General features: G+C 72.2%; 57 protein-coding genes and 1 pseudogene (1 of these 58 cut by a window edge). 21 read left to right on the top strand and 37 right to left on the bottom strand.

Annotation, left to right across the window (positions count from 1 at the left end):
* The 7 genes from cobA to ACGFRB_RS27055 all read right to left on the bottom strand — a co-directional run.
* A protein-coding gene (cobA, locus tag ACGFRB_RS27085; protein ID WP_393246725.1) for a uroporphyrinogen-III C-methyltransferase crosses the window boundary here: on the bottom strand, positions 1-525 show its start. The gene continues 768 nt to the left of window position 1, outside the view; 525 of the gene's 1,293 nt are visible here — the first part of the coding sequence; its start codon is at positions 523-525; its stop codon lies beyond the left edge, outside the window.
* Positions 526-858: 333 nt separating this feature from the next.
* The gene (gene cobT / locus ACGFRB_RS27080; RefSeq protein ID WP_393246723.1) at positions 859-4,797 is read right to left on the bottom strand and encodes a nicotinate-nucleotide--dimethylbenzimidazole phosphoribosyltransferase; all 3,939 of its coding nucleotides are present in this window, start codon (positions 4,795-4,797) and stop codon (positions 859-861) included.
* Positions 4,798-5,195: 398 nt separating this feature from the next.
* Positions 5,196-6,386, bottom strand: a complete 1,191-nt coding sequence (gene cbiE / locus ACGFRB_RS27075) for a precorrin-6y C5,15-methyltransferase (decarboxylating) subunit CbiE (RefSeq protein ID WP_393246721.1) — start codon at positions 6,384-6,386, stop codon at positions 5,196-5,198.
* Positions 6,387-6,433: 47 nt separating this feature from the next.
* Positions 6,434-7,081: a GNAT family N-acetyltransferase gene (locus ACGFRB_RS27070; RefSeq protein ID WP_393246720.1), complete on the bottom strand. Its 648-nt coding sequence runs from the start codon at positions 7,079-7,081 to the stop codon at positions 6,434-6,436.
* A 312-nt stretch (positions 7,082-7,393) separates the two neighbouring features.
* Positions 7,394-8,248 carry a MetQ/NlpA family ABC transporter substrate-binding protein gene (locus ACGFRB_RS27065; RefSeq protein WP_361236906.1) on the bottom strand — a complete coding sequence of 285 codons (855 nt, stop codon included), beginning with the start codon at positions 8,246-8,248 and terminating at the stop codon, positions 7,394-7,396.
* Between the two features lie 104 nt (positions 8,249-8,352).
* Positions 8,353-9,021 (bottom strand): methionine ABC transporter permease, encoded by a 669-nt coding sequence (locus tag ACGFRB_RS27060; protein ID WP_393246718.1) that lies wholly within the window; start codon positions 9,019-9,021, stop codon positions 8,353-8,355.
* Entirely contained in the window at positions 9,018-10,124 is a 1,107-nt protein-coding gene (locus ACGFRB_RS27055) for a methionine ABC transporter ATP-binding protein (RefSeq protein WP_393246716.1), read from the bottom strand. Before ACGFRB_RS27055 ends, ACGFRB_RS27060 begins: the two co-directional genes overlap by 4 nt.
* A gap of 715 nt (positions 10,125-10,839) precedes the next feature.
* Here ACGFRB_RS27055 and ACGFRB_RS27050 point away from each other — a divergent pair.
* Complete coding sequence (locus tag ACGFRB_RS27050; RefSeq protein WP_363011156.1) at positions 10,840-11,202, top strand: hypothetical protein; 363 nt, start codon at positions 10,840-10,842, stop codon at positions 11,200-11,202.
* Between the two features lie 2 nt (positions 11,203-11,204).
* Entirely contained in the window at positions 11,205-11,714 is a 510-nt protein-coding gene (locus tag ACGFRB_RS27045) for a hypothetical protein (protein ID WP_393246714.1), read from the top strand.
* Positions 11,715-11,763: 49 nt separating this feature from the next.
* On the opposite strand, the pseudogene ACGFRB_RS27040 reads toward ACGFRB_RS27045, so the two are convergent.
* The 5 genes and pseudogenes from ACGFRB_RS27040 to ACGFRB_RS27020 all read right to left on the bottom strand — a co-directional run.
* Positions 11,764-11,916 (bottom strand): annotated as a pseudogene (locus tag ACGFRB_RS27040) (alpha/beta hydrolase); the annotation flags it as partial.
* Between the two features lie 94 nt (positions 11,917-12,010).
* Positions 12,011-12,502, bottom strand: a complete 492-nt coding sequence (locus ACGFRB_RS27035; protein ID WP_393246712.1) for a hypothetical protein — start codon at positions 12,500-12,502, stop codon at positions 12,011-12,013.
* Between the two features lie 67 nt (positions 12,503-12,569).
* On the bottom strand, positions 12,570-13,055 hold the full coding sequence (locus tag ACGFRB_RS27030) for a GNAT family N-acetyltransferase (RefSeq protein WP_363011152.1): 486 nt from the start codon (positions 13,053-13,055) through the stop codon (positions 12,570-12,572).
* 37 nt (positions 13,056-13,092) lie between these two features.
* The gene (locus ACGFRB_RS27025) at positions 13,093-13,614 is read right to left on the bottom strand and encodes a sigma-70 family RNA polymerase sigma factor (protein ID WP_363011150.1); all 522 of its coding nucleotides are present in this window, start codon (positions 13,612-13,614) and stop codon (positions 13,093-13,095) included.
* Between the two features lie 226 nt (positions 13,615-13,840).
* On the bottom strand, positions 13,841-15,061 hold the full coding sequence (locus ACGFRB_RS27020; RefSeq protein WP_393246710.1) for a glycerophosphodiester phosphodiesterase: 1,221 nt from the start codon (positions 15,059-15,061) through the stop codon (positions 13,841-13,843).
* A gap of 309 nt (positions 15,062-15,370) precedes the next feature.
* On the opposite strand from ACGFRB_RS27020, the gene ACGFRB_RS27015 reads away from it, so the two are divergent.
* Positions 15,371-16,024, top strand: coding sequence for a lysophospholipid acyltransferase family protein (locus tag ACGFRB_RS27015; RefSeq protein ID WP_393246841.1), 654 nt, complete (start codon positions 15,371-15,373; stop codon positions 16,022-16,024).
* Positions 16,025-16,200: 176 nt separating this feature from the next.
* Here ACGFRB_RS27015 and ACGFRB_RS27010 read toward each other — a convergent pair whose 3' ends face one another.
* The gene (locus tag ACGFRB_RS27010; protein ID WP_393246708.1) at positions 16,201-16,494 is read right to left on the bottom strand and encodes a DUF1330 domain-containing protein; all 294 of its coding nucleotides are present in this window, start codon (positions 16,492-16,494) and stop codon (positions 16,201-16,203) included.
* A gap of 183 nt (positions 16,495-16,677) precedes the next feature.
* On the opposite strand from ACGFRB_RS27010, the gene ACGFRB_RS27005 reads away from it, so the two are divergent.
* Positions 16,678-17,799 carry a GlxA family transcriptional regulator gene (locus ACGFRB_RS27005; RefSeq protein ID WP_393246706.1) on the top strand — a complete coding sequence of 374 codons (1,122 nt, stop codon included), beginning with the start codon at positions 16,678-16,680 and terminating at the stop codon, positions 17,797-17,799.
* Here the strand turns inward: ACGFRB_RS27005 and ACGFRB_RS27000 are convergent.
* The 3 genes from ACGFRB_RS27000 to ACGFRB_RS26990 form a co-directional block, all read right to left on the bottom strand.
* The gene (locus tag ACGFRB_RS27000; protein ID WP_393246839.1) at positions 17,762-19,273 is read right to left on the bottom strand and encodes an MFS transporter; all 1,512 of its coding nucleotides are present in this window, start codon (positions 19,271-19,273) and stop codon (positions 17,762-17,764) included. The two genes, ACGFRB_RS27005 and ACGFRB_RS27000, sit on opposite strands and share 38 nt — an antisense overlap.
* Positions 19,274-19,320: 47 nt before the next feature.
* Positions 19,321-19,872 (bottom strand): TetR/AcrR family transcriptional regulator, encoded by a 552-nt coding sequence (locus ACGFRB_RS26995; protein ID WP_361236938.1) that lies wholly within the window; start codon positions 19,870-19,872, stop codon positions 19,321-19,323.
* 66 nt (positions 19,873-19,938) lie between these two features.
* Positions 19,939-20,112 (bottom strand): hypothetical protein, encoded by a 174-nt coding sequence (locus ACGFRB_RS26990; RefSeq protein ID WP_363011144.1) that lies wholly within the window; start codon positions 20,110-20,112, stop codon positions 19,939-19,941.
* A 116-nt stretch (positions 20,113-20,228) separates the two neighbouring features.
* Here ACGFRB_RS26990 and ACGFRB_RS26985 point away from each other — a divergent pair, with 116 nt between their 5' ends.
* Positions 20,229-20,750, top strand: a complete 522-nt coding sequence (locus tag ACGFRB_RS26985; RefSeq protein WP_393246704.1) for an HAD domain-containing protein — start codon at positions 20,229-20,231, stop codon at positions 20,748-20,750.
* 56 nt (positions 20,751-20,806) lie between these two features.
* Here ACGFRB_RS26985 and argH read toward each other — a convergent pair whose 3' ends face one another.
* From argH to ACGFRB_RS26970, 3 genes are all read right to left on the bottom strand, one after another.
* Positions 20,807-22,234 carry an argininosuccinate lyase gene (argH, locus tag ACGFRB_RS26980; protein WP_363011140.1) on the bottom strand — a complete coding sequence of 476 codons (1,428 nt, stop codon included), beginning with the start codon at positions 22,232-22,234 and terminating at the stop codon, positions 20,807-20,809.
* 231 nt (positions 22,235-22,465) lie between these two features.
* The gene (locus tag ACGFRB_RS26975; RefSeq protein WP_363011138.1) at positions 22,466-23,659 is read right to left on the bottom strand and encodes an argininosuccinate synthase; all 1,194 of its coding nucleotides are present in this window, start codon (positions 23,657-23,659) and stop codon (positions 22,466-22,468) included.
* Positions 23,660-24,084: 425 nt separating this feature from the next.
* Positions 24,085-24,288: a hypothetical protein gene (locus tag ACGFRB_RS26970; RefSeq protein WP_393246702.1), complete on the bottom strand. Its 204-nt coding sequence runs from the start codon at positions 24,286-24,288 to the stop codon at positions 24,085-24,087.
* A gap of 85 nt (positions 24,289-24,373) precedes the next feature.
* On the opposite strand from ACGFRB_RS26970, the gene ACGFRB_RS26965 reads away from it, so the two are divergent.
* From ACGFRB_RS26965 to ACGFRB_RS26955, 3 genes are all read left to right on the top strand, one after another.
* Positions 24,374-24,970 (top strand): pyridoxamine 5'-phosphate oxidase family protein, encoded by a 597-nt coding sequence (locus ACGFRB_RS26965; protein WP_363011136.1) that lies wholly within the window; start codon positions 24,374-24,376, stop codon positions 24,968-24,970.
* A 36-nt stretch (positions 24,971-25,006) separates the two neighbouring features.
* Positions 25,007-25,792 (top strand): L,D-transpeptidase, encoded by a 786-nt coding sequence (locus ACGFRB_RS26960; protein ID WP_393246700.1) that lies wholly within the window; start codon positions 25,007-25,009, stop codon positions 25,790-25,792.
* 338 nt (positions 25,793-26,130) lie between these two features.
* Positions 26,131-26,706, top strand: a complete 576-nt coding sequence (locus ACGFRB_RS26955; protein WP_393246698.1) for a hypothetical protein — start codon at positions 26,131-26,133, stop codon at positions 26,704-26,706.
* Between the two features lie 189 nt (positions 26,707-26,895).
* On the opposite strand, the gene ACGFRB_RS26950 is transcribed toward ACGFRB_RS26955, so the two are convergent.
* The 5 genes from ACGFRB_RS26950 to argC form a co-directional block, all read right to left on the bottom strand.
* The gene (locus ACGFRB_RS26950; protein WP_361236962.1) at positions 26,896-27,459 is read right to left on the bottom strand and encodes an arginine repressor; all 564 of its coding nucleotides are present in this window, start codon (positions 27,457-27,459) and stop codon (positions 26,896-26,898) included.
* A 7-nt stretch (positions 27,460-27,466) separates the two neighbouring features.
* A complete protein-coding gene (locus ACGFRB_RS26945; protein ID WP_393246696.1) occupies positions 27,467-28,792 on the bottom strand; it encodes an acetylornithine transaminase in 1,326 nt (441 codons plus the stop codon).
* Entirely contained in the window at positions 28,789-29,703 is a 915-nt protein-coding gene (argB, locus tag ACGFRB_RS26940) for an acetylglutamate kinase (RefSeq protein ID WP_363011130.1), read from the bottom strand. The genes ACGFRB_RS26945 and argB overlap by 4 nt, the downstream gene beginning before the upstream one ends.
* Positions 29,700-30,866: a bifunctional glutamate N-acetyltransferase/amino-acid acetyltransferase ArgJ gene (argJ, locus tag ACGFRB_RS26935; protein WP_393246694.1), complete on the bottom strand. Its 1,167-nt coding sequence runs from the start codon at positions 30,864-30,866 to the stop codon at positions 29,700-29,702. The genes argB and argJ overlap by 4 nt, the downstream gene beginning before the upstream one ends.
* A 115-nt stretch (positions 30,867-30,981) precedes the next feature.
* A complete protein-coding gene (gene argC, locus ACGFRB_RS26930; protein WP_393246692.1) occupies positions 30,982-32,010 on the bottom strand; it encodes an N-acetyl-gamma-glutamyl-phosphate reductase in 1,029 nt (342 codons plus the stop codon).
* A gap of 242 nt (positions 32,011-32,252) precedes the next feature.
* Between argC and ACGFRB_RS26925 the strand changes: the two genes are divergently transcribed.
* Complete coding sequence (locus ACGFRB_RS26925; RefSeq protein WP_393246690.1) at positions 32,253-32,804, top strand: hypothetical protein; 552 nt, start codon at positions 32,253-32,255, stop codon at positions 32,802-32,804.
* Between the two features lie 248 nt (positions 32,805-33,052).
* On the opposite strand, the gene ACGFRB_RS26920 is transcribed toward ACGFRB_RS26925, so the two are convergent.
* Positions 33,053-33,697, bottom strand: a complete 645-nt coding sequence (locus ACGFRB_RS26920; RefSeq protein ID WP_393246689.1) for a LysE family translocator — start codon at positions 33,695-33,697, stop codon at positions 33,053-33,055.
* Between the two features lie 236 nt (positions 33,698-33,933).
* Here ACGFRB_RS26920 and ACGFRB_RS26915 point away from each other — a divergent pair, with 236 nt between their 5' ends.
* The 3 genes from ACGFRB_RS26915 (at position 33,934) to ACGFRB_RS26905 (ending at position 36,518) form a co-directional block, all read left to right on the top strand.
* The gene (locus ACGFRB_RS26915) at positions 33,934-35,028 is read left to right on the top strand and encodes a hypothetical protein (RefSeq protein WP_393246687.1); all 1,095 of its coding nucleotides are present in this window, start codon (positions 33,934-33,936) and stop codon (positions 35,026-35,028) included.
* Between the two features lie 363 nt (positions 35,029-35,391).
* Complete coding sequence (locus ACGFRB_RS26910; protein ID WP_393246837.1) at positions 35,392-35,856, top strand: DUF2199 domain-containing protein; 465 nt, start codon at positions 35,392-35,394, stop codon at positions 35,854-35,856.
* A complete protein-coding gene (locus tag ACGFRB_RS26905) occupies positions 35,853-36,518 on the top strand; it encodes a hypothetical protein (RefSeq protein WP_393246685.1) in 666 nt (221 codons plus the stop codon). The genes ACGFRB_RS26910 and ACGFRB_RS26905 overlap by 4 nt, the downstream gene beginning before the upstream one ends.
* A 74-nt stretch (positions 36,519-36,592) precedes the next feature.
* On the opposite strand, the gene ACGFRB_RS26900 is transcribed toward ACGFRB_RS26905, so the two are convergent.
* Complete coding sequence (locus ACGFRB_RS26900; protein WP_393246683.1) at positions 36,593-37,345, bottom strand: VOC family protein; 753 nt, start codon at positions 37,343-37,345, stop codon at positions 36,593-36,595.
* Positions 37,346-37,415: 70 nt separating this feature from the next.
* Positions 37,416-37,958, bottom strand: coding sequence for a 2'-5' RNA ligase family protein (locus ACGFRB_RS26895; RefSeq protein WP_393246681.1), 543 nt, complete (start codon positions 37,956-37,958; stop codon positions 37,416-37,418).
* A gap of 215 nt (positions 37,959-38,173) precedes the next feature.
* On the opposite strand from ACGFRB_RS26895, the gene ACGFRB_RS26890 reads away from it, so the two are divergent.
* From ACGFRB_RS26890 to ACGFRB_RS26880, 3 genes are all read left to right on the top strand, one after another.
* Positions 38,174-38,803: a C39 family peptidase gene (locus tag ACGFRB_RS26890; RefSeq protein ID WP_393246679.1), complete on the top strand. Its 630-nt coding sequence runs from the start codon at positions 38,174-38,176 to the stop codon at positions 38,801-38,803.
* Positions 38,800-38,925 carry a hypothetical protein gene (locus ACGFRB_RS26885; protein WP_393246677.1) on the top strand — a complete coding sequence of 42 codons (126 nt, stop codon included), beginning with the start codon at positions 38,800-38,802 and terminating at the stop codon, positions 38,923-38,925. The genes ACGFRB_RS26890 and ACGFRB_RS26885 overlap by 4 nt, the downstream gene beginning before the upstream one ends.
* 175 nt (positions 38,926-39,100) lie before the next feature.
* Positions 39,101-40,807, top strand: coding sequence for an RCC1 domain-containing protein (locus ACGFRB_RS26880; RefSeq protein ID WP_393246675.1), 1,707 nt, complete (start codon positions 39,101-39,103; stop codon positions 40,805-40,807).
* Positions 40,808-40,914: 107 nt separating this feature from the next.
* On the opposite strand, the gene ACGFRB_RS26875 is transcribed toward ACGFRB_RS26880, so the two are convergent.
* The 4 genes from ACGFRB_RS26875 to ACGFRB_RS26860 form a co-directional block, all read right to left on the bottom strand.
* Positions 40,915-41,124, bottom strand: a complete 210-nt coding sequence (locus ACGFRB_RS26875; protein WP_393246673.1) for a DUF397 domain-containing protein — start codon at positions 41,122-41,124, stop codon at positions 40,915-40,917.
* Between the two features lie 55 nt (positions 41,125-41,179).
* Positions 41,180-41,389: a DUF397 domain-containing protein gene (locus ACGFRB_RS26870; protein WP_393246671.1), complete on the bottom strand. Its 210-nt coding sequence runs from the start codon at positions 41,387-41,389 to the stop codon at positions 41,180-41,182.
* Positions 41,390-41,532: 143 nt separating this feature from the next.
* Positions 41,533-41,742: a DUF397 domain-containing protein gene (locus tag ACGFRB_RS26865; RefSeq protein WP_393246669.1), complete on the bottom strand. Its 210-nt coding sequence runs from the start codon at positions 41,740-41,742 to the stop codon at positions 41,533-41,535.
* Complete coding sequence (locus ACGFRB_RS26860) at positions 41,739-42,569, bottom strand: Scr1 family TA system antitoxin-like transcriptional regulator (RefSeq protein ID WP_393246667.1); 831 nt, start codon at positions 42,567-42,569, stop codon at positions 41,739-41,741. The genes ACGFRB_RS26865 and ACGFRB_RS26860 overlap by 4 nt, the downstream gene beginning before the upstream one ends.
* Positions 42,570-42,663: 94 nt before the next feature.
* Between ACGFRB_RS26860 and ACGFRB_RS26855 the strand changes: the two genes are divergently transcribed.
* A complete protein-coding gene (locus ACGFRB_RS26855; RefSeq protein WP_393246665.1) occupies positions 42,664-42,921 on the top strand; it encodes a hypothetical protein in 258 nt (85 codons plus the stop codon).
* 369 nt (positions 42,922-43,290) lie between these two features.
* Here ACGFRB_RS26855 and ACGFRB_RS26850 read toward each other — a convergent pair whose 3' ends face one another.
* Positions 43,291-43,743: a hypothetical protein gene (locus ACGFRB_RS26850; RefSeq protein ID WP_393246663.1), complete on the bottom strand. Its 453-nt coding sequence runs from the start codon at positions 43,741-43,743 to the stop codon at positions 43,291-43,293.
* A 298-nt stretch (positions 43,744-44,041) separates the two neighbouring features.
* Here ACGFRB_RS26850 and ACGFRB_RS26845 point away from each other — a divergent pair, with 298 nt between their 5' ends.
* Together ACGFRB_RS26845 and ACGFRB_RS26840 are read left to right on the top strand one after the other, a co-directional pair.
* Entirely contained in the window at positions 44,042-45,643 is a 1,602-nt protein-coding gene (locus ACGFRB_RS26845) for an ABC-F family ATP-binding cassette domain-containing protein (RefSeq protein ID WP_393246661.1), read from the top strand.
* Positions 45,644-45,992: 349 nt separating this feature from the next.
* Positions 45,993-46,259 carry a hypothetical protein gene (locus ACGFRB_RS26840; protein WP_393246659.1) on the top strand — a complete coding sequence of 89 codons (267 nt, stop codon included), beginning with the start codon at positions 45,993-45,995 and terminating at the stop codon, positions 46,257-46,259.
* A 215-nt stretch (positions 46,260-46,474) separates the two neighbouring features.
* Here ACGFRB_RS26840 and ACGFRB_RS26835 read toward each other — a convergent pair whose 3' ends face one another.
* The 4 genes from ACGFRB_RS26835 to ACGFRB_RS26820 all read right to left on the bottom strand — a co-directional run bounded on the left by ACGFRB_RS26835 (position 46,475) and on the right by ACGFRB_RS26820 (position 50,632).
* Positions 46,475-47,632: a methyltransferase gene (locus ACGFRB_RS26835; RefSeq protein ID WP_393246835.1), complete on the bottom strand. Its 1,158-nt coding sequence runs from the start codon at positions 47,630-47,632 to the stop codon at positions 46,475-46,477.
* Positions 47,633-47,988: 356 nt separating this feature from the next.
* Positions 47,989-48,564 (bottom strand): histidine phosphatase family protein, encoded by a 576-nt coding sequence (locus tag ACGFRB_RS26830; RefSeq protein ID WP_393246657.1) that lies wholly within the window; start codon positions 48,562-48,564, stop codon positions 47,989-47,991.
* 70 nt (positions 48,565-48,634) lie between these two features.
* Positions 48,635-49,144 (bottom strand): GNAT family N-acetyltransferase, encoded by a 510-nt coding sequence (locus ACGFRB_RS26825; protein WP_393246655.1) that lies wholly within the window; start codon positions 49,142-49,144, stop codon positions 48,635-48,637.
* 51 nt (positions 49,145-49,195) lie between these two features.
* Complete coding sequence (locus tag ACGFRB_RS26820; protein WP_393246653.1) at positions 49,196-50,632, bottom strand: PLP-dependent aminotransferase family protein; 1,437 nt, start codon at positions 50,630-50,632, stop codon at positions 49,196-49,198.
* On the opposite strand from ACGFRB_RS26820, the gene ACGFRB_RS26815 reads away from it, so the two are divergent.
* A complete protein-coding gene (locus ACGFRB_RS26815; protein ID WP_393246651.1) occupies positions 50,631-51,671 on the top strand; it encodes a DMT family transporter in 1,041 nt (346 codons plus the stop codon). The genes ACGFRB_RS26820 and ACGFRB_RS26815 overlap by 2 nt on opposite strands.
* 156 nt (positions 51,672-51,827) lie before the next feature.
* Positions 51,828-52,031 carry a DUF1918 domain-containing protein gene (locus tag ACGFRB_RS26810; RefSeq protein ID WP_363012640.1) on the top strand — a complete coding sequence of 68 codons (204 nt, stop codon included), beginning with the start codon at positions 51,828-51,830 and terminating at the stop codon, positions 52,029-52,031.
* Positions 52,032-52,135: 104 nt separating this feature from the next.
* On the opposite strand, the gene ACGFRB_RS26805 is transcribed toward ACGFRB_RS26810, so the two are convergent.
* Positions 52,136-53,371, bottom strand: coding sequence for a family 10 glycosylhydrolase (locus tag ACGFRB_RS26805; protein WP_363012639.1), 1,236 nt, complete (start codon positions 53,369-53,371; stop codon positions 52,136-52,138).
* Between the two features lie 171 nt (positions 53,372-53,542).
* On the opposite strand from ACGFRB_RS26805, the gene ACGFRB_RS26800 reads away from it, so the two are divergent.
* The gene (locus ACGFRB_RS26800; RefSeq protein WP_363012638.1) at positions 53,543-54,403 is read left to right on the top strand and encodes a 3-hydroxybutyryl-CoA dehydrogenase; all 861 of its coding nucleotides are present in this window, start codon (positions 53,543-53,545) and stop codon (positions 54,401-54,403) included.
* The last annotated feature ends 463 nt before the right edge of the window (positions 54,404-54,866 follow it).

Below are 54,866 nucleotides of genomic sequence, written 5' to 3'. Positions count from 1 at the left end.
ACCGTCCCGCAGCCCCTCGACGACGGCGTCCCGCACGGCCGCCGAGCGGCGCGGGTCGTGGCCGGTCAGGACCGCGACCGTGACGCCCTCGCTGTGCCCGGTCGCCGGGGTCCACGCGGTGGCCGCGGCGGCGTCGTCGGAGCGTACGCACCAGGTCCGGGTCAGCTCGGCCTCGGCGGAGATGGCGGCGTTGGCGACCGGGTCGCTGGTGGCGACGAGCGCGTACCAGGCATCGGCCAGATCTCCGCTCTCGTAACGGCGCTTGATCCAGGTGATCTCGCCGCTCTCCGCCATCGCGTCGACGGACGGGGTGGCGGAAGGGGAGACCAGGGTGACCCGCGCGCCGGCGGCTATCAGCGCGGGCAGCCGGCGCTGGGCGACCTGCCCGCCGCCGAACACGACGACGCGGCGGTCGGCGAGACGCAGTCCGACGGGGTAGGCGGGGTGCTCGTACGCGGGGCGCCCGGTGGGCTCGGCGGAGTCGGCGGACTCGGGGCGCTCGGAGTGCTCGGCAGCGGCGGTCATGGTGCGGGCGGCTCCTGTGGGGGACGGTGCGGTGCGCACCTGACGATATCGGTGACCTGCGCGTTCGTGGCGGGTGGCAGGGAGTGTTCCGGGTCTCGCGTGGGCGGTTCGTACGGGAGGGGGCACCGGGGCGGCGTGGCCTACGGCCGAGGCCCGGGGCCGGACTCGGGTCCGGAGGCCGGGCGCGGGTCCCGATCCGGCCGTTTCCGGCCGTATCCGCGCGGGGGCCGTCCGGACCGCGCGGGAGAAATGGGTGTCTCCGCTCCGCACCATGCCCACGTCCCCCGCTCCCCCGGCGACGACGGCCGGGGCAACGGGGGACGGTTCTCGCGGCTACTTCTCGGTGACGCCGGCCGCGTCGAACGTCGCCACCTCGTGCATGGCGCGCGCCGCGCTCTGCACCACCGGCAGGGCCAGCAGGGCGCCCGTACCCTCGCCGAGGCGCAGGTCCAGGTCGACCAGGGGACGCAGGCCCAGCTTGTTGAGGGCCGCGACATGGCCGGGCTCGGCACTGCGGTGGCCCGCGATGCACGCCGCGAGCGACTCGGGCGCGATGGCCCGGGCCACGAGCGCCGCCGCGCCGGTGGACACACCGTCGAGGATGACCGGGGTACGCAGCGAGGCCGCGCCCAGGATCAGGCCGACGAGCGCCGCGTGCTCCAGGCCGCCGACCGCCGCGAGGACGCCGATCGGGTCCTGTGGGTCCGGCTTGTGGAGGTCGAGCGCCCGGCGGACCACGTCCACCTTGCGGGCGTGCGTCTCGTCGTTGACTCCGGTGCCCCGGCCGGTGACCTCGGCCGGGTCGGCCTCGGCGAACACGGCGATGAGGGCGGCGGACGCGGTGGTGTTAGCGATGCCCATCTCGCCGGTGAGCAGCGCCTTGTTGCCGGCGGCGACGAGATCGCGGGCGGTCTCGATGCCGACCTCGATGGCGGCGACCGCCTCCTCGCGGGTCATCGCCTGGCCGATCGTCATGTCCGCCGTGCCAGGGCGGACCTTGCGCGGCAGCAGACCGGGGCTGGCGGGCAGCTCGGCGGCCACACCGACGTCGACGACGCAGACCTCGGCACCCACCTGGTTGGCGAAGGCGTTGCAGACCGCTCCCCCGCCGAGGAAGTTCGCGACCATCTGGCCGGTCACCTCCTGGGGCCAGGGGGTGACGCCCTGGGCGTGCACCCCGTGGTCGCCGGCGAAGATCGCGACGGCGGCCGGCTCGGGGATCGGCGGCGGGGAGACCCGGGACAGACCGGCGAGCTGCGCGGAGATGATCTCCAGCATGCCCAGCGCCCCGGCGGGCTTGGTCATGCGCTTCTGGCGCTCCCAGGCCTCGCCGAGCGCCTTGGCGTCCAGCGGGCGGATGTTGGCGACGGTCTCCTGGAGGAGGTCGTGCGGCTCCTCGCCGGGCAGGGCGCGGCGGCCGTACGTCTCCTCGTGGACGACCCAGGACAGCGGGCGGCGCTTGGACCAGCCCGCCTGCATCAGCTCGGGCTCCTCGGGGAACTCGTCGACGTATCCCACGCAGAGGTACGCGACGACTTCCAGGTGCTCGGGCAGGCCGAGGGTACGGACCATCTCGCGCTCGTCGAAGAAGCTGACCCAGCCGACGCCGAGGCCCTCGGCGCGGGCGGCGAGCCACAGGTTCTCGACGGCGAGCGCGGAGGAGTACGGGGCCATCTGCGGCTGCGTGTAGCGGCCGAGGGTGTGGCGGCCGCCCCGGGTGGGGTCGGCGGTCACGACGATGTTGACCGGCGTTTCGAGGATGGCCTCGATCTTCAGTTCCTTGAACTGCTTCGCGCGGCCCTTGGGCAGGGACTTCGCGTACGCCTCGCGCTGACGCGCGGCGAGTTCGTGCATCGCCTGACGGGTCTCGTCGGAGCGGATGACGACGAAGTCCCAGGGCTGGGAGTGGCCGACGCTGGGCGCGGTGTGGGCCGCTTCCAGGACGCGGAGCAGGACCTCGTGCGGGATCGGGTCGGAACGGAAGCCGTTGCGGATGTCGCGGCGTTCGCGCATCACCCGGAGTACGGCCTCGCGTTCGGCCTCGGCGTAGCCGGGGGCCCGCTCGGTCGGGGGCTGCTCGGCCTCGGCCTCGTCGGTCTCGGTCTCGTCGGTCTCGGTCTCGGCCTGAACCTCGCCTTCGGCCCCGGGCTCGGCTTCGATCTCGGTCTCGGCACCGGCCTCGGTGCCGGTCTCGGTGCCGGGCTCGGTGCCGGGCTCGGTGCCGGGCTCGGTGCCGGGCTCGGTGCCGGGCTCGCCGGCTGCTTCGGTGGCCGCCTCGGGCTCCGCCTCGCCGGTGGCCTCGGCCGGGGGCTCCGGCTGGGGCTCGGCCTCGGGGGCCGCCGGTTCCTGGGCGGGCTGGGCCTGGGCGTCCGGGGTCTGGGCCTCCGGAGTCTGGGCCTGGGCGTCCGGGGTCTGGGCCTCCGGGGCCTCGGCTACGACCGGGGCCTCGGGCTCCGGCTGAGGCTCGGCCTGGGGCTCCGCAGCCGCCTCGGGCTGGACGGCCTCGGCGGCCGGGGCCGCGGCGGGCTCGGGGGCGGCGGGCTGCTCCGGTACGGCCTCGGGGGCCGGTTCGGCGGCAGGGGCCGGAACGCCGGGCTGCTGCTCCGGTACGACCTCCGCGGCGACCGGGGTTTCGACGGCGACGGGCGCGGCGGGGGCGGCGGGCGCCTCGGCCACGGGTACGGCGACCGGCTCGGCCGGGGCGGCGGCCTCCGCCACCGGAGTCTCCACCGCCGGAACCTCGGCCACCGGAACGTCTGCCACCGGCGCGGACTGCTCGGGGATACGGGCCGCCTCGACCGGGATCTCCGGCTCGCCCTCGCGCGGGGCCGGGACCGGCACCGGGTCGGCGGCCGGGGCCTCCACGACGACGGGTTCGGGCGCCGGAGCGACGGGCGTCTCCGGGGACTCCAGGGTCTCCGTGCTCTCCGGGGCGATCACCTCGGCGGGCGCCGGGGCGGCGACGGGCTCGGCAGGCGCTTCGGTGGGCGTCTCGGCCACCGGCGCCGCGACAGGCTCGGCAACCGGCTCGGCGGCCGGGGCAGCGGGCGTCTCGGCGGCCACCTCGGCCACCGGGGTCTCCACCACCGGAACCTCGGCAGCCGGAACCTCGGCAGCCGGAGCCTCGGCCACGTCCGGAATCTCGGCCGGGGCCGGGGCCGGCTGGGCCTCTGCGGCCACGGCCGGCGGGGCCTCCTCGACGGCCCGCTCCGGCGCCGGGGCGGGCTCGGCCGGCATCTCCTGCTGGGCCGGAACCTCGGCAGGCACCTCGGCCGGAACCTCGGCAGGCACCTCGGCAGGCACCTCGACTGGGGGATCCGGCTGCGGCGTCGGGGCCAGGTGCGGGGCGGTCGGTACGGCGCCCTCGACGGGTACGAACCGCGCGACCGGCGGGGCGACCGCTTCCGCCGGCATCTGGGCCTGGACCGGCGGCTGGGCAGCGACCGGGGCCTCGGCCTGGGCGGGAGCCGCCGCGACCGGCTGGGCCTGCGGCATCTGCCGCGCCTGCGGGTCCTGCGGCTGCGCGGGCCACGGCATGGCGCCCTGCGGGGCGGTCTGCTGATCCTGCGGCACGTCCAGGTACTCCGGCCCACCGACCGGCCCGGCCGGAGCGGCCGGGGCCTGCGCGGGCACCGGCGCGGCGGCCGGAGCCTGCGGCGCGGCCGGGGCGGGCACGGGCTGCGGGGCCGGGGCGGCGGCCGGGCCTCGGTCGGCGAGGGAGCGGACCACACCACCGGTGGCGTGGTCCGGCACCGGCGGGCCCATGTGCAGCGGGCGGCGGGCAGGCGGCGGGACCGGGGCCCCTGCGGGCGCGGGCATCCCGGCCCCGGACAGGTCGACGGAGCCGGTGTCGAGGACACCGGGCTCGTAACCGTGTTCGGTGACGACCGGCGGGCCCTGCGGGGCGGCGAGCGGCACGCCGTGCGCGGGGGTGCCGTGCGGGGGCATCGGGACGCCGTGCGCCGGGGTGCCCTGCGGCGGCAGCCGCACTCCGCGCGGCGGGGTGGCGGTGACCTGCTCCAGCGGCGCGGTGAGGGGGTCGACCTCCGGCGGCGCGGGCACGGTGACCGGCGGCGCGGGTGTGGCGCCCGGCGGATGTTCGCTCCAGGCGCCCTGGGCGCCCGGCATCAGCAGGAGTCCGTCGTCCTCGGCTGGGTTCGCGGAGGGGTCCAGGTAGGTGTTGTACGCACCCGGAGCGGGGATGCCCGGCTGCTCGACCATGCCTGAGTTCTCCGGCAGTCCCTCGCCCGGGACCTGGCCGGTGTCCGTCATGCTGCGTACCCCTCGCCCATCGGTTGTGCTCCTTCAGTCCTGCGCCCGTCCAGGACAACGAGCGTGCGCGCCGCGCGGCACGTACCGCGCGGACACCCCTGCATTGTCCCGGCCTTCGGCCTTCGTGGCAGGCGGAACCGCCACGGTGCGCTGTGGACTGCGCCACGTCGCGCCGTCCCCCGTTTGCTCCGTACCACATCAGAGACCCAATGAGGCCACCGTTTCCGGACATTGACGAACAAACCGCCGAGGTTCCGGAGGCGGTACAACAAACGGCCAGCCTACCCCGCCCGTCGTCGCACACGATCACGGGTGGGGACCTCACAGCGAGAACCGGCCGCCGGCCGGGCGGGCCCCGGGCAAGCGCCGGGCGGGCACCGAGCGAACCCCAGCGGGCGTCAGATCCTGCGGCCGGCCAGCAGGAACGCGAGGGAACGGCCGCGTTCGCTCCAGTCGCGCGGGTCGAGCCCGACGGTCTGCAGCAGGGCGCACTCGACCTCGTAGCCCCCGTCGGCGAGGGCGGCGCCGATCGCCTCGGCCTCGTCGCGGGTGGCCGCGTGCGTGACGATCCGTTCGGGCCTGCGGTCGACGCAGGCGGCCACGACGGGCACTCCCCCGCCCCCGACGCGTACGACATCGGGTTCGGGGAGCCGTTCCAGCAAGTGCGGGGCGCGGCCGGCGAGTACCTGGAGCGGCACCCCCGCGCGGCGGGCGGCGGCGTCGGTACGGGCGCACGCGCCGGGGTCGGCGTCGACGGCGATGACGGCGGCGCCGAGCCGGGCCGCCTCGACGGCGAACGTGCCGCCGGCGCAGCCGATGTCCCAGACGAGGTCGCCGATCCGCGGGCCGAGCCGGGCGAGTTGGGCGGCGCGCAGGGTGGGGTCCTGCCCGGTCCGGCCGCCGGTGTCCTCGCCGGGCAGGGCCCAGCCCCGGACGGCGGGGGTGTCGTGGCCCAGCAGCCAGCCGCCGGTGCTGCCGCCGACCGGGCCGCCGCCGATGACGAGAACGACATTGGGGTCGCGCCAGGCGTGGTCGGCGGCCTTGTCGGAGGTGAGGACGCTGATCCGTTCGCGGTCGGTGCCGAGTTCCTCGCAGACGACGAAGGTGCGGTGGACCCCGTCGAGGAGCAGGGCGAGTTCGGCGGGACCGGCGCCCGGCGAGGTGAGGACGGCGACCTTGGGGTGGGCGCGGCAGACGTTGACGGCGCGGCGCAGGGTGCGGCGGTGGGCGACGACGACCCGGGCGTCGTCCCAGGGCATGCCGGCCCGGGCGAAGGCGGCGGCCACGGCGGAGACGGCGGGGACCACCTCGACTTCCAGGCCGTGTTCGGGGGCGCGCAGGGTGCGGACCACGCCGAAGAATCCGGGGTCGCCGTCGGCGAGGACGACGGCGGTGCCGCGGTGGCCGACGATCCGGCGGGCGGCGAGGTCGACGCTGCCGAGGCGGACGCGTTCGGCGGCGGGCGGTACTTCGGGCAGGGCCAGGTGGTGCGCGGCGCCGGCCACGAGGGTGGCGGCGGCGAGCGCGGACCGTGCCGCCTCGGTGAGGGGGGAGCCGTCCCAGCCGATCACCGTGACCCGATCGGCCATGTCGCGTCTGTCTCCTGCTGCTGGTGTGCGGGTGGGGCGGGTCGAGCCTACCTGCGGGGCGCGCCCCAGTCGGCGTGCGCGGAGTAGCCGGTCTCGGGCAGTTGGTCGGCGAGACCGTCGAGGTCCTCGGGAAGCAGGCTCCACAGGATGAGGTCGGTACGGATCTCCGTCCACGCGCCGCTCTCGGTCTGGCTCCGGGCTATCCAGGCGTTGCGCAGGACGCCCTCGCTGATGCAGCCCGCTCTCTGCGCGACCTGCTGGGAGGCGGTGTTGCCGGCGGCGGTGCGCAGTTGGAGGCGTTCGAAGCCCTGGTCGCGGAAGAGCCACTGGGCGACGGCGAGCACGGCTTCGGTGGCGTAGCCCTCGCCGCGGGCCCAGGGCGCGGTGACATAGGAGATCTCGGTGGCGCGAAGGCGCCAGTCGGTTCCGTACAGATGGATGGTGCCGACGAGGCGCTGGGTGAGGAACTCGGTGACGGCGAAGACGATGCCCCGTCCCTCGGCGCGTTCGGCGGGGGCGAACTCGCGCACCCAATGCTCGGCGTGGGCCCGGGTGTAGGGATGCGGGACGGAGGTCCAGGCGACGACGAGTTCGTCGTTCATCATGTCCACGAAGGCGGGTATGTCGCCCTCTTCGTAGGGGCGCAGCACCAACCGTTCCGTGCCGATGGTGAGGGACGGGAAGGTCGTAGTCATGCGCAGCTCCGTACGTGAAGACCGTGAACGCACAGCATGCAGCATGACGCGGCGGCGGCGCATGTGCGGGCGGCGCGGCGGCGGGAGGGTGCGGGGCCGGGCGTTCCCCGGGTCCCGGGGTCCCGGGGCTCAGGGGTCCCCGGACCGGGAGACCCGAAGGCCCCGAGGCCCCGTGCGCCGGTCGGGCGCGCGGGGCCTGGGGGGTGCCGCGAGTGGGGCCGGATCCCGCCGGGGGGCCGGGAAGGGGGGGTCCGGGCCCGCCGGGCCGGGCGGCCCAGCCGTGCTTACCCGGCCGGCCTCACTCGGCCGGGACTACTTGGCCGTGGTGCCGAAGGCCGGGACGACGGCGCCGTCGTAGTGGTCCTCGATGAACTTCTTCACCTCGGGCGAGTGGAGCAGCTCGACGAGCTTGGTCACCCGGGCGTCCTTCTCGTTGCCCTTCTTGACCACGACGATGTTGGCGTAGGGGTTGCCCTCCGCCTTCTCCAGGACGATGGCGTCCTTGGCGGGCTGGAGCTTGGCGCCGATGGCGAAGTTGCCGTTGATGACGGCGGCGTCGACGTCGTTCAGGGCGCGGGGCACCGTGGCGGCGTCCAGCTCCTTGAACTCCAGGCCCTTCTTGTCGGTGATGTCCGCGAGCGAGGCGTCCGTACCGACCCCCTTCTTCAGGGTGATGAGGCCGTTGTCGGCGAGGAGGTGGAGCGCGCGGCCCTCGTTGGTGGTGTCGTTGGGGACGGCGACGGTCTGGCCGGCCTTGATGTCCTTGAGGGCGTGGACCTTCTTGGAGTAGATGCCCAGCGGCTCCAGGTGGACGGTGGCCACCGAGGTGAGGTCGGTGCCCTTCTTCTTGTTGAAGTCGTCGAGGTACGGCTGGTGCTGGAAGTAGTTGGCGTCGATCTGGCCGGCGTCGGTGGCGGTGTTCGGCAGGACGTAGTCCGTGAACTCCTTCACCTCCAGCTTGAGCCCGGCCTTCTCGGCGAGGTTGTCCTTGACGAAGTTCAGGATGTCGGCCTGCGGCGTCGGGGTGGCGCCGATGACGAGCGGCTTGTCGGCGGAGGCGGCGCCGTCCTTGGAGGACGGGTCCGAGGCCGTGCCGCAGGCGGTGAGGCCGAGGGCGAGAGCTGCGGTGGCGGCGACGCCGGCGGTGATCTTGATGTTCTTGCGCACGAAGAGTGCCTCTTTCAAGTGGTGTGCTTCCGGCCTGGACAACAAGTCCGGGCTCGTCTTCGTCATACGAAGTCAGGGGTGCCGCGCGGGGCGCGGCGGCGCCGTCAAGCGGTGCGGCCTCGGCGGGCGAGGAGGCGGACGACGCCGTCGCCTATCAGCTGGACGATCGTCACGATCGCGATCAGGACGGCGACGGTCGTCAGCATGAAGGTCGTGTCGAAGCGGTTGTATCCGTAGGTGACGGCCTTGGAACCGAGGCCCTCGCCGCCGACCACGCCGGCCATGGCGGAGTAGCCGATGAGCACGATCACGGTGGTGGTGACGGCGGAGACCAGGGACGGCAGGGCCTGCGGGAGCAGCACCTTGCGGACGATGGTGGGGATGCCGCCGCCCATGGACTGGACGGCTTCGACGAGTCCGTGGTCGACCTCGCGGACGGAGGTCTCGACGAGACGCGCGAAGAAGGGGATGGCGCCGACGGCGAGCGGCACGATCATCGCGGTCGGGCCGATGAAGGTGCCCACCACGAGGGTCGTGAAGGGGATCAGGGCGATCAGCAGGATGATGAACGGGAGCGAGCGGCCCACGTTCACGATCACGCCGACGACCTTGTTGACCGGCCGGTTCTGCAGCAGTCCGCCCTTGTCGGTGAGGACGAGGAGGAGGCCGAGGGGCAGCCCGCCGAGGATGGTGACGAGGGTGGACCACAGCACCATGTAGAGGGTGTCGAGCGTGCCCTGTTCGAGCAGGGGCTGCATCTGGGACCAGGTCACCGGGCACCTTCCTTGGTCAGTGCGGGCGTGCCGGTGACCGGCGCGGTGCCCTGCGGGTCGTTCTGTGGTTCGTTCTGCGGGTCACTCTGAAGCTCGTCCTGCGGTTCGACGATCTCGATCTGGAGGCCCTGCTCACGCAGGAAGCCGACCGGGACGACGTTCTCCTCGTAACGGCCGGGGAGTTCGATGCGCATCCGGCCGATCTGGCGGCCGCCGACGGTGTCCATGGCCGCACCGAGGATCGAGATGTCGATGTTGTACGTACGGGACAGCTGGGAGATCACCGGCTGGGTCGCGGTCTCGCCGTGGAAGGTGACGTCGACGACCGTACGGTCCGGGCCGGTGGCCACGCCGCCGACCGGGAAGAGCTCGGCGGCCAGCCGGGAGCCGGGGGTGGCGAGCAGTTCGCTGACGGTTCCGGACTCCACGACACGGCCCTTCTCCATCAGTGCGGCCGAGTCGCAGATGGTCTTGACGACGTCCATCTCGTGCGTGATCAGCAGGACGGTGAGGCCGAGCTGCTGGTTGAGGTCGCGCAGGAGCTGGAGGATGGAACGGGTGGTCTCCGGGTCGAGGGCGCTGGTGGCCTCGTCGGACAGGAGGACCTTGGGCTTGCCGGCCAGGGCGCGGGCGATGCCGACGCGCTGCTTCTGGCCGCCGGAGAGCTGGCCCGGGTACGCCTTGGCCTTGTCGGCGAGGCCGACGAGGTCGAGGAGCTCCAGGGCGCGGCGGGAACGCTCGGCGCCGGAGAGGCCGAGGATCTCCAGGGGAAGCTCGATGTTGTCCTGGATGGTGCGCGAGGACAGCAGGTTGAAGTGCTGGAAGACCATGCCGATGTTGCTGCGGGCGCGGCGCAGGTCCTTGCCGGCGCGGCGGCTCTTCCCGGCGAGGGCGGTGAGGTCGACGCCGTCGACGGTCACGGTGCCGGAGGTGGGGCGCTCCAGGAGGTTGACGCAGCGGATGAGCGAGGACTTGCCGGCGCCGCTCTGACCGATCACGCCGAAGACCTCGCCTTCGCGAACGTGGAGGTCGACACCGTCCAGAGCGGTGACCTGGCGGCCTCGCGACTCGTAGACCTTGGTCAGGCCCGAAATGGTGATCACAGGAATTCCGTCACTGTCGAGTGCACGGCGCTCGTCCGCCGTGCACGGCATTCGTCATTCGGACAGTCAGGCGCAGGGTGGCCGACCCGGGGAAAAGGCCCGGCGGGCGGCACGTGCGCGGGGCGGGCACGCTCCGACACCCAAAGGCGGTGGGAACGGCTCGGCCGTCGGGGCTCGCTTCGGGGCGCGAGCATGCGGCGGGGGCCCTCAGATGGCGCACATTCGACACATACAGCGAGCACCGGGCGTCTGGTTCGCCTCGGTCGCAAGGGTGCGGTTGCTCGTCGTGGTCATGGCTGCAAGTAAAGCATGCGCAGCTGCGAACGACGGAGGGCTGTCCGAATAGCGGACAAGCGTGAGACGCGAGAGGTCCGGGAGCACCTTTCCCGGCCCGGTCTCCCGGATCCGCCCGGATGCGCTCCGGGCGACGGCACAGGGCTCCCGTTCCCGGTGTGGCCTGGGCCGACGCCCCTCGGCGGGTGGTCCGCGCGGAGCGGACCGGGGCGGAGCGGGGCAGCACGGCGCAGCATGGGGCGGTCTTCCGGAAGGAGGACACAGGGGGCTCTTGTGGCCAAGACCACGCCCCCGCGTTGTACGGAGGCCGCCGGGGCGGGACGCCCGTTCCCGGGAACGGGCGGGCGCGGGCCGCCGTACGACACCGCGCGGAGCGGGGCCGCGCGCATCGGACGGCTCCGCCCGTAATACCCTCGGGGCCATGCTTGACGCCCTGACGGTCGCGGTCTCGGCCGCCGCGCTCGCCCTCGCCGCCTGGTGCGGCTTCGCCTTCTCCCGTGACCAGCCCACCAAGGACTGGCACTTCATCGGCATGGCCGTGGTGACCTTCCTCGCCCTGGTGCAGCTGGTGGTCGGGATCGTGCAGCTGACCCGCGGCGAGAAGGCCGACGAGGGCACGGCGATCTTCATCGCCTACCTCCTGGGCGCGCTGTGCGCGGTGCCCGCGGCCGGTCTCATGTCGCTGACCGAGCGCAGCAAGTGGGGCTCGGCGACCGTGACGGCGGGCGCGGTGGTGCTCGCCGTCCTCGAAGTGCGTCTCTACGACATCTGGACGGTGGGCTGATCATGACCGCGACGGAGAACGGCGCCCAGGCCGGGACGGAAACCGGTGCCGGCGCCGGGGCTGGGGCCGAGGCGGGGGCGCAGCGCTCCGGCCGGCTGATCTCGGGCCCCGGCATGGTGGTCGTCTGGCTGTACGGCGTGATGTCGGTCGGTGCGGTCTCCCGCTCGATCTACCAGATCGCCACCGAGTTCGACCGCGCCCCGCTCGCCTACAGCCTGTCGGCCGTGGCGGCGGTGGTCTACGCGTTCATCACGTACACCCTGGTACGTGGCGGAGAGACCGCGCGCAGGGCGGCGCTGGTGTGCTGCGCCGCCGAGCTGGCGGGCGTCCTGATCGTGGGCACCTGGACGCTCATCGAGCCCTCGGCCTTCCCGGACGCGACGGTCTGGTCGCAGTACGGCTACGGCTACATCTTCATCCCGGTCCTGCTGCCGCTGACCGGCATCTGGTGGCTGCGCAAGGGCCTCGCGCGCGAGGCGCAGGCCCAGGCCCAGGCGCGGGCCCAGGTCTGAGAGGCCGTCCGGTCCTCGCCCGTCGCGTCGGGTGTGCCGGGTGTGCCGGTCACCGCTGGTGTGCCGCGGCGAAGGCGAGGAGCGGTCCGGCGGTACGCGGCGGGTCCTCCAGATGGGGCGAATGCCCGAGCCCGGACGGCGTCTCCACGCGCGCGCCGGGGACGACGCGGTAGTCGGCGGCGGACGCGGGACGCCATCTCCGGCGTCCGGATGGCGGAATTCCACGACCGTGGCGCGAGTCCGGCCGAGGTCGGCCACCGCCCGTCCCGCCGGGCAACGCCCCGGCAGTCGCGAGGTCACCCGGCCTGCGACGGCTCGTCCGTGACGAAGGGGGTGTATCCGGCGGGAAGTTCGCTCACCTGGAGTTCCGAGAAGAGCAAGGTCAGCTTGTGCGCGCCGCTCTCGATACACACCTCGTGGAAGTCGATTCCCAGAGCCTTCGACCAGTGTCGGGTCGCCTCCGACTCGGCGAGAAGCCTGGCTCCCGGGTAGAGCATCTGCCACTCCACACCCCAGACGAATCCGTCGAGGCCGTCGCCGGTCACGGAATCGACGAGCCGGTCGTCCAGCGAGACCCGCCAGGTCTCCGGCCGCAACGACGTCTCGCAGCGGACCTCGACGCAGTACCGGAAGAGATGCCTCAGGTGGGCCGGAGTGATACCGGTCCGGGAGTCCGCGGTGACATGGACGACGACCTCGTAGTCGCGCATGTAGGTGGTGTACCCGTGGTAGACCACGGCGTGGTCGAAGACCTGGTCGAGCATCTGCTGGAGAACGGCGCTGTCCATACGCCCTTCTACCTCACTCGACCAGCCTTCGCCGCCCCTGACCTGCGGTTTCGGCCCGGCTCGTGCCCTACGCGGCCTTCTCCAGCGTCACCAGGGTGTGCGCCGGGTCGGACTCCTGGTCGCCGACCTGGGCGTAACCCCGGCTGTGGTACAGCCGCAGGCCGCTCTCGGCGCGCAGGCCGGCGGAGAGCCGGAACCGCTTGGCGGCGGGGCCGGGCTCGGCGGCGAAGTGGCGCTCGATGGCGTCGAGAAGCCGGCCGCCGAGGCCGTGCCGGCGCATGCGCGGGTGGACGATGAGCCGGTCGATCCGTACGGTGCCGTCCGCGTCGAGCCGGCCCCGCACCGAGGCGACGATCTCGTCGCCGAGCCGGGCCACCAGGCCCACGCCCTCGACGAGTTCGGCGCGCAGGGCGTCGAGCGGCTGGGTGAGCGGCTCGATCGACCAGTTCTGGTGGATCTCGGCCTCGCGCTGATAGCAGAGGTACTGCAGCTTCAGGATCTGCTCCGCGTCACGCGTCGCGTCCGCCGCTGAGATGGTCACGCTCATGCTCATGTGCGCATGCCTTCCGCTCACCAGTCCGAGTGAATTTCTACGGCACCCTTCCCCGGACCCCGGGGCCGGGAACCTCAGCAGACAGCATTCTGCGCAGGCATCCCAGGCAACGGGAACGCATCGGCCCCAGACTGCCCTGTGAGATACCCAACGCTCCTGCGATATCGCGGTAGCTGGGGTCGCCGGGGTGCAGCATCGCAGTGAGCAGCCGGGGGCAGTGGCCGGGGGTGCGGCGGACGGCGGCGCGCACGGCGCGGTGGCGTTCGGCGGTGAGCGCGGAGTGCTCCGGGGTCGGGGTCTCGGCGCGGGCCTCGCCGCGGAACCGCAGGGCGCGGGCGCGCTCTCGGCGGGCGCGGCGGGCCTCGGCCCGTACGGCCCGGCGCAGCCAGTCGGCGGGGCGCTCGGGCTCGGTCCCGCCCGCCGCGACGCGCTCCAGGAACCGCAGCCACACGGCCTGTTCGAGGTCCTCGGCGTCGACGCCGGCGGCCGCCGCCTCGGCCCCGCACTCGGCGGCGAGCAGCGGGGTGAGGGCGGCGAGCAGGGAGGGGCGGAGGGTCATGTCGGCCACGATGCGGAGCGGGCCGGGACTGGTTGCGGTCCCGGCCCTGATTCACCCGGTCGGCGGAACACCGTCGCCCGCAGCCGCCGCCCGCCGGCGCCCCGCCGACGTGAGGGGTCGGCGGGCGGCAGGCGGGCGAGTGGGCGGGCGGCGATCGGAGATCGGCCGGCCGTCAGCCGGTCAGCCGGTCAGCCGGTCAGCAGGCGTTCGGCCGGCCGGCGTTCGGTCAGCGGGCGTGGGCCGCCGCGTAGTCCGCCGCCGCGAGCAGTGCCGTGTCCGCGTTGTCGGAGAAGATGCCGTCGATGCCCGTGGCGAAGTAGCGCTGGAGCAGGCCGAAGGCGTCGCCGTAGGCCGCCGGGTCGGTGCCGCGGCGGTACTCGGTGGGCAGGAAGGTGTTCTCGTTGCGCATCGTGTACGGGTGCAGGATCAGGCCCGCACGGTGCGCGTCGCGCACGAGGCTGGTCTCGGCGCCGAGGCGGCCGCTCGCGTCCCGGGGCAGGATCAGGTCGATCGTGGGACCGATGCCCTGCGCGTACGAGGCGATCTCGGCCAGACCCTTCGGCGTGATCAGGTCGGCCACGGTGCGCGGGTCGCCGGAGGCGACGAAGTCCCAGGGGCGGGAGTCGGCGGAGGAGAGCAGCACGACGCTCGGGGCGTCGACCAGGCGGCCGAGCCGCTGGATGCTGCCGGGCTCGAAGGACTGCAGGAAGACGGCGGAGTCGGCACGGTGGCGGCCGTACCGGCGCAGCAGCTTGGCCAGCGGCTCCTCCAGGCCAAGGCCGAGAGAGCGGAAGTAGGTGGGGTGCTTGGTCTCGACGTGCAGCCACACCTCGCGGCCGCGGCGGCGGCCCTCGTCCTCGGCCCAGCGCAGCACCTCCTCGAAGGTGGGCACGGCCCAGCGGCCGTTGTAGAGGGTGTTCTTCTGGCGGGCGGCGGGGATGCGCTCGACGGCCCGCAGGGTCTTGAGCTCGGCGAGGGTGAAGTCCTCGGTGAACCAGCCGGTGAGGGCGACGCCGTCGACGGTCTTGGTGGTCTTGCGGGAGGCGAACTCGGGGTGGTCGGCCACGTCGGTGGTGCCGGTGATGTCGTTCTCGTGGCGGCAGACCAGGTGGCCGTCCTTGGTGGGGACGAGGTCCTGCTCGATGACATGGGCGCCCATGTCGAGGGCGAGCTGGTAGGAGCCGAGGGTGTGCTCGGGGCGGTAGCCGCTGGCGCCCCGGTGGCCGATGACGGTGGGGTAGGGAAGCGAACGGTAGCCGCGGCCCTTTCCGTCGCCCTGACGCTGGCCCTGGTCCTGGCCCTGGTTCCCCTCCTGGCCCATGGCGGACTGGACGGCCTGGGCGGTGCCGCCCGCGAGGACGGTCGAGCCGCCGAGGACGGCTGCTCCGGCCGCGCCGAGAACGGCCCGCCGGGCCGGGGTCGGGCGCTGGGGCTGGGGCTGGGTCATGGACGCTCCTTCTGGTTGGTGTCCCGCACCTGTCAACTCTTCTCCCTGACGCTAGGCACAAACGTGCGATCGCGAGCAGATCGCAGTCGAACTCGACGGAAACACGAGGAGACGGAGCGGATCCGGCCACCCTGTCCATTAACGAACCCTCACCCCGCCGTACGCGTCCGACCGGTGAGACCCGATGTGCGACGCGTACCGACTCGCGAGTATCGTCCGGTCCTGCGCCACCGGCTCGGCCGAGCCGCGGACGCGCCCTTGCCTGTCCGTCCGCCCGGCCCCGGAGGAACCGTGTCCCGTCCCGCGCTCATGAAGGCCGCGCTAAGCCCGCTCCTGCGCCTCATGTTCCGCCCCCGCGTCGAGGGTGCCGAGAACATCCCGGGCACCGGACCGGTCATCCTCGCGGGCAACCACCTGACCTTCATCGACTCGATGATCATGCCGATCTGCCTGGAACGTCAGGTCTTCTTCATCGGCAAGGACGAGTACGTCACGGGCAAGGGTCTGAAGGGCCGTCTGATGGCCTGGTTCTTCACCAGTGTCGGCATGATCCCGGTGGACCGCGACGGCGGACGCGGCGGTGTGGCGGCGCTGATGACGGGCCGCCGGGTGCTGGAGGAGGGCAAGATCTTCTCCATCTACCCGGAGGGCACCCGCTCCCCCGACGGCCGTCTCTACCGCGGCCGCACCGGCATCGCCCGGCTCACCCTGATGACCGGAGCGCCCGTCGTGCCGTTCGCGATGATCGGCACCGACAAGCTCCAGCCGGGCGGCGCGGGCATGCCCCGCCCGGGACGGGTGACCGTCCGGTTCGGCGAGCCGATGGAGTTCTCCCGCTACGAGGGGATGGACCGCGACCGCTATGTACTGCGGGCGGTCACGGACTCGGTGATGGCGGAGGTCATGCGGCTGTCGGGCCAGGAGTACGTGGACATGTACGCCACGAAGGCGAAGGCCGCGTAGGCGTAGAGGCACGGGGCGCGCGCAAGGGGCCGGGGTACCGAGTGCCGAGAATCCCGTAGCCCCCGTAGCCCCCGTAGGGACGTTTCCGTGGGTGACGGGGGCTCGGCGGGTCTGGGCCCGCCGGTCAGTCGGGCCCGCCGGTGAGTCGGGCCCGCCGGTGAGTCCGGTCGGCCGGGTCAGTCGATGCCTTCGATGATGCGGAAGTCGCGCTCGTAGCAGTCGGGGAGGGCCACCAGCGCCTTCCGGTACGCCTCGCTCTCGTACGCCGCGACCGCCTGTTCAAGGCTGTCGAACTCGATCAGCACGACGCGATGCGCGATTCCGGCCTCGTGGGCGACGACTCGATCGCCACGGGACAGAAGGCGCCCGCCCGCGGCCCGGACGGCCGGACCCGCCAGCGTGTCGTAGGCGGTCAGCGCCTCGGGGTCGGAAAGGGCGGGGTAGACACTGACCCAATAGCCCTTGGCCATGGGAAACCTCCTGTGTTCGGCCGGACGCGTCCGGCGTCGATTCGACACGGATCGCTCGATCCCCGACGACGGCCCAGGGGCGAGGGTTCTCCCCCCTGTCCTCGTCGAAGTCAGGCCTCGATCCTCGCCGTTCGCGCCGGCCTCGGCCATGGCGGAAAGGTCAGCCTCCGATACATTCTCGCCATGCCCGTCCCCCCTGCCGCCCCCGGTACGCCCGGCGCCCGCGACCTGGCCGGTGACTCGGCCGGTGGCTTGACCGGTGACACCGCCGAACCGGGTCGCGTGACGCGCCCGGAACCGCGGCCCGGCCCGCACAAGGTGGTCGTTCTCGTGGTCGACGGGATCTACCCCTTCGAACTCGGCATACCCCAACACGTCCTGGGCTCCGCCGATGGCCGCTACGAGGTGGTGACCGCGGGCGTGGACGGGAAGCCCGTGCGCACCGTCTCGGACCTGACCGTCACCCCCGGGCACGGCCCCGAGGTGCTGGCCGAGGCGGACACCGTGATCATCCCTGGGTACGCGATCCCCCGGACCTCGGCCGCCGCCCCGGACCCGAAGGCCCTGGACGCGCTTTCCGGCATCCGGCCCGGCACCCGGCTGGTGTCGATCTGCAGCGGCGCCTTCCTGCTGGCCGGCACCGGTCTCCTCGACGGGCGCCGGGCCACCACCCACTGGGCGCTCAGCGACCGCTTCCGGGAGCTGTTCCCCCGGGTCGAGCTCGACACCGACGTTCTTTTCGTGGATCACGGTGACGTGTTGACCTCGGCGGGAGCGGCCAGCGGCTTCGACGTCTGCTTGCATCTGCTGCGCCAGGACCACGGCACCGAGGTGGCAGGCCAGGCCGCCCGCTTCTGCGTCATGCCGCCGTACCGGGACGGCGGGCAGGCACAGTACATCGAGCGGCCCCTGCCGCCGGCGGGCACGACCGGCACCGGGCCGACCCGCGACTGGGCCTTGCGGCGGCTTGAACTACCGCTGTCGCTGGAGCAGTTGGCCGCGCACGCGGCGATGAGCACCCGTACCTTCACCCGGCGCTTCAAAGAGGAGACCGGTCTGAGCCCCGGCCGCTGGCTGACCTCGCAGCGGCTGCGGCGGGCCCGGCACCTGCTGGAGTCCAGCGATCTGCCGGTGGAACGCGTCGCCCACGAGGTCGGATTCGCCACCGCCACCTCGCTGCGGCGGCACCTCGCGGCGGAGGCCGGCGTCGCCCCGTCGGCGTACCGTCGCACTTTCCGTGCCCCGGATCCGGCCGCCGACGGGAGCGTCAGTGTCCGTCGCCCTCGCCGAGCCGCTGGCCCCTGAGCAGGAACCAGGCGGCGACGGCGGTCGCGAGCAGGACCGCCGCGCCGATGCCGGAGGCGATGCGCAGGCCGTCGACGAAGGCGTCCTGCGCGGCCAAGACCAGCGCCTCGGCCCGTTCCGGGGCCAGGCCGGCGGCGGCCTCGACGGCTCCGCCGAGGGATTCGTGCGCCGCGGCGGAGGCGCCCGACGGGACACCGGCCGGAGTGGAGAAGTCCCGGTAGACGCCGGTCACGATGGACCCGAGGAGCGCGATGCCGAGGGCCGCGCCCAGCTCGTACGCGGTCTCGGAGACCGCGGAGGCCGCACCGGCCTGTTCCTTGGGGACGCTGGAGAGGATGACGTCGGCGGTGACGGTGAACGCGAAGCCCGCGCCCGTACCGACGACCAGCAGGCTCGCGCCGAGCAGCGGGTATCCGGTCGTCTGTCCGAGCGTGGTCAGGGCCGCGAGGGCCAGGCCGATGGCGGCGAGACCGCCCGCGACGACGGCACGCACCGAGTAGCGGCGGGCCGCCCGGCCGGCGATCAGGCCGGCCACCACGGCGCCGACGGCGGCGGGCAGTTCGGCGAGGCCGGCCTCCAGCGGCGCCCGGCCCTGGACCAGCTGGAAGAACTGGGACAGGAAGAACACCAGGCCGGACAGGCCGAGTACGGTCAGCAGGTCGGCGACGACGGCGGCGGACAGCCCCCGGTTGCGAAACAGCCGCATGTCCAGGAGCGGGGTCGGCAGGGTGAGCTGGCGCCGGACGAACCAGGTCAGTCCGCCGAGGCCGAGCACGGCGGCGAGGGCCGCGGCGGAGGTCGGGCCCTCGGAGGCCAGTTCCTTGATGGCGTAGACGACGCCGATCATGCCGACGAGGGAGAGGACGACGCTGGGCAGGTCCCAGGGGCCGGGGGCCGGGTTCTTCGACTCGGGCAGCAGCTTGACGCCGACGACGACCAGGACGGCCATGACGGGCAGGTTGATGAGGAAGACCGAGCCCCACCAGAAGTGTTCGAGCAGGAATCCGCCGACGACCGGACCGACGGCGGCACCGGCCGAGGCCATCGCGCCCCAGACGCCGATGGCGAGGCTGCGCTCGCGCGGGTCGTGGAAGAGGTTGCGGATCAGGGCCAGAGTGGACGGCATCAGGGTGGCGCCGGCGACGCCGAGCAGCGCGCGGGCCACGATCATCATCTCGGGGCTGGTGGCGTAGGCGTTCAGCAGGGACACCGCGCCGAACGCGGTGGCGCCGGTGAGCAGCAGCTTCTTGCGGCCGATGCGGTCGCCGAGGCTGCCCATGGAGACCAGCAGACCGGCGATGACGAAGGAGTAGACGTCGCCGATCCACAACAGCTGGGTGCCGGACGGCTTCAGATCCTCGGAGAGGAAGGGGGTGGCCAGGCCGAGGACCGTGGCGTCCACGGCCACCAGCAGGACGGCCAGGACCAGTACGGAGAGGGCGAGCCACCGGCCGGGCCGGCGGGCGCCCTCGATATGGCTCTCGGTACGGCGCTCGTGCTCGTGCCGTACGGTGTCGGTGATCACTTCTCCACGCTCCTGCGCGCTCCGCCGAGCAGCAGCTCGGCGATCATGTACGGAAAGTCCTTGGCGGCGACCCGCCCGTCGGCGACGGCCCAGGCGCCCGAGCTGATGAGCCCGTAGAGCGCCTCGCAGAGCCAGGCGGGCGTCAGATCGATCCGGAAGACGCCCTCCTCCTGGCCGCGCCGGAAGAGCGCGGAGATCCGCGCGTCGAGGGCGGCCCAGCCCTCGTTCTGCTGCTCGCCCTCGAAGAGCTGGTTCTCGGTGACGAGGAAGGCGATCAGCGGGGCGACCGGCTGCACCGCGCCCACCAGCCGGCGCACCGCCTCGTCGGCGGGGCCCGCCTCGGGGCCCACCGTGTCGAGTACGGCGGTCAGCTCGTCGAGAGCCAGCTCCTCCAGCGCCCGGATCAGCGCCTCCCGCCCCGCGAAGTGCCGGTGCAGGGTGGCGCGGCCGATCCCGGCGGCCCGGGCGACCTCGTCCATGGTGGCGGTCGCCTTGACGCTGAGGGTGGCGGCGGCGGAGCGGAGCACCTGGGTGCGGTCGACTGACATGAGACAACCGTACACCGCATGAGACAAAAATGTCTCATGCGAGGCATCAAGAGCCCATGCTGACGGCTACCTCCCCAGCGGTGAGACAGCGCCGACCAAGAGGGCCAGGGGCAGGAACACCAGCCCCGCCGACATGGCCCAGCCCATCCGCCGTGTCGTCTTCGCGCCGACGAGGGCGCAGAACACGCCCATGAGGACGAGATACAGGGCCAGCGGAAAAAGGATGAATCCGGCTCCCATGCCGATCGCCTTCCCAGAAGTCCGGGGCGGCGGCCGTACGACGGCCGCCCCGGAGCGGACGTACCACGGCGGGAAAATCCGATGCCCGCCCGGACAAGGAAAGGAATGCTACGAGCATGACAAAAGCGCTGCCGAAACCGCTGCTGCTGATCGATGTCGACGGGCCGCTGAACCCTTACGCGGCACAGCGCGAGCGCAGGCCGGAGGGGTATGCCACGCACCGGACGCACCCGTCCGACTGGACCGGGGTCAAGCCGCTGCGGGTGTGGCTGAATCCCGCGCACGGTGACGAGCTGCGGGCTCTGGCCGACGCGTACGAGCTGGTCTGGGCGACCACCTGGAAGGGCGAGGCCAACGACTGGATAGGCCCTCACCTCGGGCTGCCGGAGCTGCCGTACATCGACTGGCCGCAGATACACGACAGGGCCCCGCGCGGGACCTTCTGGAAGACGCGGTACATCCTCGAATACGCGGCGGGGCGGCCGTTCGCCTGGGTGGACGACGACATCACGGCGTACGACCACGAGTACGTGGAGCAAAACCACCTCGCCGCCGCCCTGTTGCTGCATGTCGATCCCCGGCTCGGACTGCTCCGGCCGGATTTCGACAGGCTCGCGGACTGGGCGGCGGCGCTGTGATGCCGAGGGGGTGAGAGGGCCCGACCGAGGGTGAGGGGCCCGCTCAGGGGGTGCGGCTACTTCTTCGCGTCGGCCCAGGCGTGCTGGATCACCAGGTCGGCCTTGACCTCGATGAGCTGGGCGGCGACGGCGGAGGGCGCGGTGCCGCCCCGGCCGTTGCGGGAGGCGAGGGCGCCGGGGACGTCGAGGACCGTGCGGACCTCGGGGGTGAGGTGCTCGGAGATCTTGGCGAACTGCTCGTCCGTCAGATCGCCCAGCTCCTTGCCCTCGGCCTCGGCGGCCTTCACGCACTCGCCGGCCACCTCGTGCGCCACCCGGAACGGCACACCCTGCTTGACCAGCCACTCCGCGATGTCGGTCGCGAGCGAGAACCCGGCGGGGGCCAGCTCCTCCATGCGCTCCCGGTTGACCGTGAGGGTGGCCATCATCCCGGTGAAGGCGGGCAGCAGGATCTCCAGCTGGTCGCAGGAGTCGAAGACCGGCTCCTTGTCCTCCTGGAGGTCCCGGTTGTAGGCCAGCGGCAGCGCCTTCAGGGTCGCCATCAGGCCGGACAGGTTGCCGATGAGGCGGCCGGACTTGCCCCGGGCCAGCTCGGCGATGTCCGGGTTCTTCTTCTGCGGCATGATCGACGAGCCGGTGGAGAAGGCGTCGTGCAGGGTCACGAAGGAGAACTCCTTCGTGTTCCAGATGATGATCTCCTCCGCGATACGGGAGAGGTTCACCCCGATCATCGCCGTGATGAAGGCGAACTCGGCGACGAAGTCGCGCGAGGCCGTGCCGTCGATCGAGTTGCCGACCGAGCCGCGCTCGAAGCCGAGGTCCTTGGCGACCGCCTCCGGGTCGAGGCCGAGCGAGGAGCCCGCGAGGGCACCGGAGCCGTACGGGGAGACGGCCGTCCGGGTGTCCCACTGGCGCAGCCGCTCGGCGTCCCGGGACAGCGACTGGACGTGCGCGAGCACGTGGTGGGCGAAGAGCACCGGCTGGGCGTGCTGGAGGTGGGTGCGGCCGGGCATGGCGACGTCCGGGTGCGCCTCGGCGAGGCCGACCAGCGCGTCCTGGAGTTCGGCGATCAGGGAGCCGATGATCCGGGCGTGGTCGCGCAGGTACATCCGGAAGAGGGTGGCGACCTGGTCGTTACGGGACCGGCCGGCCCGCAGCTTGCCGCCGAGCTCGGCGCCGAGCCGCTCCAGGAGACCCCGTTCCAGGGCGGTGTGCACATCCTCGTCGGCGATGGTGCCGGTGAACGAGCCGTCGGCTACGTCCGCCTCCAGCCGGTCGAGACCGTCCAGCATGCGGGTCAGTTCGTCCTCGGTGAGCAGCCCGGCCTTGTGCAGCACGCGCGCGTGGGCGCGGGAACCGGCGATGTCGTACGGCGCGAGACGCCAGTCGAAGTGGACGGACGCGGACAGCTTCGCCAGGGCCTCGGCGGGACCGTCGGCGAACCGGCCGCCCCAGAGCCGTACGTCACCGTTGTTGCTGCTCACTTCTGCTGCTCCTCATGCCGGGTCTGTGCTGCGAGGGTCTGGATGTGCTGCGAGGGTTTCGACGCGGTGCGCGGGTCTCGATGTGCCGCGCCGGTGGTCCGCCGGTGCACGCCCGTTCGGCGTGTCCGGCGGCCGTGCCGCACCCGCGCGTATCCGGGACACAGGCCCGGATGCGCGCCCGCCTCCCCACCGCGTCGCGGAACGGGGAGGCGGGCTGTCGAACGACTGGGGTCAGCCGAGGTCACGCTTCGCGGCGATCTTCGACGAGAGCGCGAAGATGTCGATGAAGCCCTGGGCCTTCGACTGGTCGAAGGTGTCGCCGGTGTCGTAGGTGGCGAGGTTGAAGTCGTAGAGCGACTCCGAGGACTTCCGGCCGGTGACGACGGCGCGGCCGCCGTGCAGGGTCATCCGGATGTCGCCGGTGACGTGCTGGTTGGCCTCGTTGATGAAGCCGTCCAGGGCCCGCTTGAGCGGGGAGAACCACTGGCCGTCGTAGACCAGCTCGCCCCAGCGCTGCTCGACCTGCCGCTTGTAGCGGGCCAGCTCGCGCTCGACGGTGACGTTCTCCAGCTCCTGGTGGGCGGTGATCAGGGCGATCGCGCCGGGAGCCTCGTACACCTCGCGGGACTTGATGCCCACGAGCCGGTCCTCGACCATGTCGATCCGACCGATGCCCTGGGCGCCGGCCCGCTCGTTGAGCTGCTGGATGGCCTGGAGCACGGTGACGGGCTTGCCGTCGATGGCGACCGGCACGCCCTCCTTGAAGGAGATGACGACCTCGTCGGCCTCGCGGGCGACGGCCGGGTTCGCCGTGTACTCGTAGATGTCCTCGATCGGCGCGTTCCAGATGTCCTCGAGGAAGCCGGTCTCGATGGCCCGGCCGAAGACGTTCTGGTCGATGGAGTACGGGGACTTCTTGGAGGTGGCGATCGGCAGGTCCGCCTTCTCGGCGAAGGCGATGGCCTTGTCCCGGGTCATGGCGTAGTCACGGACCGGGGCGATGCACTTCAGGTCCGGGCCGAGGGCCTGGATACCGGCCTCGAACCGCACCTGGTCGTTGCCCTTGCCGGTGCAGCCGTGGGCGACGATCGAGGCGCCGTGCTTCTCGGCGGCGGCGACGAGGTGCTTGACGATGGTCGGCCGGGAGAGCGCCGAGACCAGCGGGTAGCGGTCCATGTAGAGGGCGTTGGCCTTGATCGCCGGGAGGCAGTACTCGTCGGCGAACTCGTCCTTGGCGTCCGCGACCTCGGCCTCGACCGCACCGCAGGCGAGCGCGCGCTTACGGATGACGTCCAGGTCCTCGCCACCCTGGCCGACGTCCACGGCGACAGCGATGACCTCGGCACCCGTCTCCTCGGCGATCCAGCCGATGGCGACGGAGGTGTCCAGGCCGCCCGAGTAGGCGAGTACGACGCGCTCGGTCACGGGGTTCTCCTTACCTTGCAACCACTGATGGGTATAACTATGCAGTGCTCCGTATGGTTTGTCAAAGGTTGGCTGCCGGAAATCGAAAACCGCAGGTGGGAGGGGGTGTGGAGAGGCATACCGCCGCTGCATGAAGGGGCGGTACACCCGGAGAGGCGACGTGAGCACGCACAGGCGACCACCGGCCCGCACGGCGAACGGTGCCCGGAGCCACCACTCGGGGCTCCGGGCGCCACTGGGGCGTGTCCTGCCGACTCAGGCGGACTCGGACGGACTCAGGCGGGCTCAGGCGGGCTCAGGCGGGCTCAGGCAGCGAGATCGGTTCGCCAGCCCTCCACCTCGGCCCAGATGATCAGCTGCGCGGGCTTGTTCCTCCCGAGCCGATGGCACGCTGGAGCGCCACGCCCATGCGGCGAGCGCCATCCTCACGACCGGCGCGCACGTTCACGGAGCTCCACGAGACGGGCGCCACGCTCCTCGGCGGCCAGGCACTCGGCACCGCGATCGATGCGCTCGCGCGCCGCGGGATCTTCCGGGAAGAACTCATCCAGAAAGTCGTCGAAGCTCTCGTCATCGCCGGACTCGGTGATAGTCAGGAGCCGGTAGGTACTCGGGCTCTGCGGTGCCAAGCGGCGCCCCCTTGCTTGATCCTTCCCGGAAGGTATCGCGCGCCCGTCCGGCGTACGGCGCGAAAGCCTGGAAAAGAATCGCGACATGGGAAAGACATATGAACAGATCGACGGTCGTCTGCGTGCCTTCATCGAGTCCCAGCCGGTGTTCTTCACCGCGACGGCTCCGCTGGACGCGGACGGGACCGTCAACCTCTCGCCGAAGGGGCTCGCGGGGTCCTTCGCCGTCCTCGACGAGCACACCGTCGCCTATCTGGACTTCGCCGGGTCCAACGCCGAGACCGTGGCCCATCTGCGGGAGAACGGGCGCATCACCCTCATGTGGTGCGCCTTCCAGGGGCCGCCCAACATCGTACGGATCCACGGGCGCGGCGAGCCGGTGTTCCGGGACGACGCGCGATGGGCGGAGCTGATCGGGCACTTCGGCGGGATCGACCCCGAGCAGCACGGGCTGCGGGCGATCATCCTGGTCCGGGCCGAGCTGGTGCGGGACACCTGTGGCTACGGCGTGCCGTTCATGTCGTACGACGAGGACCGCGATCTGCACCAGCGGCGCTTCGCCCGGGAGGACGACGAGTCGCTGAGCGCGTACTTCGCGGGCAAGGAGCACATCGCGTCCAGCATCGACGGGCTCCCCGGTCTGCCACTGCCGCTGCCGCCACTCCCCCGTACGGGGCAATAGCCCGGCGGCCCGGCGGGGCGGACCTATCGTCGCGCCATGCGCACCCTACTCGCGCTCGGCGCGGCGCTCTGCTCGCTCGGTTCGTCGCTCGGCTCGCTCGCCCAGGCACCGGGACCGGCCCTGGCGTCGCCCCTGGCATCGCCCCTGGTCGCGGCATCGGTCACGGCACCCGGCACGGCACCGGTGTCGGCCGGCGCCCCACTCCCGGAGCGGATGGCCGACACCGGCGGCGGCACGCAGCTGATCACCGCCGAGGCCGCCCGCACCGGGGCCACCACCGGCACGGTGACCTGGTGGGACCGGCGCGGCGGGCGGTGGGTGCGGGCGGGTTCGGCGCCCGCGCGGTTCGGGGCGAAGGGGCTCGCCGAGGGGTCCCGGCGCCGGCAGGGTACGGACACCACGCCCACAGGGCTCTTCCGGCTTCCGTACGCCTTCGGGACCGCGCCCGCGCCGGCCGGGACGGCGTACCGGTACGTCCGGGTGACCGAACGTTCCTGGTGGTGCCAGGACAACGCCTCCCGCGCGTACAACCGCTGGGTGGAGGGGCTGCCCCGGGACTGCCGGGCGGCCGAGGCCGAGCATCTGACCACCTACCGGAAGCAGTACGCCCACGCGCTCGTCGTCGCGTTCAACTACGACCGGCCGGTGCGCGGGCGCGGGGCCGGGATCTTCCTGCATGTGAACGGGCGCGGGGCGACCGCCGGCTGCGTGTCCGTACCGGCGGAGGCGATGCGCCGGATCCTGGTCTGGGCGGCTCCGGCCCGCCGGCCGCATCTCGCCGTCGGCACCCGGGGCGGACGGACGGCGATCACGCGCTACTAGGGAGCTACGTTGGGCGCTTCATTCCGGATGACCGGTGGTTGCGGGCGCTCGGCACCCAGACGGACGGCGGGGCGACTTCTCGGCCGCCTCCCGACCGTCCCCCGACCAGCGGCGATGGAACAGCCTTCGCACAAGAGCGAAGCTACCGGTCGGTGAGCGGAATTTCGCGCTTCTCTCTCATTTATCGATCGCTTACGCAGCAAAGACACGGGCTTGGTGCGCTGATGCCCGGCCGCCGATCGGCGCGGCCGGCACCGAGCAGCCCCTCCCCTCAAGGAGACCTTCATGTCTTCCACACGGCACACGCGGCACACCGGACCACCCGGCGCACGGCGATCGTGATCGCCTCGCTGGGACTGGCGATCGCGAGCACCGGCGCCACCGTGTCCGCCGCCTCCGCCGCCACCTCGGCCCCTCGGGCCAAGACCGGCGCCCACTGCGTCGCCCACGTCACTTCGCACACGACCACGTGTTACGACACCTTCCGCGAGGCGATCGCCGACGCGACCGACGGCCGGGTCACCGACGCGCCCGAGGCGCCGGCCAAGGCCGCCAAGGACAAGGGCTTCATCGCGGAGATCAACGCCCCGGCCGGCAAGCGTGACGCGCGCGTCGCCGCCGGTCTCCAGGGCGGGGTCGTGGGCGCCGTCGTCTACTGGGACTGGAACTACGGCGGTGCGTCCTGGACGATGGAGATCCCGGAAGGCTGCAAGGACAACGGGACGTGGGACTGGGGCTGGAGCGACCTCGGGGGCTGGAACGACGGCATCAGTTCCCTGATCCCCGCGAACAACTGCTGGGTCGGTCTGTACTCGGACATCTACTACAACGGCACGAACCAGCTCTACACCAAGTCCACGCCGTATGTCGGCGACGCGATGAACGACCAGGCCAGCTCGATTCAGCTGACCTGATCGGCCGGCGGACGCGCCCCGGGGCCTGTCCGCCCCGTGCGAGGGCCCGGCCGCCCACCCCGTGAAACGCAAAGCGCCTGCCCCGCTCCCTGGCCAAGGGGAAGCGGGGCAGGCACGTTTCGCCGCGGCGCCGCCAGGGCGGCCGCACGGGGCACACCGGGACGCGGGGCGCACCGGGACGAAAAGCGGTCAGCGGTCCTTCTGCGCGAGGCGCAGCAGGTGGTCGGCGAGGGCCTGGCCGCCGACCGGGTCGCGGGAGATGAGCAGCAGCGTGTCGTCGCCCGCGATGGTGCCGAGGATGGCGTGGAGTTCCGCCTGGTCGATGGCCGACGCGAGGAACTGGGCCGCGCCCGGCGGCGTACGGAGCACCACCAGGTTGGCCGAGGCCTCGGCGGAGATCAGCAGCTCGCCGGAGAGGCGGCGCATCCGCTCCTCCTTGGCCGACTCGCCGAGCGGCGCCTGCGGGGTGCGGAAACCGCCCTCGCTGGGCACCGCGTAGATCAGCTCGCCGCCCGTGTTGCGGATCTTCACCGCGCCGAGCTCGTCGAGGTCGCGGGAGAGTGTCGCCTGGGTGACGCTCAGCCCGTCGTCCGCGAGCAGCTTGGCCAGCTGGCTCTGCGAGCGCACCGGCTGCCGGTTGAGGATGTCGACGATCCTGCGGTGGCGGGCGGTGCGGGTCTGCGGGACGGCCGGCCCGCCCCCGGACTCGGTCCGGGGGTTGTCCCCGTGTTCGTGTGCCTGCGCGTCGCTCATCGTCGGTTCATTCTCCGGTTCGTCCTTCCCCGTTCACCACGTCGAGAACGCCGGGCAGGGCCCGCAGGAAGGTGTCCGCCTCCGCGTCGCCGATGATCAGCGGGGGCATGATCCGTACGACATCGGGGGCGGGCGCGTTCACCAGGAGACCGGCGTCCGAAGCCGCCTGCTGCACCTGGGGCGCGAGGGACTCCGTGAGCACGATACCCAGGAGAAGGCCCGCGCCACGGACATGGGAGATCAGCGGGTGGCCGAGACCCTCGATTCCGGCGCGCAGTTTCTCGCCGATCCGCTTGACCTCGTCGAGAGCGGCGCCGTCGCCGAGGGTGTCCAGGACGGCGAGTCCGGCGGCGCAGGCCACCGGGTTGCCGCCGAAGGTGGTGCCGTGGTGGCCGGGGGCGAACAGCTCCGCGGCCGGGCCGAAGGCGACGGTCGCGCCGAGCGGCAGCCCGCCGCCGAGTCCCTTGGCGAGGGTGACGATGTCGGGGTCGACGCCCTCGTGGGCCTGGTGCTCGAACCAGGTGCCGCACCGGCCGACGCCGGTCTGGACCTCGTCGAGGACGAGCAGGGTGCCGGTGGCGCGGGTGATCTCGCGGGCGGCCTTGAGGTAGCCGGGGGGCGGGACGACCACGCCGTTCTCGCCCTGGATGGGCTCGATGATCACGAGGGCGGTGTCCTCGGTGACGGCGGCGGCGAGCGCGTCCGCGTCCCCGTACGGGACATGGGTGACGTCGCCGGGCAGCGGCAGGAAGGGTTCCTGCTTGCCGGGCTGGCCGGTCAGCGCGAGGGCGCCCACGGTCCGGCCGTGGAAGCCGCCGGTGGTGGCGACCATGTGGCGGCGGCCGGTGAGCCGGCCGATCTTGAAGGCGGCCTCGTTGGCCTCGGCGCCGGAGTTGCAGAAGAAGACCCGGCCGTCGGCCCGGCCGAAGAGCTCCAGGAGCCGTTCGGCGAGGGCGACGGGCGGCTCGGCGACGAAGAGGTTGGAGACGTGGCCGAGGCTCTGGATCTGCCGGGTGACGGCCTCGACGACCGCCGGATGGGCGTGGCCGAGAGCGTTGACGGCGATGCCGCCGACGAAGTCGAGGTACGCGGTGCCGTCGGCGTCCCAGACGCGGGCGCCCTCGCCCCGGACGAGCGGCAGCCGGGGCGTGCCGTAGTTGTCCATGAGGGAGCCCTGCCAGCGCCGGGTCAGGGTGGCGTTGCCGGCCGGGGCGCCGGCGGCCGGGGCGCCGGTCGCCTGGACCGATGCGCCGTCCGCCGTGGCCGGGGTGCCGGCGGTCAGGCCGGCCAGGTCGTTCGTCTGCTCCGTACCGCTACCGCTGCCGCTCATCATGACTCCACCGTCGTCTCGTCGGGCACGACCATCGTGCCGATGCCCTCGTCCGTGAAGATCTCCAGCAGGATCGAGTGCTGGACCCGGCCGTCGATCACCCGGGCCGTGGTGACCCCGTTGCGGACGGCGTACAGGCAGCCCTCCATCTTCGGGACCATGCCGCTGGACAGCTCGGGCAGCAGCTTCTCCAGCTCGCTCGCGGTGAGGCGGCTGATGACCTCGTCGCTGTGCGGCCAGTCCTCGTAGAGGCCCTCGACGTCGGTGAGGACCATCAGTGTTTCGGCGCCCAGCGCCGCAGCGAGTGCCGCAGCCGCCGTATCAGCATTGACGTTGTAGACATGGTCGTCGTCCTGGGAGCGGGCGATGGAGGAGACGACGGGGATGCGGCCGTCGTCGAGCAGCGCCTGGATGGCGCCGGTGTCGGTGGCGGTGATCTCGCCGACCCGGCCGATGTCGACCGGTTCGCCGTCGATCACCGGCCGGTGGCGGGTGGCGCTGAGGGTGTGGGCGTCCTCGCCGGTGATGCCGACGGCGAGCGGGCCGTGCTGGTTGAGCAGGCCGACGAGTTCGCGCTGGACCTGGCCGGCGAGGACCATCCGTACGATGTCCATCGCCTCGGGCGTGGTGACCCGCAGGCCCGCCTTGAACTCGCTGACCAGGCCCGCCCGGTCGAGGGCGGCGCTGATCTGCGGGCCGCCGCCGTGCACCACGACCGGCTTGAGGCCGGCGTGCCGCAGGAAGACGACGTCCTGGGCGAAGGCGGCCTTGAGGTCGTCGTCGATCATGGCGTTGCCGCCGAACTTGATGACGACGGTCTTGCCGTGATGGCGGGTCAGCCAGGGCAGCGCCTCGACGAGGGTCCGCGCCTTGGGCAGGGCGGTGTGCTTCCTCGTCGTACTCGTCGTACTCATGAGCTGTACGCGCTGTTCTCGTGGACGTAGTCCGCGGTCAGGTCGTTGGCCCAGATGACGGCGGAGTCCGTTCCGGCGGCGAGGTCGGCGGTGATGACGACCTCGCGGTAACGCATGTCGACGAGGTCGCGGTCCTCGCCGACGGAGCCGTTCTTGCAGACCCACACGCCGTTGATGGCGACGTTGAGCTCGTCGGGCTCGAAGGCGGCGGCGGTGGTGCCGATGGCGGACAGGACACGGCCCCAGTTGGGGTCCTCGCCGTGGATGGCGCACTTGAGGAGGTTGTTTCGGGCGATGGTCCGGCCGACCTCGACGGCGTCGTCCTCGGAGGCGGCGTTGATCACCTCGATACGGATGTCCTTGCTGGCGCCCTCGGCGTCGCCGATGAGCTGGCGGGCCAGGTCGGCGCACACCTCCTGGACGGCCTCGGCGAACGCGTCGGGGGCCGGGGTGACCTCGGCGGCGCCGGAGGCGAGCAGCAGCACGGTGTCGTTGGTGGACATGCAGCCGTCGGAGTCGACCCGGTCGAAGGTGAGCCGGGTGGCCTGGCGCAGCGCGGTGTCGAGGCCCTCGGCGTCGACGTCGGCGTCGGTGGTGAGGACGACGAGCATGGTGGCGAGGCCGGGGGCGAGCATGCCCGCGCCCTTGGCCATGCCGCCGACCGTCCAGCCGTCCTTCTGCACCACGCACGTCTTGTGCACGGTGTCGGTGGTCTTGATGGCGATGGCGGCCTTCTCGCCGCCGTGCGCGGACAGTTCGGCCGCGGCCTTCTCGACGCCGGGGAGCAGCTTGTCCATCGGGAGGAGTTCGCCGATGAGGCCGGTGGAGGCGACGGCGACGTCACCGGCGCCGGTCTCGATCCCCCGGGTGGTGAGGGTCTCGGCGGCCTTCTCGGCGGTGGCGTGGGTGTCCTGGAAGCCCTGCGGTCCGGTGCAGGCGTTGGCGCCGCCGGAGTTGAGGACGACGGCGGTCACCTCGCCGTCGGCGAGGACCTGCTGGGACCAGACGACGGGGGCGGCCTTGACGCGGTTGGAGGTGAAGACTCCCGCGGCGGCGCGGCGCGGACCGGTGTTGACCACGAGGGCCAGGTCCGGGTTGCCGTTCTGCTTGATCCCGGCCGCGATGCCCGCGGCCGTGAATCCCTTCGCTGCGGTGACGCTCACTGCTCTTCTCCGTTCACTTCTCCACCCGCGCGGCGCACCGCCGCGGGCATGGTCATCGACTGCGGGCCGGGGGCCGGCCGGGGCGCGAGGCCGCGGGGGGCCCGGTACGCGTCGCTCACGGCGCGACTCCCACCGTGGAAAGCCCGGTCTCCTCGGGGAGCCCGAGGGCGATGTTCATGCTCTGCACCGCGCCGCCGGCGGTGCCCTTGGCGAGGTTGTCGATGGCGGCGACCGCGATGATCCGGTTCGCGGCCGGATCGAGGGCGACCTGGATCTGTACGGCGTTGGAGCCGTACACCGCCGCCGTGGCCGGCCACTGCCCCTCGGGGAGCAGATGGACGAACGGCTCGTCCGTGAACGCCTTCTCGTACGCGGCGCGCACGCTCTCGGCGGTGACGCCCGGCTTGGCGGTGGCCGAGCAGGTGGCGAGGATGCCGCGGGGCATCGGCGCGAGGGTGGGGGTGAAGGAGACGGTGACCCGCTCCCCCGCCGCCGCGCTGAGGTTCTGGATCATCTCGGGGGTGTGCCGGTGGCCGCCGCCGACGCCGTACGGGGTCATGTTGCCCATGACCTCGCTGCCCAGCAGGTGCGGCTTGGCGGCCTTGCCCGCGCCGGAGGTGCCGGAGGCGGCGACGATCACGGCCTCGGGTTCGGCGAGCCCTTGCGCGTACGCCGGGAAGAGCGCGAGCGAGACGGCGGTCGGGTAGCAGCCGGGCACCGCGATCCGGCGGGAGCCTTCGAGCGCGGCGCGCGCGCCGGGCAGCTCGGGGAGGCCGTACGGCCAGGTGCCGGCGTGCGGGGAACCGTAGAAGGTCTCCCAGTCCGCGGCGTCCTTCAGCCGGAAGTCGGCGCCCATGTCGACGACGAGGGTGTCCGGGCCGAGCTGCTCGGCGACCGCCGCGGACTGCCCGTGCGGGAGTGCGAGGAACACGACGTCGTGACCGGCCAGATTCTCGGCCGTGGTGTCCACGAGGACGCGGTCCGCGAGCGGCAGCAGGTGCGGCTGGAGGCCTCCGAGGCGCTGACCGGCGTTGGAGTGCGCGGTGAGCGCGCCGATCTCGACACCGGGGTGGGCGAGGAGCAGGCGCAGAAGCTCTCCGCCCGCGTACCCGCTCGCGCCGGCGACCGCTGCTCGTACCGTCATCGAAAACCTCCTCTAGATGGCATGACTATACGAGTCCACGCAGTTTTATGCAATGCCCTTCTTCTGGCATGCGTGCCCGCCGCACCGGCGGGACGATGGATCACAGGGGGTGCGCGGGAACCGGGGGACTCCCGGGGAACACGAGCGGGGGCGGCCGAGCCGCCCGCGCCGACGTGCCCGGAGGGAGCGGGCGTCCGGCGGCGTCCCGATCAGCACCGGGGGTAAGCGGAAGGGAGGCTTCCATGGCCACCGTGACGAAGGACGATCCGAACTGTCCCTCTGACATCGTCTTCATCGGCAACATCGACCTGCGGCCGTACACCGAACACCCCAACACGACGCTCCCGCCCCCGCACGCCACGGCGAGGATGAACATCGACGTGCTCGCCTCAGGGCACTACGAGCACGTGGGCTTCAAGGACGTCATGGTCTTCCTTGAGATCAAAGGCCCGTCCGGCGTGCGGTTCGTGGAGGGCGCCGATCGCGACAACTGGCTCTGGGGCATTCCCGACGGCGGCGGCTGGACCGAGATCCCGACCGGCACACCGACCACGCTCCTTCGGATGCGCAAACCGGACGCGGTGAGTCTCATCCGGCCCAAACCCATCGACGGGCTCACCTACTACGTCGGCCTCAGCGGGCTCCCGCCCGGCGGCGGCGTCGACTTGAAGGTGTCCGCCACGGCGAGCAGGGTCCTGGCCACGGCGCAGAGCTGTTCCATCGAGGTCACCGACCTGCGAGTGGGCGACGAACTGCGTGGATATCTCAGCGGAAACCCTTCCGACACCGGGTGATTCATCGCCGCACACGGCACGGCTCCTTTGGGGTGCCTGTCCTTTGGGGCGCCTGAAGGTTCTGTCGCACGCCCTGGGGCCATCGGCCGGTGTCGGAGAGGCAGGATTCCAAGAGCCACGGCATCGGTCACGGACGCCGTCGGCCTCGGGCGCGCACAGCTCGCACACCTGTCTTGACCTGGGCCGAACAGATCAGCAGGGCTTGTCCGGGCGATCACAGCGGGGCCGGCCTCGCAGGTGCGCGGGCATCAAGCCGAGACAGGTGTGCGGGACAGGGCGGTGCGCAGCGCGAAGACGCCGAGCAGGCCGCCCGCCGCGAACCGCTGAGCGGCCATCACCCGGGGCCGGACGGCCAGATACCGCGACACTCGTGCCGCGCCCAGCATGATCAGAGCGTTCACGGAGATCCCCACGACGATCTGCACCCCGCCGAGTTGGAGCAGCTGCCCCCACGCCGGGCCTGCCCGCGGGTCCAGGAACTGGGGCAGGAGGGCGGCGTACAGGAGAGCGATCTTAGGGTTGAGCAGGTTGGTCAGCAGCCCCATCGAGAACAGGCGGGCGTCGGAGACCGGAGCAAGGTCCCCGGCCGGGGTGAAGGGCGAGCGGCCGCCGGGCTTGAGCATGCCCCAGGCGAGGTACGCCAGGTAGGCCGCCCCGGCGAGCTTGACCACCGTGTACGCCACCGGCACGGCGGCGAACAACGCGGACAGGCCCGCAGCCGCCGCCAGCAGGTAACACAGGAACCCCATGGCCGTCCCGCTCAGGCTGACCAGCCCCGCCCTGCGCCCCTGGGTGATCGCGCGCGAGGCGAGGTGGATCATATTCGGTCCGGGAATCAGGGCCATGCCGAGTTCGATCAGGGCCACTCCCCCTACCGCGGCCGGACTGATCACCTGTCGACTCCTGATCGTGTGGCGGGTGCCCGGCACCCGGTCCCCGGTACCCGAAGGGGGGCGGCGCCCGGCCGCGACGCATCGGCCATGGCCACGCCGCTGTTCCGCCTCAGGGTACGACCCCCGCCGTTCCGTGCCTCCGCGCACCCCTCGCCCGACCGCCTTCGCGCCCCCGTAGGCTGCGCCCCACCCAGGGGTGAGCCCCGGGAAAACGGAGAAACGGCGAAAGGGAAGACATGACAACGGGGAACCGGGAACGGCGGTGGCGGCCCAGCCTACGGGTGCTCACCATCGTGGCGGTGGTGCTCGGCGTCCTGGCGGGCGCCGGCTGGCTGGCGAAGCCGGTGTGGCAGCCGTGGTGGTACGCCAAGACCCTGTGCGGGGGCCACCTCTCGGGCGGTGAACTCGCCGAACTGCTGCCGGACGAACGGCTCCAGGCCGGCAAGGACACCTTCGGCTCCGGGCAGGACCTGCTCAAGTGCTCGGTGAGGGAGAACGACGGCCGGCACTTCGTCCTCATGGTCGAGGCACAGACGGACACGGGTGATCCGCACGGTCCACTGGACATGGAGTTCACCATCCCTGGGAGCCTGCGCTACGGCTTCCCCAGGTCCGTGCCCGGGTTCTACGGCCAGTTCGGCCCCGTGATCATTCAGGAGTGCCCGAAGCTCGGCCGTGCCGACGACGGCCGCATGCGGCGCCTTGTCACCAAGGTGTACTCCCACGCGGTGGAGAACGACCCCTCTCCCGCGTCCCTGCGCACAGCCGTACGCATCGCCAATGACGCCAATAACGAGCTCGGCTGCGGGGCCGACCCCCTGCCGCTGCCGGACGGCGTCGATCCCGGGCACAAGCTGCGCGTGAGCGAGACCAAGGGCACCATGTGCGAGTGGCTGACCCGGCAGACCCTGCCCAAGAGCCCGTCCGGCAAGGAGTGGCGGGTGGTCGCGCCCACCGGCGCGAAGGCGCCCATCACCACCTGCTCCCTGGTCGACACCGGGACGGGCAACGCCGAGAACTTCTCGGGCTGGTACGGAGATTGGACGGACAAGCCCTTCACCAGGATGTTCGCGGCCAACGTGCGGCTCCCCGAGGACGTCCGAGAGAACGACCCCCTGCTCAGTGAGGACTTCGGGCGCGCCAAGGCCCTGTGCGCCGGGGAGTCCGCCAGTTTCCTCGCCGCCGACCACACGATGCACGGCGCCGGACCGATACTGCCGATGAGTGAGGTACGGCCTCTCCTCGACGCGTTCGCGAAGGACCAGGCCAAGCGCCGGGGCTGCACCGATCTGAGACTCCCCGGCCACACGGTGTATCCGAACGGGCGCTGAGGCTCTGGGCGTCAGCCAGACCGCATGACGAAGCCCCGCCTTCATCCCGAACTCGGGGGTGGGGCGGGGCTTTTCGTGTGTCAGCGTGGGTCGGACGAGGTCGAACCCGTCGCCCTTGCGATCCGGCGGGAGCCTTCGAGCGCGGCGCGCGCGCCGGGCAGCTCGGGGAGGCCTGCCCGACAGCGACGGCGTGCTGCGCGCCCGGTGGTGACCCGGTTCCCGCAGGGGACGCGCGAGAGTCCGGGGGTGCCCCGGGCCCAGCGCGGAAGATCGATTCCCTCGCCCGTCATAGGCTTACCCGCCATGACCAGCGATTTCGGATTCACCTGCGTCTGCTGCGGGGCCCGGCACCCCGAACTGCCGATGAACTACTCGTCCCATGCCCCGGCCGTATGGGAGCCCGCCTTCGCCGACCGTGACGACTGCACGCTCACCTCGGACGAGTGCGTGGTCCTCGCGGAGCACTACTTCGTCAAGGGTCTGATCGAGATACCGGTCGTCGGCAGCGACGAGGTGTTCTCGTGGGCGGTCTGGGTCTCGCTCAGCCGGGAGAACTTCTCCCGCGCCCGCGATCTGTGGGAGAAGCCCGGCCGTGAGTCGGAGGAGCCGTACTTCGGCTGGCTCACCACCGATCTGCTGCCCTACTCCCCCACGACCCTCAATCTGAAGACGTACGTCCACACGCGCCCGGTCGGCGAGCGCCCCTTGGTCGAACTCGAACCGACCGATCATCCCCTCGCCGTCGAACAGCGCACGGGTATCACCCTTGAACGCGTACGGGAGATCGCGGCGGCAGTACTGCACGCCGACGGCGGTGAGCAGCGGTGACGGCTGACGAGCCCATTTCCTCGGTTCCCGTCGCGCCCGCCGGGCTGAGCAACCGGGCGCGGTATTTCGTCGAGACCAGTGGCGTCCGTATCTCCCGGCGGGACCTGCGGCGCCACCGCGAGGCGTGGATCGGCCACGGGATCCCCGCCTCCGAGGTCGACCAGGCCATCGCCTTCCAGGAGCGCTGGGGCGGGCTGGCCCTGCCACCGGCCCCGTTCTACGAGGGCGGCCCGCACAGCCTGCAAGCGGCCTGCCCGAGGGGCTCAGCCGAGGAGGGCTGGTCGTTCTCGGCGGGAAGCTGTCGGGTGTCCATGGCGTACGGGTTCAGGATCGGCCCCGACGGCGCCTTCGGCCTCGACGCCAATCGCTGGACGCCGCTGCACGCCGACATCGACGGATGGGTGGAGTCCCTGGCGCTCGCTGCCCACGCCGCTCGCTGGGCCACGACCATCACGAAGGTCAAGGGCAAGGCCGTCGACTCGCTCGACCTCAGGGGGTACGAGCAGGTGACCGAAGTACGGGGTGTGACGGACACCTGGTGGCGGGGCAAGGACTCGCTCGTCGCTCTCTACCGGGGCGCGGCCGTCGGCCTCGACGCGCCGCAGTGCCTCGAAGCGCACATCTACGGGGGCCTCGACGATTGGGGGCTCTACGGCGGCTGACCGTGGCATTCGGGGGGCGCCGCCGGGTGTCCGCGCGTTCGTACGTGACGCCGGTTCGCGCCGGGTAACCCCCGTCAGGGCAGGGCGAGAACGCGGAACTCGTGCCCCTCCGGGTCCTCCAGACACGTCCAGGGCACATCGCCCTGGCCGAGGTCGAGAACGGTCGCCCCGAGGTCCCGCAGCCGGGTCACCTCCGCCGTCATGTCTTCGCCCGGGTACGGCATCAGGTCGAGATGGACGCGGTCCGGCACCGTCTTCGGTCCGGGCACGCGGAAGAGTTCGAGGAACGTCCCCGTGCCGTCGGCGGCGCTCAGCACCGCGATGTCGTCGGTCGCCCGGCGGACGGTCCAGTCCAGCGCCCCGCCCCAGAACCGGGCCATCGTCCGAGGATCCGCGCAGTCGACGACGACGGCGGCGATCGGCCCGGTGTCCCGGTAGATCTCCCGGGGCTCCAGCACACACAGCTCGTTGCCCTCGGGGTCGGCGAGGATGACCCACGGGACGTCGTCGCCCTGGCCGAGGTCGACGGGGGTCGCGCCGAGGTCCCGGAGCCGGGCGACCAGTTCCGTCTGGTGGGCGAGGGAGGTGGTGGCGAGATCGAGGTGGGTACGGTTCTTCGTCGCCGTCTTGCCCTCGGGTGAGGGGACGACGGAGATGGCGGAGACTGCGGGGGCGGCCGGGTCCGGTCCGAGCGGGCCGCCGGCGGAAGCGATGTACGTGGCCGCCCCGGCGGTGGACATACTCCAGCCGAGCGCCTCCGCCCAGAACCGGCCGACCCTCGCGGGGTCGAGAGCCTTGATGTTCACCTGGACGGGTCGCAGCGCCATGTTCACGATCCTAGGGCCCGCGTCCGACAGTCTCCCCCGCGTCACACGAAGAGAACGGGCTCGACCCGGTTCAGTCTCCGAGCGCGAACGACGCGCGTTCCTGCCACTTCGTGCCGTCGTGGACGATGAGTTCGACCGACGTGACACGAGACATGAACGGAAGCCGGCACGCGAGGTCGGCCTCGATCTCCTCCGTGACGGCGTCTTCCTGGCCTTGTGCGATGGTCAGGTGGGGCACGATCTCGGTGTGCCGTCCTCCATACGGCGGGGCCTCCGGCCAGCAACCGACGATCGCCTCCGTGAGCCGCCGCAATCGCGTGGCGGGCTCGGGAACGAGATACGACACTCCCGGAAGCCGTCCACATCTCTCGAATCGCAGGTCGAACGCCTGGTGCCGGCCCAGAACGTCCGCGAGCGCGGAGTGGACGGCCGCGTCCACCCGGCTCTCGTCGAGGAACGGGAAGAGGACCGTGATGTGTGCGGGAACCCCTGCCCGCGCCGAGGGATCCCACTGCTCGCGCCATCCTCCGATCGCCGATTCCGCTTCCGGGATCCGGACGATGAGCCCTGTTCGGCCCGCCTGAAACGCGCTACCGCTGTCGCCTTCTGCCATACGACCGCATGCTGTCACCTTCTCGGCGCCCGGCGCGGTTCCATTTCGGGCGGCCCGCCCGGACCGGCTGCCGGACAGGCCGTGCCAGGTATCGGGCACCCGCAGGCGAGTACTGTCGATCGAGCCCTCAGGGAAGCAATGACGCCCTCATGAGCCACCCACTCGGGCTCGGAAGGCGCCTCGCGTGCGCGCAACCGTCGTACGGAAAAAGGACTATGGGGAAGACACCGGTCGGCCACGAGGTGCCGTACCACTCGCAATGGGAATCCGCCGCACTCGTCCCCGACATACTCTCCGGCCGGGTCAAGGCCGAAGACGATCCGCTCTGGCACCTCTCGGGCGCGGAGGATCCCGCCGAATACGCCTTCTGGTCCTGGCGCGTCTGCGGCATGGCCTGTCTGCGCATGGCCCTGGAGCACTGGGGATTCGAGACCCCGGGCCTTGTGACGCTGGCCCGGGAGTTCCTGGACGCGGGCGCGTACGTCCGCCGGGCCGACGGGGTGGACGGTCTGATCTACGCTCCATTCGCCGAACACGCCGCGAAACGCTGGGACATCGAGGCCGAGGTGCACGGGCGGCTGACGGTCGAAGAGATTCCCGGGTTCCTGGACGAGGGAAAGCTCGTCATGCTGTCCGTCCATCCTTCGATCCGCGAACCGGACACCGTCCCGCCGGGGCGGGGCGGGCATCTGGTCCTCGCCGTCGGCCGCACACCCGACCACCTGCTTGTCCACAACCCTTCGGGGTTTCCCGGCGTCTCCCAGCGTTCCGCCGAGGTGCCGTGGGAGGCGCTGCCCCGGTTCTTCGCGGGGCGGGGCGTGACCCTGGGGATCGGCAGGTCGTGACCCCGGGGATCGGCGGCGCCACCTTCGGCACCATGAACGACGACGTGCTGGCCCACTTCGACCCGTCGTTCAGCCGGAAGGACTTCGTCGAGATCATCCGGAACAACCCCTGGCCGGAGTGACCCGGCCACGGGGGCTACGGGGGCTATGACTGTACGGCGGCTCCGCCAGGCCCTGTTCGGGCGGCGGCCGAGTGAGTGGTTCCGTACGGCGTCCGGGGGATGCGGGAGGAGCGGCACCAGGGCTCGGGTTCGGGGGTGGGAAAGAAAGGGGAGCGTGACTCTTCCCTCGAATGTGATGCGAACCCGTCCTGGCGGAGGTCGGGCGCGGGCCGTCCTCCGCGCTCTGGTCGCGGCCCTGTTCGCCGCTCTGTGCCTGGCCGGCCTCGCCTCCCCGCCCGCGAACGCGGTGCGGGTCCCGCCGACCGACCTCGCCCTGGCCTGGGGTGACAACAGCGCCGGGCAGTTGGGGGACGGCACCACCACCGCTCGCGCCACACCGGTCGCCGTGGCCCTGCCCGACGACGTACAGCTCACCGCCATCGCCCCCGGATACCGGGACAGTTTGGCACTGACCTCCGACGGTCGCGTCTACGCCTGGGGCGCCAACGACTTCGGGCAGGCCGGGAACGGCACCACCGTCAGCAGCAGCACCCCGGTCGAGGCCGACCTTCCTCCCGGCACCGTGGTCACCGCCATCGCCGCGGGCGGGTTCCACAGCCTGGCGCTGACCTCCGACGGCCGCGTCTACGCCTGGGGACGGAACAACTGGGGGCAGCTGGGCGACGGCACCACCATCGACCGCTCCACACCGGTCGAGGTACGGCTGCCCTCCGGGACCGAGATCACCGCCATCACCGCGGGCACCACCGGCAACTTCAGCCTGGCCCTGACCTCCGACGGCCGTGTGCTGGGCTGGGGCCTCAACAACGGCGGGCAGCTCGGGAACGGCACCTCGACCGGCGTCGCCCCCAACCCCACGCCGGCCGAGGCACTCCTGCCGCCCGGCACCGACATCACCGTCCTCGCGGCGGGCGGCGTGCACACTCTGGCCCTGACGTCCGACGGCCGCGTCCTCGCCTGGGGAATCAACCAGGAAGGGGACCTCGGTGACGGCACCCGCAACCCGCACTACACCCCGATCGAGACGCACATCCCGGCAGGCACCAAGGTCACCGCCATCGCGGCCGGCTCGTACCACAGCCTGGCGGTGACCTCCGATGGTCGCGTCCTCGGCTGGGGTGCCAACTGGGCGGGGCAGCTGGGGGACGGCACCCTCGACCGGCAGCTCTCCCCGGTCTACGCGGACCTTCCCGCAGGCATCCATGCCACCGACGTCAAGGGCGACTTCGACCACAGCCTGGCGCTGACCGCCGACGGCCACGTCTATTCCTGGGGCGGGAACGACTTCGGGCAGTTGGGTGACGGCACCACCGAGCCGAGCACTACGCCGGTCCGGACGAACCTCCCTCCCGGCGTGCGCGTCACCGCCATCGGGACCAATGGCCAGTTCAGCCTGGCTCTGGCCGAACCGGCGCCGACGCCGGCCGGTTCGCTCCACCTCGCCAAGCGGGTCGTGTCCGCCGGGCCGTTCGCTGTCGGGGACACGGTGGAGTACGCGTACACGGTCACCAACACCGGTGACGCGGCGCTCGGTTCGGTGACGGTCACCGACAACCTGATCGACACCGTCACCTGCGACAGCACCGCCCTCGCCGCCGGTGAGAACACCACCTGCCACGGCGGCTACACCGTCACCGAGGCCGACCTCGCCGTCTGCGCGCACGCCGGAAACGGCGACGACGGCGGGAACGGGAGCGGAGGGAGCGGATACGGCGGGCACGGTACGACCTGCTCCGTCACCAACACCGCCGCCGCCACCGCGACCGACCCGCAGGGCGAGACGGTCACCAGCAACACCGCCACCGCCACCATCCAGGTCACCACCGACGGCCACGGCACCTACGGAGACAGGGCCAGCTACGGAGGAGGGAAGTCTTCCTAGAAAGACCGGCCGAATCCCTCTGCCTGTCGGGCCTCTCCGCGCCCCGCCCCGGGCACTTCGCCGGGACGGGGCGCGGCGATTTCCCGCACCTGTCCAGGCAACACGGCCTAAACGGGCGCGAGGCCGCCGGCCTTGAGGGCCGCCACGAACAACGCGAAGGCGGGGGCGGAGACGTCGAGGACGGGTCCGGTGGGGTTCTTCGAGTCACGCACGGGGACGACGCCGGAAGCGGCCACGAGGTTGGCGGCGACTTCGACGCAGTTGCCACCGTTATCGCTGTGGGAGGACTTGAACCAGCAGGGGGGCTCGGTCGCCATCGAGGGCCCTTTCATGTGGGGAATCGAAGAGGGTGAAGCCCTGCCTTGGGGCGGGTCAGACGAGGTCGAACCCGTCGCCCTTGACGCCCGCCACGAACAGCGCGAAGGCAGGAGTGGAGATCCCAAGAACGGGCCCGGCGAGGTCCTTCGAATCACGGACAGGGACGATGCCGCGCGAAGCGACGAAGTCGACGGAGACTTCGACGCAGTTGCCACCGGTGTTGCTGTAGGAAGACTTGAACCAGTGACGGGGTTCGGTCGTCATGCGGGGCCCTTTCGTACGGAGAGTCGAAGGGGTGCTGCCCGCACGGTACGCCGCGACGAGGGCATCGACCAGACCGCATGACGAAGCCCCGCCTTCATCCCGAACTCGGGGGTGGGGCGGGGCTTTTCGTGTGTCAGCGCGGGTCAGACGAGGTCGAACCCGTCGCCCTTGACGCCCGCCACGAAGGACGCGAACGCCGAGGCGGGGACATCGAGCACCGGACCGGCGAGGTCCTTCGAGTCACGGACGGGGACGACGCCGCGCGAGGCGACGAGGTTGGTGGCGACCTCCACACAGTTGCCACCGGTGTCGCTGTAGGAGGACTTGAACCACTGCGGAGTCTCGGTCGTCACAGGTAGCCCTTTCGCGCTTCTTGGATCATGGCAACCGACGCCGCATGGGAGAGGGCTTCGGCCTGCAAGTGATGGTAGGCCGTCAGCAGGGGCCACACTGCCATCGATTCGCGTTCCAGGTGCCCTCGGGTCTGCGACTCCGCGTACGCGATCACGGTCATGTCCGGCAGCGTCAGCAGGTTGATCGGCAGATAGAGCGCACGTCGCTCTCCTATCTCGAACGGGGCGATCTGGAGCACAGCGTTCGGCTGTTCGGCGAACTCCAGCAGCCGATCAAGCTGTGCGCCCATGGTCCCTGGCCCGCCGACCTGCCGACGGATACAGCTCTCGTCCATCACCACCATCATCGTCGGAGGATGAGGGCGTGTGAACGTGGCCTGTCGTTCCGCCAGGACGGAAACGAGATCGTCCCCCTGCTCCAGCGTGATGGCACCCCGCCGCACCTTGCTGTCCGCCAGGCACTGCGCGTACTCCGGCGTCTGAAGCAAGCCCGGGACGATCCCGGTGTCGAACAATCGGAGTTCCGCGGCCCGCCCCTCGTACTCCATGTACTCGGGGAAGCCCTCCAGAAGCGCTCCGTGCGTCATCTCGCGCCATTCGCGCTCGAACGAGTCGCCGGTCTCAAGCGCCAGGTCGACCCGCCTGGAGAAGCGCAAGGTTGGGAGCTTGCGCGCATTTTCCACTTGCGAAATATGCGTCCCCGAATATTCCGCCTGGACACCCAACTCGACCTGGGACAGCCCTCGCTCCTCGCGCATCCTGCGCAAACGCGCGCCGTAGGCGGCTTGTGGTGAGGCGTCAGGGTCGAGGTCTCGCCGATTTACCAACTTCCTTTCCTCTCTTGAGACGTTGCGAGCGATTCCGACTCTAAGTCACTCTGGCGACGCCTCGTAGTGAATCCACTACAGAAAGGAACGGGTGATGGCCGAACACACGCCCCAAACAAGCCCACAGCCTGCGACGATGCCCCCCGTCGGCTCCTACATGGTCGATACCCGCATGGCGACAACTCGCCCCGGCCGGGTGATGGATTACGAAAACGGCCTCGTCGTCCTGCGCCCTGTGTGCGGCGGAACCGAATGGACCGCCCCCACCACCGATCTCCGCCCGCCCACCGAAACCGAAGCCGAACGCATCCGCGTCCTCACCACCCCCGTCCCCCCGGTGGCGAAACCGTGACCAGCCGAATAGAACCCACCACCGACCACGGACTCCAACGCCACCCCCAGCCCTCCCCCGGCTGCACGGTCTGCGCCCTCCTCGCCGCATGGTTCACCCACTACACGGCCAACGGACCCCACCACGACGAATCCGCCGCCGTCGACTGCGCCGTCGAAATCCGCAACCACCCCCACGACCCACCCAAAATGACCCTCAAACGCTCCTTACCCCCGACCCCCCACACAACCCGCTGATGTGGCGCACCACCACAGCCGTCCTCGCCACCGCAGCCTGGATCATCCTCATCACCACACTCCTCACCCACCCATAAGACCCCCGCCCCGCCCGGCCTCCACCCGGGGCGGGGCGGGCCACACCCACCCCCGATCAGGAACGCGGCGGTGCGCCGGGCGGGGGCGGTGGGGGCAGGGGCGGGTAGTCCGGCGGGGTCGGAATCCGTGGCCGGGGCGGGGCCACGACGGACGGGGGCGGAGGCGGTCCCGGCAGGTAGGGGGACGGCGGCCGGCGCGGAGGCGGAGGAGGTGCCACGGCCGGGGGCGGAGGAGGCGGCGGGGGCGGGGCGTCCGACGCCGGGGCGGGGCCGCCCCCGCGCAGGTGGGCGATGGCGAGTTCGTTGCGGCGGCGGGCGAGGGGGCCGTCGTCGCGTTCGTAGGAGAGGAGAAGGCCCCCGATGTAGAGGGGCCGGGCGGAGAGGAACCGGTAGCCGAAGGCGTGGGCGATCCCGTCGACCCGGCTCCGGTCCGCGGCCCTGATGGGGTTGAGCCGCAACTCCACCTGGGGGCGGCCGTCGAACCGTGTGCGTACCTCGTTCTCGTCCACCCGATCCCCTCCCTGGGACAACCCTCGTCGGCGCTGACCCGCACGACCGCCACACGGCCACCGCACGTCCACCGCGCCCTCACCGTACGGCTGTTGCCCGGTCCGGCGCAGCGCGCCGCCCGTATCGCGCCGCATCCCCCGCATCCCCCGCATCCCCCGCATCCACGCCGGGATATCCGGATGCGCACTCCCCCGTCGCCGACTACCGTCGGCGGTATGTCCACGCCCCGAATTTCCTAGCCCAGGACCCGCTTCCACGTCACCCGTGTGTCCTCGGCCAGTTTCGGAGCGTCATCCCATGATCACCGCTCGCGGTGTCGACGTGCGCGTCGGCGCCCGTCTTCTCCTCTCTTCCGTTTCCTTCCACATCGCTCCCGGCGACCGGATCGGCCTGGTCGGCCGTAACGGAGCAGGGAAGACCACCCTTCTGCACACCCTCGCCGGGCTGCGCGCCCCCGCCGCCGGCGAGGTCGTACGTACCGGCCCGGTGGCCTGTCTCGCGCAGGACTCGCGGGCCGCCGATCCGGACGTGACGGTCCTGGACCGGATCCTGTCCGCGCGGGGCATGGACGTCGCCACCCTGCGGCTGCGCGAGGCCGCCGACCGGCTCGCCGAGCGGGCGGACGATGCCGCGATGGCGGCGTACGCGCGGGCCGAGGCCGCCTTCGAGGCGTGTGGCGGTTACGCGGCCGAGGCCGAGGCGGCCCGGGTCGCGGCCGGGCTGGGGCTGGCCTCCGAGGCGTTGGGACGGCCGGTCGGCACGCTGTCCGGCGGGCAGAAGCGGCGGGTCGAGCTGGCCCGGATCCTGTTCGCCGGCGATGGCCACGACGGCACCCTGCTGCTCGACGAGCCGACGAACCATCTCGACGCCGACTCGGTCGGCTGGCTGCGCGGCCATCTCGCCGCGCACCGGGGCGGTCTCGTCCTCATCAGCCATGATCCGGATCTGATCGCGGCCACCGTCAACCGCGTCTTCCATCTCGATCCGCAGCGCGCGGCGCTCGACGTCCACAACACCGGCTGGGCCGCGTACCTCGCCCAGCGGGACGCCGACGAGCGCCGCCGGACCCGTGAGCGCGCCAACGCCGAGCGCAAGGCCGCCGCGCTGCACGACCGGGCGGAGCGGATGAAGGCCCGGTCGTCGACGTCGGTCACCGCCCGGAGCATGGCCCGTCGCGCCGACCGGCTGCTGGACGGCCTGGAGGAGGTCCGCCACGCCGAGCGGGTGGCCAGGATCCGGCTGCCCGAGCCCGCGCCGTGCGGCCGGGTCCCGCTGGGCGCGGTGTCGCTCACCAAGGGGTACGGGCCTGGGCGGCCGGTCCTGGACGGGGTGGACCTCGCGGTGGACCGGGGCAGCCGGCTCGTGGTGCTCGGGCTCAACGGCGCGGGCAAGACGACGCTGCTGCGGCTGCTCGCGGGCCACGAGACCCCGGATGCGGGGCGGGTGGTACGCGGCCACGGGCTACGGCTCGGGTACTTCGCGCAGGAGCACGAGACGCTCGACCCGGCGCGTACGGTATGGGAGAACCTGGCCTCGGCGGCGCCGCGGCTGACGGACGGCGAGGTGCGGCGGGTGCTGGGCGCGTTCCTGTTCCGGGGCGACGACGCCGACAAGCCGGCGGGGGTGCTGTCGGGCGGCGAGAAGACCCGGCTCGCGCTCGCGGGTCTGGTCCACTCGGGCGCGAACGTCCTGCTGCTCGACGAGCCGACGAACAACCTGGACCCGGCCTCCCGCGACGAGGTCCTCGCGGCCGTCGGCACGTACCCGGGCGCGATCGTCATGGTGACCCACGACGAGGGCGCGATCGACGCGCTGCGGCCGGAGCGGGTGCTGTTGCTGCCGGACGCGGAGGAGGACCTGTGGAACCCGGGGTACCGGGACCTGGTCGCCCTCGCCTGAGTGCCTGCCCGGGTGGCCGCCCGACCAAGGACGCGAGCGGTGAGCGACCCTGACGGCGTCGTCGCCAGGCATGGCGAAGACACCGGAATGAGCATGTGGTGTGCGCCGGTGAGTCACCGGCGCCAAGGCGGTGGTGCGCGCACGTGCACGGAGTGCGCGGGGGGCGTGGCGGGCCACCCCGTTCCCTCTCGCGCCGCCCGTGCCTCCACGCCTCCGCTCCCACCCTTCAGGTGGTTTGCCCCCTATGCCCCTTCCGGCGAGCGGCTCCACGCGCTGTCATGGTCACCTCCCCTCACACCCGAGGGGAAGGGACTCCCGGTCCCCTTCACCCCCACGAAAGGACCGTCCCATGCACGCCGTCAAGCGCACCGTCGCCGCCCTCTCCCTCGCCCTGCCCCTCCTGATCGGCTGCTCCGGTCTGGCCGCCGCCGACACCGTCGTCTCGTCGGGCTCGACCACGACCGCCGGCCCCGGCGGCGTGTCGACCACCTCCGGAACGAGGCTCTACTCGTCGACCGGTGCCGGCTTCACCGTCATGGAGACGACGAATACCACCGTCATCGGCATCGCGGGCGTCCAAACGAGCAACAGCACCAACCTCGCCATCTTCCAGTGAACTTGGCGGGCGGCCCGCCCTCACGCCGCCGGAAACCTCGACGGTCGTGAAGCGGGACCTTCCGGCTTCCGGATGTCGTCGTGGCTCCGTCATGAGGGCCGCCCGGCGAGACGTACCGCCATGAAGTGGCTCACCGCCACCTCGGTCATCTCTTCCGAGGTGGCGGTGAGCCGTTCGCGGCCCCGAGCCGGGGCGGGCCGCGTCGGCCGTCCGTCTCAGGACCGCTTGACGGCCTTCAGGACCACGAACTTCGGGTCGCTCGCGACCAGTTCGCTGTTGCCGAAGATCCGGCGCAGCGTGGCGTGGTAGCCGAGGTGCCGATTGCCGACCACCCACAGTTCCCCGCCGGGTCGCAGGGCCCGGCGGGCCTCGGCGAACATACGGCGGGCGGTCCGGTCGGTGGTGGCCTGGTGACTGTGGAACGGCGGGTTGTTGAGCACCAGGTCGACCGAGCCGGGGGCCACGTCGGCGAGCCCGTCGCCGACCGTGAACTCGGCGGTGCGGCCGGGTCCCGCGTGGGTGCGGAAGTTTTCCTCGGCGGAGGCGACGGCCTGGTACGACTCGTCGGTGAAGAGGAGTTCCGCCTCGGGCTCGGCGAGCGCGACGGCGAGACCGACGACGCCGTTGCCGCAGCCGAGGTCGACGACCCGGGCGCGGCCGAGGCCGCGCGGCAGGTGCGCCAGGAAGAAGCGGGTGCCGATGTCGAGCCGGTCGGCGCAGAACACCCCGGCCTGATTAACAACAGCGCGCCCCGCGAGGCCGGCGGGTGCGTCGGCGGGCAGCTCGTACCGGTACGGCCAGGGGTTGACGCCCGGCGCGGTGGCGGCGAGCGGCGTGGTGTGGATGAGCCGGGCCTTCTTCACGGCGAGGGAGGTCCGGGTCGGGCCGAGGATCGTCTCGAAGAGGGTGAGGGTGGAGGTGTGGATCTCCTTCACCATGCCGGTGCCGACGACGACCGTGCCCTCGTGGACGGCGGGCGCGAGCCGGTGCAGCTGGTCTTCGAGGAGTGCGAGGCTCTTCGGTACGCGGACCAGCAGGACGTCGATCCGCTCGGGCGGCGGGTCCTGCGTGGTGAGCATGCGCACCGCGTCGGGGGCGGCCCCGGAACGGGCCAGGTTCTCGGCGGTGGCGGTCCGGCCCAGGTACGAGTCGGAGATCTGCACCAGCTCGCCGGGGCCGGGGTCCTTGGCCGCGAGCGCGGTCACGAGCGCGCCCCAGCGGTCGCCGACGACGGCGACCGTGCCGGACAGATCGGTGCCGGTCTCGGCGAGGTGGTTCAGCAGGTACTCGTCCGCCGCGTCCCAGGCGCGCAGCGGATCACGCGGGTCGGCCGGGCAGCGGGTGAGCGGGAAGGTGCCCCATGACGTGGTCAGACGGTTCATCGTGCTCCCAGGCTAGCCGGTGCCCGGGGTACGGCCGACCGGAGCGGGCACCGTACGGCCCTCGTGAGAGGACCGGGACGGTGCGCCGTCGGACCGGGGCCGGGACCGTGGTCTGCTCTCTGCCGTCGTCGGCGGCGACGGCGACGGCGACGGCGACGGCGACGGCGAAGAGGCTCTTCGCCTCGGAAATCCTGCCAGAGCCCACGGGCGCGTTCCGCGGCGGAAGGCAGGGGCTTCCTCGTCCTCATCCCTCGGATGCCTGTTGCGTGGCTCGGCGGCGGTGCCTGCGAACATCAGCCCGGCCGCCCTCCCGGTCGGACCCCCGCCCCCGGCCTCCCGCCCCACCCTCAGCCCGCGACCGCCGCCAGTTCCAGGTGCCAGCGTCCCGGGCGTCCGGTGAGGGTGATCGTCGACAGGGGGCGGACGTCGACGTTCCAGTACGCCGGGGGCGGGGCCTTCAGGGCGAAGACGAGGGCGGCGCGGACCACGGCCGGTTCGGCGACGGCGACGATCGCGCCGTCGTCGGTGGGCCGGCTGTCGAGCCAGCCGCCGACGCGGATGATGAAGGCGAGCAGCGGCTCACCGCCGTGCGGGGCGCTTCGCGCGTCGGCGAGCCAGGCCTCGACGGCGGCCGGTTCCACCGCCGCGACCTCCGCGAGGGTGTGGCCGCGCCAGCGGCCCATGTCGCAGTCCCGCAAGGCCGGTTGGGCGAGCGGGGCGTAGCCGAGGGCCACGCCGGTGGCGCGGCTGCGAGGGGTCGGCGAGCAGTAGCGCAGCTCGGCCGCGCCGAGCGGGATCAGCCGGGGCGCGGCGAGCTGTACCTCGTACCAGCCGGCCTCGTCGAGCGGCCGGTCGTCGTCGAATCGCTCGGCGAGCAGCGAGGAACTACGCGCCGCCGCGACGAGCGTGACCCGAAGCGCCATGGCCGCGATCGTGAGGCCGCCGGCCCGCCCGGTCAAGAGGTCTCGCATCAGGGGCCGGACGGGCCTCGGGTCACTGCCGCCCGAGAGCCATCCACTTGCCCGGATTGCTCAGGGGCGCGAACCCGACCTTCTCGTAGACGCCGTGGGCGTCGGCGGTCGCGAGCAGGATGCGGCTCAGCCCGTACGGCTCCAGGTGGTCGCGGACGGCGGTGACGAGGGCCGTGCCGAGGCCGGTGCCCCGGGCCGCGCGGTCGACGTAGACGTCGCAGAGCCAGGCGAAGGTGGTGTAGTCGGTGACCACGCGCGCGTACGCGGCCATCTCGCCGCTGCCGATGTCGTACGCACCGAAGTTGAGGGAACCGGCGATGGCCCGGTCCTGCGTCTGCCGGGACCGGCCGGGGGCCCAGTAGGCGTCGGTGGAGATCCACTGGTGGACACGGGCCGCGTCGATCCGCGCGGGGTCGGCGGAGATCTCGTACGTCCCGTGCAGGACCGGGGCGGAGACGAAGGCGGGACCGGTGCCGGTGCCGCTCGGGCCTCCTTGGCTGGTCTGATCGTTCGGGGCATTCTGGTCGCTCATGGGCGCAGGCTGCCAGGCCACCGGGCTCCTGTCAGGTGTTTTCCTCGCGCGTCACGGCAGGAGACCGTCGATCGCCGTCCGTAGTCTGCGGACACCTTCCGCGATCTCGGCGGGGCCCGCGACCCCCGCGAAGCTCAGCCGGACGTGCCCGGCGGGCGCCTCGGCGCAGAAGTAGGGGCGGCCGGGGGCGAGGGCGACCCCGGCGCGCAGGGCGGCGTGGAACAGGGCCGTCTCGGGGAGCGTGTCGTGCAGGCGAAGCCACAGGTGGTAGCCACCGGACGGGACGTGGGGCAGGGCGAGTTCGGGAAGATGCCGCAGGACGGCGGCGGTCATGATGTCGCGGCGGTTCTTCAACTCGTGGGCGACGGTGCGCAGATGACGGTTCCAGGACGGCGATCCGACGAGTTCCAGAGCGGCTTCCTGGAGCGGACGGGGCACGAAGAAACTGTCGACGACCTGGATGGCGCGGAGGCGTTCGAGGACGGGGCCCCGGGCGGCGAGCGCGCCGACGCGCAGACTCGGCGAGGTGGGCTTGGTGAGGGAGCAGACGTGGACGACGACGCCGTCGGGGTCGTCGGCGGCGAGGGTCGGCGGCAGCGGGCCGGCGTCCTCGTGGACGAGCCGGCGGGCGAAGTCGTCCTCCACGACGAAGGCTCCGGCGGCCCGCGCGACCCGGACGACGGCGGCGCGCCGCCCCTCGGACAAGACGGTCCCGGTGGGGTTCTGGAAGAGGGGCTGGCAGACCAGGACGCGGGCGCCGGTGGCCCGGAAGGCGGCTTCGAGGAGGTCGGGGCGGATGCCCTCGGCGTCGGTGGGGACGGGGACGGGGCGCAGTCCGGCGGCGCGGGCGACGGCCAGCATGCCCGGGTAGGTGGGCGATTCGACGAGGACGGGGGTGCCGGGCGGGGTCAGCGCGCGCAGGGCGGTGGTGAGCGCGGGCTGACCGCCGGCGGTGACGAGGATCTCGGCGGGGGTGACGCCGCCGCCGATCTCGCGGGCGAACCAGGCGCGCAGCTCGGGCAGTCCGTCGACGGGCGGGCGGCCCCAGGCGCCGGGGCGGCGGCCCGCCCGGGTGAGCGCGGCGGCGAGGGCGCGTTCGGGCTGGAGGGAGGGGTGCAGGTAGCCGCCGTTGAACTCGACGGTGCCGGTGGGGGGTTCGGCGAGGGTGACGAGGACACCGGAGGCGTCGACGGCGCGCGGGACGAGTTCGGTGGCCGCGTCGGCGCTGAGGGCGAGTTCCTGCCAGGAGGTGTCGCCGGTGGCGGGGGCGGCGGTCCGGGGGTCCGTCCGGTAGGCGCCCGCGCCCGGGCGGGTCACGACCAGGCCCTCGGCGGCGAGCAGGGCGAGGGCGCGGGTGACGGTCACCGGGGAGACCCGGTGGCGTTCGACGAGAGTCCGGCTGGACGGCAGTTTCTCTCCTGGTGAGTAGCAGTCCAGCTCCGCTTTCAGGATTCCGGCCAACTCGGCGACGCTGCTACGCTCTTGCATGAGAGCAGAGAATAGCGCTACCCCTGAAGACGCGATAGCGGTCGGTGTCTCCACCACGGCCGCCGGCCCCGGCACGGCCCTTCCCAACGCTCCCCGCACCGCCCTTCACTCCGCCCCTCGCACCGACGGCCACACCGCTCCTCGCACCGGCGGCCACGGCACCGGCGACCGGGCCGGTGCCGGCTTCTCCGGCGGCACCCTGCTCGCCGTGCTCGGCGTCATCGCGTTCTCCCTCACCTTCCCCGCCACCGTGTGGGGCCTGGAGAGTTTCGGCCCCTGGTCGCTGGTGGCCCTCCGCTCCGTACTCGCCGCCCTGATCGCGGGCGGCTTCCTCCTCGCGGGCCGCGTCCCGCTGCCCGCCCGGCGCCACTGGCCCGGACTCGCGGTGGTCGCCGGCGGGGTCGTCGTCGGCTACCCGCTGCTGACCACACTGGCGCTGCGGACCTCCACCACCGCGCACGCCGCCGTCGTCGTCGGTCTGCTGCCGCTGACCACGGCGGTGTTCGCCGCGCTGCGCACCGGCCGGCGGCCGTCCCGTACGTTCTGGGCCGCGGCCCTCGCCGGCGCCCTCGTCGTCATCGCCTTCACCGTCCAGCAGAGCGGCGGCGCGCTGACGGCCGGCGACCTCTACCTCTTCGGCGCGCTCCTTGTCTGCGCCGCCGGATACACCGAGGGCGGCCGGCTGGCCGCCGTCATGCCCGGCTGGCAGGTGATCGGCTGGGCGCTGGCCGGCGCTCTGCCGCTGACGGCGGTGGGCGCGGCGGTCGCCCTCGCGTACGAGCCGGTGCACCTCACCGCGCACGGGATCACCGGTCTGGTGTGGGCGGCGGCCGGTTCCACCTTCCTCGGCCTGTACGTCTGGTACCGGGGCATGGCAGCGATCGGCATCCCGCGCGCCAGCCAGCTCCAGCTCGCGCAGCCGCTGCTCACCCTGGTCTGGTCGGTGACCCTGCTCGGCGAGCACCCGGCCGCCGCGGCGCCGCTCGCGGCCGTCGGGGTCCTCGTCTGCATCGCCGTGACCCAGCGGGCGAGGAGCTGAGACGCGGGTCACAATGGCAGACGTAGACTCCGAGTAGGGCGTCCTGGGCGTCTCCTCACCGGTTCCGGGTCCGGGTCGCGAATTCGGCTTCCGGCTTCCGGCTCGGGGAGCGCGCGGGCCCCGCGATGACCGGTCCAGCCGCGAGGAGGTCACGCGATGCAGGCGAGCGTGGGCGACAGACTGCTGATGCACGGCCGTACGGTCGGACAGCACGACCGTACGGCCGAGGTTCTGGAAGTACGGGGGGAGAACGGCGCTCCCCCGTACCGCGTCAAGTTCGACGACGACGGTCACGAGGCCCTGATGTCGCCGGGCCCCGACACCGTCGTACGCCATCACGCCGAGGCCACGGGCCCGTGAGCCCCACCGGGGGCCCGCGAGCCCCCGGCCCCGGGTCTCGGCCCCCGGCCCTGGCCCCGGCGGGGATCAGGGCGCCGTGAAGCCGGGCGCGAGGACGTCGCCGGTCACCTCTTGAGGGCGGCCGTGAGCGCGCCCAGCGGATCCTTGGAGACCTCGCGCGCCGCGAAGTAGCAGTGCCCGCCGACGGAGCCGTACTTACGGCCGAGATCGACGTGCCGGGACAGCTCGGCCGCGTCCTGCCAGGCGTCCGCCTGCGCCGGATCGCCGACCTTGTACAGCGCCTCGCCGAGGTAGAGCCGTACCCCGGTGCCCTTGACCGTCTTGTCCCACCAGGGGACGAGCTTCGCGTAGTCGGCGGCCGAGTTGCCGATCTGCCAGTACAGCTGCGGGATCACATAGTCGATCCAGCCCTCCTTGACCCAGCGGCGGGTGTCCGCGTGCAGATCGTCGTAGGTCTGGAGCGAGCGAGTGTCGGAGCCGGCCGGGTCGGTGCCGGCGTTGCGCCAGACCCCGAAGGGGCTGATCCCGAAGGCCACCTTCGGCTTGAGCTTCCTGATCCGGGCGGAGGTCTCGGAGACCAGCAGGTCGATGTTGTTCCGGCGCCAGGCCGCCCGGTCGGCGAACCCTCCGCCGTAACGCGCGTACGCGTCGTCGTCGTCCAGGACCTGCCCGGAGGCCGGATACGGGTAGAAGTAGTCGTCCCAGTGCAGGGCGTCGACGTCGTAGCGGCGTACGGCGTCGAGCATCGCGTCCTGGACGTGCTCGCGGACCTCGGGCAGGCCCGGGTTGTAGAGCAGCTGCCCGTTGTAGGCGAGCGCCCAGTCGGGGTTCTCGCGCACCGGGTGGCTCGCGGCGAGCCGGCCGGGGTCGGTGTGGAAGGCGACCCGGTACGGGTTGCACCAGGCGTGCAGCTCAAGCCCGCGCTTGTGCGCCTCGGTGACGGCGGTGCCCAGCGGGTCCCAGCCGGGGTCCTTGCCCTGGACGCCGGTGAGGTACTGCGACCAGGGCTCGTACGGGGAGGGCCACAGCGCGTCGGCCGTGGGCCGGATCTGGAAGACGACGGCGTTCAGTCCGCGCCGGACCGCGAGGTCGAGCCAGCCGATCAGCTCCTTGCGCTGCTCGGCCGCCGTCAGGCCGGTGCGGGAGGGGAAGTCGCGGTTGGTGACCGTCGCGAGCCACATCCCCTTGAAGGCGCCTGCCCGGCCCTCCCCGCCCGCGCCGGTCCCTCCGCCGGGGTCCTCCGCCGCCTGGACGGGCCCGGCCGCGGAGCCCGTCGCCGCCATTCCGAGAGTCGCGAGCGCCACACCCGCCACGAACCCTCTTCTACCGATCGGTGCCATTTTGTCACCCCTCGCTATCGGATACGTCACAGCCCATCGGACAGCATGCCCCGTCTGTGACGATCGATCATTTGCTCCGTCGGGAGTAACGTCGTGGGGTCGAGGCGGACGCACCGGAATCACACGGGCCCGCCGCCAGCAGAGAGCGAAAGGCACGAGGTGACGGACTCCATGGCCGACATTGAGCGCGTCGGAGTGGTCGGCTGCGGCCAGATGGGCGCGGGCATCGCGGAGGTGTGCGCCCGCAGCGGCCTCGAAGTGAAGGTCGCCGAGACCACCGGCGAGGCGCTGGAGATCGGCCGCACGCGGCTCTTCAACTCGCTCGCGAAGGCCGCCGAACGCGGCAAGATCAGCGAGGAGGAGCGCGACGAGACGCTCGCGCGGCTCAGCTTCACCACCGACCTGGGCGAGTTCGCCGACCGCGACCTCGTCATCGAGGCGGTCGTGGAGAACGAGCAGGTCAAGACCGAGATCTTCCAGGTGCTCGACCAGGTGGTGACCCGGCCGGACGCCATCTTGGCCTCCAACACCTCCTCGATCCCCCTGGTGAAGCTGGCCGTGGCGACCTCCCGCCCCGACCAGGTCGTCGGCATCCACTTCTTCAACCCGGCGCCGGTGCAGAAGCTCGTCGAACTGATCCCCGCGCTCACCACCTCCGAGGGCACGATCAGCCGGGCCCAGCTGTTCGCCGAGAAGACCCTCGGCAAGCACGCGATCCGCGCCCAGGACCGGTCGGGCTTCGTGGTGAACGCGCTGCTCGTGCCGTACCTCCTCTCCGCGATCCGGATGTTCGAGTCCGGCATCGCGAGCCGCGAGGACATCGACAACGGCATGGAGTTCGGCTGCGCCCACCCGATGGGCCCGCTGAAGCTGTCGGACCTCATCGGTCTGGACACGATCGCCTCGATCGCCGACTCGATGTACACCGAGTACAAGGAGCCGCTGTACGCCGCTCCCCCGCTGCTCCAGCGCATGGTCGACGCGGGCCGGCTCGGCCGCAAGACCGGATCGGGTTTCTACCCGTACGCGTGACGCCGGTCCTCCGAACGAGGGACACGGCGACACGAGGGACACGGCGGCCGGACGGCCCGTACACCGCACAGGTACGGGCCGTCCGGCCGTTTCGCGTTCCGGTACGCCCCCGGGTGTCCTTGGGGACGTCCGGGGACCGTCGCCGGACGTCCCTCGGGCGCCCGGACGCCCCGGACGTCCCCGGACGTCCTCGGGTGTCCGTGGACGTCTTCGATACGTCCCTGGACGTCCTGGGGATGTCCCCGGGCGTCCCCGGACGGCGGCAGCGGCTCCGCGAGCCCCCGGAAGAACTCCCGTGCCAGGGCTCCCGTACCGCCACGCGAGCACGGAAAAGGGCCGCGGGGCCGGGGGGGCCCCCCGCCCCCCGCCCCCGGGGGGGCCCGCGGGGGGGGGGCGCCGCCCCCCGCCCCGCCGGGGGGGGGGGGGCCCCCGGGGGCCCCCGCGGCCCCCCCCGCCCGCGGCG

It is taken from the genome of Streptomyces sp. NPDC048718, assembly GCF_043198875.1.
In the GTDB taxonomy this organism is placed as follows: domain Bacteria; phylum Actinomycetota; class Actinomycetes; order Streptomycetales; family Streptomycetaceae; genus Streptomyces.
This window is presented reverse-complemented; position numbering and strand designations above follow the sequence as displayed.

Coding starts and splice junctions, on each gene's coding strand:
- ACGFRB_RS27070 (WP_393246720.1), bottom strand. CDS start 7,081: ATGACTACGACCTTCCCGTCCCTCACCATCGGCACGGAACGGTTGGTG.
- ACGFRB_RS26845 (WP_393246661.1), top strand. CDS start 44,042: ATGATCACCGCTCGCGGTGTCGACGTGCGCGTCGGCGCCCGTCTTCTC.
- ACGFRB_RS27020 (WP_393246710.1), bottom strand. CDS start 15,061: ATGACCCAGCCCCAGCCCCAGCGCCCGACCCCGGCCCGGCGGGCCGTT.
- ACGFRB_RS27050 (WP_363011156.1), top strand. CDS start 10,840: ATGCTTGACGCCCTGACGGTCGCGGTCTCGGCCGCCGCGCTCGCCCTC.
- ACGFRB_RS26800 (WP_363012638.1), top strand. CDS start 53,543: ATGGCCGACATTGAGCGCGTCGGAGTGGTCGGCTGCGGCCAGATGGGC.
- ACGFRB_RS26805 (WP_363012639.1), bottom strand. CDS start 53,371: ATGGCACCGATCGGTAGAAGAGGGTTCGTGGCGGGTGTGGCGCTCGCG.
- ACGFRB_RS27035 (WP_393246712.1), bottom strand. CDS start 12,502: ATGGACAGCGCCGTTCTCCAGCAGATGCTCGACCAGGTCTTCGACCAC.
- ACGFRB_RS26965 (WP_363011136.1), top strand. CDS start 24,374: ATGGGAAAGACATATGAACAGATCGACGGTCGTCTGCGTGCCTTCATC.
- ACGFRB_RS26960 (WP_393246700.1), top strand. CDS start 25,007: ATGCGCACCCTACTCGCGCTCGGCGCGGCGCTCTGCTCGCTCGGTTCG.
- argC (WP_393246692.1), bottom strand. CDS start 32,010: ATGACGGTACGAGCAGCGGTCGCCGGCGCGAGCGGGTACGCGGGCGGA.
- ACGFRB_RS26825 (WP_393246655.1), bottom strand. CDS start 49,144: ATGAGCGACCAGAATGCCCCGAACGATCAGACCAGCCAAGGAGGCCCG.
- ACGFRB_RS26915 (WP_393246687.1), top strand. CDS start 33,934: ATGACAACGGGGAACCGGGAACGGCGGTGGCGGCCCAGCCTACGGGTG.
- ACGFRB_RS26910 (WP_393246837.1), top strand. CDS start 35,392: ATGAACTACTCGTCCCATGCCCCGGCCGTATGGGAGCCCGCCTTCGCC.
- ACGFRB_RS26990 (WP_363011144.1), bottom strand. CDS start 20,112: ATGGGAGCCGGATTCATCCTTTTTCCGCTGGCCCTGTATCTCGTCCTC.
- ACGFRB_RS26820 (WP_393246653.1), bottom strand. CDS start 50,632: ATGCAAGAGCGTAGCAGCGTCGCCGAGTTGGCCGGAATCCTGAAAGCG.
- ACGFRB_RS26870 (WP_393246671.1), bottom strand. CDS start 41,389: ATGACGACCGAACCCCGTCACTGGTTCAAGTCTTCCTACAGCAACACC.
- ACGFRB_RS26810 (WP_363012640.1), top strand. CDS start 51,828: ATGCAGGCGAGCGTGGGCGACAGACTGCTGATGCACGGCCGTACGGTC.
- cbiE (WP_393246721.1), bottom strand. CDS start 6,386: ATGGCCGATCGGGTCACGGTGATCGGCTGGGACGGCTCCCCCCTCACC.
- ACGFRB_RS26875 (WP_393246673.1), bottom strand. CDS start 41,124: ATGGCGACCGAGCCCCCCTGCTGGTTCAAGTCCTCCCACAGCGATAAC.
- cobT (WP_393246723.1), bottom strand. CDS start 4,797: ATGACGGACACCGGCCAGGTCCCGGGCGAGGGACTGCCGGAGAACTCA.
- ACGFRB_RS26945 (WP_393246696.1), bottom strand. CDS start 28,792: ATGATGAGCGGCAGCGGTAGCGGTACGGAGCAGACGAACGACCTGGCC.
- ACGFRB_RS26985 (WP_393246704.1), top strand. CDS start 20,229: ATGACAAAAGCGCTGCCGAAACCGCTGCTGCTGATCGATGTCGACGGG.
- ACGFRB_RS26880 (WP_393246675.1), top strand. CDS start 39,101: ATGCGAACCCGTCCTGGCGGAGGTCGGGCGCGGGCCGTCCTCCGCGCT.
- argB (WP_363011130.1), bottom strand. CDS start 29,703: ATGAGTACGACGAGTACGACGAGGAAGCACACCGCCCTGCCCAAGGCG.
- ACGFRB_RS27030 (WP_363011152.1), bottom strand. CDS start 13,055: ATGAGCATGAGCGTGACCATCTCAGCGGCGGACGCGACGCGTGACGCG.
- ACGFRB_RS27045 (WP_393246714.1), top strand. CDS start 11,205: ATGACCGCGACGGAGAACGGCGCCCAGGCCGGGACGGAAACCGGTGCC.
- ACGFRB_RS26925 (WP_393246690.1), top strand. CDS start 32,253: ATGGCCACCGTGACGAAGGACGATCCGAACTGTCCCTCTGACATCGTC.
- ACGFRB_RS26840 (WP_393246659.1), top strand. CDS start 45,993: ATGCACGCCGTCAAGCGCACCGTCGCCGCCCTCTCCCTCGCCCTGCCC.
- ACGFRB_RS26900 (WP_393246683.1), bottom strand. CDS start 37,345: ATGGCGCTGCGACCCGTCCAGGTGAACATCAAGGCTCTCGACCCCGCG.
- ACGFRB_RS27025 (WP_363011150.1), bottom strand. CDS start 13,614: ATGACCCTCCGCCCCTCCCTGCTCGCCGCCCTCACCCCGCTGCTCGCC.
- ACGFRB_RS26855 (WP_393246665.1), top strand. CDS start 42,664: ATGGCCGAACACACGCCCCAAACAAGCCCACAGCCTGCGACGATGCCC.
- ACGFRB_RS26995 (WP_361236938.1), bottom strand. CDS start 19,872: ATGTCAGTCGACCGCACCCAGGTGCTCCGCTCCGCCGCCGCCACCCTC.
- ACGFRB_RS26830 (WP_393246657.1), bottom strand. CDS start 48,564: ATGGCGCTTCGGGTCACGCTCGTCGCGGCGGCGCGTAGTTCCTCGCTG.
- ACGFRB_RS26815 (WP_393246651.1), top strand. CDS start 50,631: ATGAGAGCAGAGAATAGCGCTACCCCTGAAGACGCGATAGCGGTCGGT.
- ACGFRB_RS27005 (WP_393246706.1), top strand. CDS start 16,678: ATGCCCGTCCCCCCTGCCGCCCCCGGTACGCCCGGCGCCCGCGACCTG.
- ACGFRB_RS26890 (WP_393246679.1), top strand. CDS start 38,174: ATGGGGAAGACACCGGTCGGCCACGAGGTGCCGTACCACTCGCAATGG.
- ACGFRB_RS27015 (WP_393246841.1), top strand. CDS start 15,371: ATGAAGGCCGCGCTAAGCCCGCTCCTGCGCCTCATGTTCCGCCCCCGC.
- ACGFRB_RS26895 (WP_393246681.1), bottom strand. CDS start 37,958: ATGGCAGAAGGCGACAGCGGTAGCGCGTTTCAGGCGGGCCGAACAGGG.
- ACGFRB_RS27010 (WP_393246708.1), bottom strand. CDS start 16,494: ATGGCCAAGGGCTATTGGGTCAGTGTCTACCCCGCCCTTTCCGACCCC.
- ACGFRB_RS26950 (WP_361236962.1), bottom strand. CDS start 27,459: ATGAGCGACGCGCAGGCACACGAACACGGGGACAACCCCCGGACCGAG.